This window comes from Ornithinibacillus sp. 4-3 (genome assembly GCF_040958695.1).
In the GTDB taxonomy this organism is placed as follows: domain Bacteria; phylum Bacillota; class Bacilli; order Bacillales; family Amphibacillaceae; genus CALAMD01.
Window position 1 is genome coordinate 1,441,784 of sequence record NZ_CP162599.1, and the last position, 57,671, is coordinate 1,499,454.

Genomic DNA, 57,671 nt, shown 5'->3' on the forward strand with positions numbered 1-57,671 from the left:
AGCAATGAAGAGCAGTCAGATGCGTAATTAGGGGGCAATAGGTTCATGGAAGAAAAGGGAATTCTATTTATTTTATCAGGACCATCTGGTGTTGGTAAAGGCACAGTGAGACAGAAGTTATTCGAACAGGATACGAATTTAAAATATTCGATTTCGATGACGACTAGAGACAAGCGTCCAGGTGAAATAGATGGAAAAGATTATTTCTATAAAACAAAAGAAGAATTTGAACAATTAATTCAAGAAAATCAATTAATTGAATATGCAGAGTATGTAAATAATTATTACGGGACACCTCGAACCTATGTGGAAGAAATGATGGAATTAGGTCATGACGTGTTTTTAGAAATTGAAGTCCAAGGTGCTCTTCAAGTAAAAGAAAATTTCCCACAAGGTGTGTTTATTTTCCTCATTCCACCTAGTCTTGATGAATTACGTGAACGCATTGTTGGCCGAGGAACAGAATCTGATGAATTAGTTCGTAATCGTCTAAATGAGGCTAGAAAAGAAATTGAAATGATGGATGCATATGATTATGTAGTTGTTAATGATCAAATAGAAAATGCTGTTAGAAAAGTTCAAGCAATTGTTCAGAGTGAACATTGTAAACGTGAACGAATTGCAAAACAGTTTAAAAAGTTATTGGAAGGATGATAATATGTTAGAACCATCAATTGATGCATTACAAGAAAAAGTGAAATCAAAATATTCTCTAGTTATTTTATCTGCAAGACGTGCTAGACAATTACGTGAAGAGAATAATTTAAAAATCGAAAAACCTATTTCTCATAAGTATGTTGGTATGGCTTTGGAAGAAGTTCAAGCAGACCACTTATTTGTAGAAGAAGATGCTGAATAAGCATGATGTAAACCCTTTTTATAAGAATAGATGAAAAAGGATTTATAGAATAAAATATATACAAGATAAAGAGATATTGCCCAAAAGCAATATCTCTTTTAAAATTCAATTTTTCAATTTTGTAGGATGAGGAATAAATCTTTAGATTCCACTTTAAAAGCTAAATAATTGGTCTATTCTATTTTGGAATATGGCGCTTATTTAAAAAAACGAACGAAGAATTTCCGTATTTCTTTCGGATCAGGCATATGATCCTGGCCTTTAAGCACATTAAATACAGCATTTGGAATTGCTTCATTTAATTGCTTTGCGATCTTGTGCATCGAAGAAGGGCTTTTTTCACCAACGATTATTTGAGTTGGTGTTTTTAATTTTGAAGCTTTTGTAACTGGTGGTAATTGATTTGCTAGCATGCTATCGTACATGAGAGTTGGAGCAAGTGCCAACATGGTGTTCCATTGAGGTGATTTACGAAACATTCCGTCGATTACTTCGATCGGTGTACCAATTCCTTGTAAGAAAGAACAAAGTGCTTCGTCATGTTTGCCAAGTTCAAGCATTGTATATAATTCCTCACTTATCTTTTTAAATGCTCGCAAATTTGTTTCATTGTCAGCATACGCTGGATCATATAATGCTAACTTACTTATTTTATGACCAAGCTTCATAGCAGCTTCCAGCGCAAGAATAGCTCCTGAAGAATGGCCGTATACATTTGCCTCACCACCCGCTATATCGATCATCGCTTCAATATCTTCAAGCTCACGTTCCATCGAATAAGGTGATGTATTACCACTGTCTCCACGTCCACGTCGATCATAATTATAGACAGTAAATTGTTCTGCAAATACTTTTGCATCGTACAAAACTGGATCAAACGAACGAAAGCAAGTAGCACCCGTTATAAAAAGGAGAGGAGGTCCATTTCCATATTTATCATAAGCTAAAATAGTACCATCTTTTGATTGAGTTGTTTTCATATATTTTGCCACCTTTTATATGTTAAAAGTAAGCCATTTAATTCTCTTCTAATGCTAATAAGTTACCAGCTGGATCTTTAAACAAAGCCACATCCGGTCCTCTATTGCTTGCTTTTCCACGGATAATACCATATTCATCGTGCTCCATTCCATCAATTATCTCGAGGTTAATCTTTTTTTGTTTAAGATCTTCCACCGCTTTATCAATATCTGATACGGTGATACTTAGTACAAAATACTTTGCTGGCTGATGATTTTTTCCGTTAGAGTATATAAAAACTTTTGTGCCTTTAAAATGAAGTGTAAAACCAATTACTTCATCTGTTGTTTTGATATGAAGTATATCCTCATAAAATCTTCGCGCTTCGTCAATATTGTTTACTGTAAAACTACTAATTGCTTCGGCATTTCGAAACATGATTTTCCCTCCTATAAGCGAAAATTAGATGTTTTAAGGTAGATTCAAACAAGATTCCATTTCATTTTAGCACGCCAAGCATACTGATATTTCTTATGGATTGCTAATATGTAAAGGTGAGTATATGTTTATTATGGGAGGCTGTTGTACTGCCAATGGCCACCAAGCATGATATGAATTATTTTGATAAAATAAGCAATTATTTCTGATAATGTTTGTTCCTTTGATAAATCATAAGGGTGACTCCTTTTAAGAATGGTCATAATTCGCTATAATTTAACTTAGTAAGTAGAATTATTTAAGAAGTAGAAAAAGACATTATTTTAAGCAAAGAAATCCAGAGATTATTTCAGTGAAGAAATATAAATAAATATAAAATGTTCGTTCGATTGAGAGGAGATTGACTACCATGTTAGGAAAAAAAGTTCTTTTATGTGTTTCTGGAGGAATAGCAGCATATAAAGCTTGTGACCTTGCTAGTAAATTAACTCAACAAGGCGCAGATGTAAAAGTAATTATGACAGAAAATGCAATGAAATTTGTATCCCCTTTAGTATTTCAAGCTTTAACAAGAAATCCAGTTCATTTTGATACATTTGATGAATTAGATCCAGCTAAAATTGCACATATTGATTTAGCGGATTGGGCAGAAATAGCAATTATTGCACCAGCAACGGCAAATGTGATTGGGAAATTAGCTCATGGGATTGCTGATGATATGCTTACAACAACATTATTAGCAACTTCAGCAGAAGTTTATATTGCACCAGCAATGAATGTGCATATGTATGAGCATCCTGCAGTTATTCAAAACATGAACCAATTAGATCAATGGGGTTATCATTTCATTGAACCTGGCGCAGGCTATTTAGCATGTGGTTATGTTGGAAAAGGTAGACTTGAAGAACCTTTGAAAATTATCGAAGCGATTAAAAACCATCAAGTAAAGCCAATGATTTTAACAGGGAAAAAGGTATTAATTTCGGCAGGTCCAACTCGAGAAAAGCTTGATCCTGTACGTTTTTTTACTAACAGATCTACAGGGAAAATGGGCTTTGCATTAGCGGAAGCAGCAGCAAATTTAGGAGCTGATGTAACTTTAGTTGCGGGACCGACAGAATTAGATATCGTCAATCAACGCATCCATCTAGTGAATATCACTACAGCAGAAGATATGTACACAGAAATGAATAAATACTTTCCAGATAGCGATATTGTAATTAAAGCAGCTGCAGTAGCTGATTATCGACCAAAGCAAGTATTTACAGAAAAAATGAAGAAAAAACCTGGTGATTTAAGCATTGAAATGGAAAGAACAAAAGATGTTCTCATGTCATTAGGTGAAAGAAAAACAAAACAATTTCTAGTGGGCTTTGCAGCAGAAACTAATAACGCAATTGAAAACGGCATGGAAAAGCTAAAGCGGAAGAATCTAGATGCGATTGTGGTGAATAATGTTGCTACAGAAGGAGCAGGATTTGGTGGCGATACAAATATCGTAACTTATTTGAATAAAAATTTACAGCAGCACCAACTAGATATTGCTTTAAAAACAGATATCGCTACATCGATTCTCCAATTCATTCACCAGGATTTAAAGGATGAATCCAATTGAAATATGCAAAAGTAATTGTTGATGTACCAGCTTCTGCAATCAATCAGACATTTGATTATCGAGTTCCAGAACAATTTTCTGATGTGATACAGAAAGGCTGTCGCGTGCTTATTCCATTTGGCCCAAGAAAAATAACAGGCTTTGTGGTGGAGCTGACTAATGAAACAAGCTTAACTAAATTAAAAGATATTATTGATGTTTTAGATATTACTCCTGTTTTGACAGATGAATTAATTGAATTAGGGAAATGGCTAGCAGAGGATATCATTTGTTTATATATTTCAGCATTCCAAGCAATGCTTCCAGCTGTGTTAAAGGCAAAATATGATAAAGAAGTGGTTAAGCTAACAGACGAGGCATTAACAATAGAGCTAGATAATGTTTTCCAAGGCAGAGATAGTGTGTCTTATGACGAGCTTGTTGCTGCAAATATTCGTTATAGTCAATTACGGAAAGCAATAGATGAAGGCTTACTCATGATACATTATGATGTTAAATCCAAGGTTACGAAACAATATCGTACGATGATTCGCTCTGCGTTAGCTACCCATCAATTAATAGAGATTGCAGAAAATGATTTAACACGTGCGAAGAAGCAACGAGAAATCGTTCAGTCTTTTATTGATAACCCGGAAGCTATTGAGCAAAATCAGTTATTGAAAAGAGTCGGGACAGGTTTATCAACATTGAAGGCTTTAATAGAAAAAGGTATTTTACATGCAGAGAAAGTAGAAGTATTACGAAACCCATATGATGATAATGCTTTTGAAAAAACAGAGAAGCTATTATTAACTGAGGAACAGCAAGCTGCTATAGAACCAATTAATGAAGCATTAGATCACAAAAAACATGATGTGTTTTTATTGCACGGGGTCACTGGTAGTGGGAAAACCGAGATATATTTACAAGCGATAGAGAAAGTTATTCAGCAGGGAAAAGAAGCAATTGTACTAGTTCCAGAAATTTCACTAACCCCGCAAATGGTGAGAAGGTTTAAAGGAAGATTTGGTTCCAAAGTAGCAGTACTACATAGTGCCCTTTCACAAGGTGAAAAATATGATGAATGGCGTAGAATTCATCGGAAGGAAGTACAAGTTGTAGTTGGTGCTCGTTCTGCTGTGTTCGCTCCATTTGAAAATTTAGGGATTATTATAATCGATGAAGAACATGAAAGTACATATAAGCAAGAAGATCAACCAAGATATCATGCACGGGATGTAGCAATTTATCGTGGGAATTTTCATCAATGTCCTGTTGTACTTGGCAGTGCTACACCAACATTAGAATCATTTGCCCGAGCGCAGAAAGGTATTTATAAGTTGCTTTCTTTAACAAAACGGACAAATGAGCAAGAAATGCCAGAGATTCAAATTGTTGATATGCGGGAAGAATTGCATAGAGGAAATCGAACGATGTTTTCCCTAGAGTTAAAAGAGAAAATAGAAGCTTGTATCGCTAGAGGAGAACAAATTGTTTTATTGTTAAACCGTCGAGGTTATTCTACTTTCGTAATGTGCCGAGATTGTGGGCATGTTCAGCAATGTCCACATTGTGATATTGCTTTAACCTATCATAAACAGCATCATCGTATGAAATGTCATTATTGTTCCCATGAGGAGCCAGTTCCACAAACCTGTCCAAAATGTTCAAGTGATTTAATTCGCTTCTTTGGAACTGGAACAGAGCGTGTAGAAGAAGCAATTAATCAGCTTATTCCACAGGCATCAGTGATTCGGATGGATGTAGATACAACGAGAAGAAAAGGTGCTCATGAAAAATTGCTTCAACGCTTTGCAAATAAAGAAGCGGATATTTTATTAGGAACACAGATGATTGCAAAAGGCTTAGATTTTCCTAATGTGACATTAGTAGGTGTCCTCACTGCAGATTCGATGCTGCACTTACCTGACTTTCGCGCTGCTGAGCGAACTTTTCAGCTGCTAACACAGGTGAGTGGGAGAGCAGGAAGACATCAATTACCTGGTGAGGTAATTATTCAAACATATACGACAGAGCATTATAGTATTGAACATGCTAAAAACTATGATTTCCTAGCCTTTTACGAACAGGAGATGAGGACAAGAAGAACCTTTCAATATCCTCCATACGTTTACTTAGCGTTAATCAATGTCTCACATCCTAATCAAGTAAAAGTGATGCAGACAACACAAACAATCGTTCAATTATTGCACCAAAAACTAAGTGATCAAACAAGGATATTAGGACCGACTCCGTCACCCTTATCCCGAATTAAAAATAGATATCGTTACCAATGTTTGATAAAGTATAAACATGAACCAGAAATACGAAAAACAATTCAAATGATATTACATCATTTTTCAAAAGAAATGGAAAATGATGATTTAACCATTACGATTGATATGCAACCACATCAATTAACATAGAAAGAAGTGAATGTTTGTGAACATAGTCTTTATGGGGACCCCTGATTTTTCTGTTCCTATTTTACGTCAGTTGATCGAAGCAAACTATCAGGTGAGTTTAGTAGTAACACAGCCTGATCGACCAAAAGGAAGAAAGGGTGTACTCACACCACCACCTGTAAAAACAGAGGCATTACAGCATGATATTCCTGTTTTTCAACCGATAAAGCTATCAGAATCTTATCAGGAAATATTAGCAGTTGAGCCAGACTTAATTATTACAGCTGCTTATGGTCAACTTTTACCAAAAGCAATTCTTGATACCCCGCCTTTAGGATGTATTAATGTACATGCTTCTTTATTACCAGAACTTCGTGGTGGTGCACCTATTCATTATTCGATTCTTCAAGGTAAGAAGGAAACGGGAATTACCATTATGAATATGGCTGAAAAATTAGATGCTGGTGATATTCTGACTCAAGAATCTATTGTAATTGAACATGAAGATAATGTTGGAACATTGCATGATAAGCTTTCACAAGTAGGAGCTAAATTACTTTTAGAAACATTACCTAAATTAATAGCTGGTGAGCTTACTCCAATAAAACAAGATGATTCCAAGGCTACATTTGCGCCGAATATCACTCGTGAACAAGAGAAAATTGATTGGAATCAAAGTAATCTCGAAATTTATAATCAAATTCGTGGATTAAATCCATGGCCTGTTGCTTTTACTACTTATGAAAAAAAAGGAATGAAAATCTGGGCTGCAGAATTAGCTGATGAACACTATGAACAAGCACCTGGGGAAATAATTCAAGTAGATGAAACTGGTTTCGTAGTTGTTTGTGGAAATAAAAAAGGAATTCGCATAACTGAAATTCAGCCAGCAGGTAAACGTAGGATGCTTGTAGCAGATTATTTAAGGGGCTCCATGGATCGTTTAAAAAAGGGAAGCATTTTAGGAGAGTAAAATGGGTAAATTTCTATTAAGAAATACAATTTTAGATATTATATTACGAATTGAGCAAGACAGTGGCTATAGTCATCTATTAATTAATAATGAAATAAAGAAGAAAAATATATCTCCAAAGGATGAGGCATTACTAACTGAAATTGTTTACGGTACAATAGAAAGAAAGCTAACTTTAGATTATTATTTATCTTCGTTTATAAAATCGAATAAAAAGCTAGATACTTGGGTAAGCGTATTATTAAGAATGTCTGTTTTTCAAATGGAATTCCTTGATAAAGTACCATCTTATGCTGTTATTCATGAAGCAGTAGAAATTGCTAAGCAACGAGGACATCGAGGAATTGCTTCCTTCGTCAATGGCGTCTTAAGAAATGTTCAAAGAAAAGGTGTGCCTTCAACGGAAGATATTGCTGACCCGATAAAACGTTTATCTATTGAAACAAGTCACCCAGAATGGTTAGTGAAAAGATGGGTTGCTGCGTATGGGCTAGAAACAACGCAAGCAATATGTGAAGAGAATTTAACGAAAAGACCTATTTCTGTTCGAGTCCAGCCTTTACGAATTACACGTGACGCTGCAATGGAACAATTAGAAGCAGAGGGATTAACTACAGAAAAGTCGATTTTTTCGAAGCAAGGGATTATTATTTTACAAGGAAATGTTTTAAAGAGTTCCTTATTTAAAGAAGGTTTAATCACTATACAGGATCAAAGCTCCATGCTTGTTGGGGAAATGCTTAGCTTAGAACCAGAATTACATGTGCTTGATACTTGTAGTGCGCCTGGTGGTAAAGTGACTCATATTGCTGAAAAAATGTCAGATAAAGGTGTTATTCATGCATATGATCTCCATAAACAAAAGATAAAGCTTATTCAGGAAAAAGCTAAAACATTACAATTAACTAGTATTCAAGTAAGTCAAAATGATGCACGTAAATTACAATCTGTTCATGAAAAAGAAAGTTTTGATCGAATTATTGTAGATGCACCATGCTCAGGATTAGGTGTAGTAAGAGGCAAGCCAGATATTAAATATAGTAAACAAGAAGCAGACATAGAGAGGCTCGCAACGATACAGCTAGATATTTTAGAAAGCGTTGCATCTCTATTAAAGCAAGATGGTTTCTTAGTATACAGTACATGTACAATAGATCGTAAGGAAAATGAAGAAGTTGTTCAACAATTTTTAGAAAATCATCCAGAATTTGAAGTAGATCCATCCTTTTTTAGAGAGTTACCAGAAGAAATAAGAAGTTCTCTAGGTATTACGGAATGGGGATTACAATTATTCCCACAAACATTCCATACAGATGGATTTTTCTTAACTAGATTGAAAAAACGAATGGGATAGACATAATTAAATAATATACATGTTCTTAAGTTTTAGGGAACAGTGGTTTGAACAATGAGGTGAAATAATGGAAGGGCAATTTCTAACAGATCGTGGTCAAGTACGAGAGCATAATGAGGATGCTGGTGGTATATTTTACAGCATGTCCAATCAGATGTTAGCAATTATTGCTGATGGTATGGGAGGACATCAGGCTGGAGATGTTGCCAGTGAGCTTGCAGTAAGCTTGCTGAAGGATACATGGCAAGCGACAGATAAGAAGGAAACTCCTGAGCAAATGGAGACTTGGCTATATTCAATGATCAATGAAATGAATACCGCTATTTATAACCTAGCACAAGAAAAAAGTGAATATCAGGGAATGGGCGCAACCTTGGTTATTGCGGCAAGCGGTGATGACTTTTTGACCATTGCCCATATTGGAGATAGTAGAGGATATATTTATAATGAAATGGGCTTTAGTCAATTGACAGAAGATCATTCTTTAGTAAATGAATTAGTACGAACTGGTGAAATCTCCCAAGAAGATGCAAGAGTCCATCCACGTAAAAATATTGTATTAAAAGCTTTAGGAATCGAGGAGCAGGTAACGGCCGATATACGAAGTTTTAGTTTTGAGTATGGTGATAAGCTATTGTTATGCTCAGATGGATTGACAGATAAAATTTCAAATGAGGAACTATCTTCATTTTTAGAAATGAAGAAGGATTTATCTGTTGTAACAAAAGAATTAATTGATTTAGCTAATGAACGGGGCGGAGAGGACAATATTTCAGTAATCATTATCCAAAAACAGCCTTCGGAAAAAGTAGGTGAAGACAATGTTGGAAGGTCGCCTTTTAAGTGAACGTTATTTAATTGAGAAGACAATCGGTGGCGGAGGAATGGCAAATGTTTATTTAGCCAAAGATACAATTCTCCATCGAGATGTTGCAATAAAAGTACTTCGCTTAGAATATGCGAATGATAAGGAATTTATTACACGTTTTGATCGTGAAGCTCAAGCAGCGACGAGTCTTTCTCATCCAAACATTGTAAATATCTATGATGTAGGCGAGGAAGATCATATTTTATATATGGTAATGGAGTATGTAGATGGTTTGACATTAAAGGAATATATCCAACGCTATGGACCAATTAATGTCCATGAAGCAATTGATATTATGAAGCAGGTGACATCTGCTATTGCCCATGCCCATGCGAATAATTTAGTTCACCGGGATATTAAACCGCAGAATATATTAATTGATACATATGGAAATGTAAAAGTAACGGATTTTGGAATCGCTACTGCATTGTCTGCAACGGCATTAACACAGACGAATTCTATCTTAGGCTCTGTGCATTATCTATCACCAGAGCAAGCTCGTGGTGGAATGGCTACCAAATTATCCGATATCTATTCACTTGGTATTGTCTTATTTGAATTATTGACAGGGAGAATTCCATTTAATGGACAATCAGCTGTATCGATTGCTTTAAAACATTTACAGGAAAAGACACCATCGGTTAAAGAAATTGATCCAAGTATCCCACAAAGTGTTGAAAATATTGTATTACGAGCAACAACGAAGGATCCTTTTCATCGTTATAACTCTGCTTATGAGATGCAAGAGGCGCTCGAAATGGCTTTAGATCCTTCTTTAGTTAATGAAGCCCCTTATGTGCCTCCAGTAGAGGCTGGGGATGAAACGAAAGCAATACCAATCATTACGAAAGCACAATTGCAAAATTCAAATAGTAATGATGATACGATCATTCATCATGCAGAGGAACAAACGAAGAAAATACCAGAAACGAAAGAAGCACCACCAAAGAAGAAGAAAAAACGTAAAAAATGGAAGATTATTTTAGCGATTTTGATAGGTCTTTTCATTGCTGGGATTGCTGCATTATTTATTGTGCCTGGATTATTACAGCCAAAAGACGTTGTTATTCCAGATGTTATTGGTGAGCCATTTGATGAAGCAGAGGAAAAACTGAAGGAATTAGATCTTGAGGTTGAGCAGGAGTTTGTTTCCTCTGATGAAATTGAGGAAGACCATGTAGTAGAGTCAAGTCCAAGAGCAGAGCGTACTGTCAAAGCTGGTTCGACTGTAACACTTTATGTTAGCGAAGGACAAGAAACATTTCCTTTCGATGACTATGTGGGTAGAGATTTTAGTCAAGTAGAGCGTCTTTTGAGACAAAACGGCTTTGAAAACTTTGAAGTAAATGAGAAGTTTTCGGATGAGGATGTAGGAGAGATTATTGCTCAAATTGAGCCAGAGCCAGGTAGTGAAGTGGTGCCTAGTGAAACTGTCGTTGTTTTTGATGTGAGCAAAGGGGAAGAACCAGTCACATTAGATAATCTTGTTGGCATGACAGAAGAAGAAGCAAGAGATTATATCGATGAAAATGATTTGACAATAAATATCACTGCTACTAACTCTGAAGAAGGAGAAGCAGGACATGTATTTCGTCAACAACCGGAAGCCGGAACAGAGCTGAATCGAGGAGATAGGGTTGATATCTATATCTCTCTAGGACCTGAAGTAAGACCACCAGCACATCATACGGTAACATTCACAGTTCCGTATACTTTAGAGACAGAAGAAGGCGAAGATCCAGAGGAACAGACAGTAATCATTTACGTAGATGATATGGAAAATGATTTATCTGAAGTATTCGATGAAACACAAATTACCAGTGATCAAGAGTTTTCAATAACTTTAACGATTGAACATGGTCAAAGTGCTACATATCGGGTAGTAAGGGATGATGAAACATTTATTGAAAAGACGGTTCCGTATTAAAGAGGATGTTCAAAAAGTCCAACAAAAATGACATGGTAAGCAGGGGAACTTCGACTAAGTTCCGACACGTCCTGTGGAAGTCCGCTACTCTGAGTTGCGCTGCCTTGAAATTTCCACGCACACGATGTGCTAGTATCGGTGTTGCTCTTGTGACGTGCGAATTTAACCGATGACGGTCCTTTTTACTGACCTTTTGAACACTTATTTAAAGAGGTGAATTGATGACAGAAGGAAAAATTATTAAAGCATTAAGTGGATTTTATTATGTGCAAACGAATAATGAAGTACTTGAGTGTCGTGGAAGAGGATTATTTCGTAAAAAAAACATTACACCATTAGTAGGTGATCTAGTTGTTTTGGAACGGACAGAAGACCAAAAAGGATATATTACAGAAATCAAACCACGAAAAAACAAACTAGATCGTCCACCTATTGCAAATATTGATCAAGGATTAATTGTTTGTTCAGCTACAATGCCAGATTTCAGTGCTACTCTTTTAGATCGGTTTCTGGTTTTGGTTGAATCTAAACATATCACTCCAATTATTGTCATTACTAAAATCGATTTACTTGATGATGATGAGCTTGAAAATATTCAACACGTAAAACAGATGTATGAGGAAATTGGCTATGATGTTGAATTAGTAAATGCATCTGCCGGCAGTGATCTATCTAATTTGGAAAAGTATTTTGCAAATAAAATAACGACCATCATTGGACAATCTGGTGTTGGTAAATCTTCTTTACTAAATGCTATACATCCATCCTTAGAGATTAAAACCGATGAAATCTCCGTTAGCTTAGGGCGCGGAAAGCATACAACAAGACATGTGGAATTAATTGAAATTGGTGGAGGTTTAGTAGCAGACACTCCAGGATTCAGTTTGTTAGATTTAGATGAAATAGAAGCGGAAGAATTAGCTATGTATTTTCCTGAAATGAATGAAATTCAGCATGCTTGCCGTTTTCGAGGTTGCCTCCATCATAAGGAGCCTCATTGTGCAGTAAAACAAGCAGTTGAGGATAAGACGATTAATCAACAACGATATAATCATTACTTACATTTTCTAAACGAAATATCTTTACGAAAGCCGAGGTATTAATAATGACAAAGATTGCACCTTCAATTTTATCTGCGAACTTCGCAAAACTAGGTGAAGAAATTTTAGAAGTTGAACGAGGCGGAGCAGAATACATTCATATTGATGTAATGGATGGACATTTTGTTCCTAATATTACAATCGGACCGTTAATCGTCGAAGCAATTCGTCCGGTAACTGATTTAACATTAGATGTACATCTAATGATTGAAAACCCTGATCAGTATATCCAAGCATTTGCAAATGCAGGAGCGGATATTATTACGGTACATCAAGAGGCCTCTGTTCATTTACACCGTACCATTCAATATATTAAAAGTACTGGTGCCAAAGCAGGCGTCGCAATTAATCCAGCAACACCTGTAGAAATGATTACCGAAATTTTGGCAGATGTTGATCTTGTACTAATTATGACAGTTAATCCTGGTTTCGGTGGACAGGCATTTATAAATCGAACACTACATAAAATCAAGCAAGTTGCAGATTATCGCAAAGCACATCAACTTAATTTTGAAATTCAAGTTGATGGAGGTGTCAATAAAGAAACAGCAAAGCTTTGTACAGATGCAGGAGTAGATGTATTAGTGGCAGGAAGTGCTGTATTTAATCGTGAAAATCGCAAAGAAGCAATTCAGGAAATCATTGACGCAACAAAAGGATAGAGGAAATAGTTATGTGTACGGTTGGTATTATTGGGAATGGACCAAGACATTTAATTCCTGATTTAACATTATATGCAGAAAAAATAGATATATGGATTGGTGCAGATCGTGGTGCCTTAACTTTAATTGAACATAAATTATCTGTAGATATTGCGATGGGAGATTTTGATTCTACAACAGTAGAGGAAACAGATTATATTAAACAGCATGCGAATGAATTTATGCAATATCCGATCGAAAAGGATAAAACAGATATTGAAATTGCTTTACTTCAAGCCTTTACATACAAGCCGAACCAAATATTTTTATTTGGAGTAACAGGCGGTAGATTGGACCATGAGCTAATTAATATCCAATTACTTTATCAAATAATGAGTAGTGGAATACGTGGAATTATTGTAGATCAGCAAAATGAGTTAGAATTAATTTTGCCAGGAAAACATACAATCGAGAAAAGCGAAATATATCCAAATATTTCTTTTATCCCTTATACACAAAGGGTGGAAGGCATTACATTAACAAACTTTTATTATCCATTAACAAATGAAAATATCACTTGGGGTTCGACTCTTTGCATTTCTAATAAACTTCTAGAAAAAAATGGTACTATTTCATATGACGAGGGCATATTATTAGTTGTAAAGAGTCGTGATGCAGGTTCTCATCCGATTCAAAAGTAAACAAGGTCTGTTTAATGATAGGAGGGGGAACTGTTGAAATTTTATACAATCAAACTCCCGAAATTTATTGGTGGATTTGTACGTGTTGTCATTGGAATATTTCAAAAGCAAAAATGATACAAGAATGGGATGCTAACGAATAAGTATGGTTCATTCGTTAATAGTGAAAATGAAAGTTCCCAATCACTTAAAGAGCGAAAGAGAAGGTCAAATGTAAAAGACTTTTCTCTCTTGCTCTTTTTTACTATGTAAAAGACAAAAAAACATCCTTTTTATAATTGGATGTTTTTTGGTATAGTTTCAAATATTAATTATCAATTAATTATACGCGCGTAACTTTACCTGATTTAAGTGCACGAGCAGATACATAAACACGCTTTGGTTTTCCATTTACTAAAATACGAACTTTTTGTACGTTTGCTTTCCAAGTACGTTTGCTGGAATTAAGCGCATGAGAGCGATTGTTACCTGTTCCAGTTTTACGACCAGTAATAACACATTTTCTAGCCAAGATAATCCCTCCTTACGACTAACATCTGTTCCGTTAAGTAATACTTATATAATTTATCATAGATAAAAGTATAATGCAATTGCTTTTTTCTCTAAAATCCTGTTATATCCAGCGAATAATTCTTGACATTCTTATGGGAATCATACATTCTAAAAAGAAGTTAGCTGTTATATGTAAGATAAAAAAGAAGATATATGAATAATAGGAGGCTCATCATGTCCATTGAATTTAATATGAAAGATGGCGTAATAACCATTACAAACGACGTGATTGCAACTATTGTTGGTGGAACTGCAGTTGAATGTTATGGAATCGTAGGAATGGCTTCTAAAAACCAAATTAGAGATGGAATTGCTGAAATTCTTCGTAAGGATAACTACTCACGTGGAGTCATTGTTCGAAAAGAAGGAGAAGAAATTCATATAGATATGTATATTATTGTTAGTTATGGAACGAAAATTTCTGAAGTTGCCCATAATGTGCAGTCTCAAGTTAAATACAAGCTTCATCAGATTTTAGGGCTTGCTGTTCATTCTATTAATATATACATACAAGGTGTAAGCGTGGCGAATCAGCTGTGAGCATTGAAGGAGGAAATAAAGTGACGTTAGAAAAATTAGATGGGAATATACTTGCTGAAATGATATTTGTCGGTGCCCATCATTTGAAAAGTAATTGTAAAAAAATAGATGCATTAAATGTGTTCCCAGTACCTGATGGAGATACTGGGACGAATATGAATCTATCCATGACTTCAGGAGTTGCTGAAGTGAAAAAAGCGAAAGGTTCCAATATAGCTGAAGTAGCACAGGCTTTTTCAAAAGGACTATTAATGGGTGCACGCGGTAATTCTGGGGTAATTCTATCTCAGATATTTCGTGGATTTGCTAAAGGCATGGAGAACAAGGAGAGTATTCATACAAAGGATTTAGCAGAAGCACTTGATACCGGAGTAAAAACAGCCTATAAAGCGGTAATGAAACCTGTTGAGGGGACCATTCTTACTGTTGCTAAAGATGCCGCTGCAGAGGCTGTCAAATTAGCAGCCAAAGAATCAGATATCATTTCTCTAATGGAAAAAGTAGTAGAAAGTGCAAAAGCTTCTTTAGAGCATACACCAGAATTATTGCCAATATTAAAAGAAGTTGGTGTAGTTGATTCAGGTGGACAAGGACTTGTGACCATTTATGAAGGATTTTTAGCTTCTTTAAAAGGCGAAGAATTACCAGATGCAGTAGAAACAGTTGCTGAAATTGATATTTCTGCGCTTGTTGAGAAGGAACATCATCATATTGCTCAAGATTTTATGAGCTCAGAGGATATTGAGTTTGGGTATTGTACAGAGTTTATGGTGAAGTTTGAAGATGAAAAATTACAGGAAAATCCATTTAGCGAAACAGCTTTTCGTAATGAGTTAAGTAATCATGGAGATTCTTTACTTGTTGTCGCTGACGATGAAATAGTTAAAATTCATATTCATACAGAATATCCTGGGGAAGTTATGACAATCGGCCAACGATACGGAAGATTAATTAATATAGATATTGAAAACATGCGTGAACAGCATGACGCAATCGTTAGCGCAGAAGCAAAAACAGAAGCTCCTCCTGCTGAAAAATCTACATATGGAATTGTTACTGTAGCGATGGGTTCAGGTCTTAAAGCATTATTTGAAAATATTGGTGCTACAGTGGTCATAGAAGGTGGCCAAACGATGAATCCGAGTACACAAGATATTGCAGATGCTGTTAAGCAAACAAATGCAGAAAATATTATTATTTTACCAAACAACAGTAATATCGTGATGGCGGCTGAACAGGCAGCGGAAATTGCCGAAGAGAATGTTACGGTTATCCCAACAAAAACAATTCCACAAGGTATTTCTGCACTATTAGCTTTCTTAGCGGATGAGAAGCTAGAAACAAATAAAGCTAATATGTTAGAAGCCTCTAAGCAAGTAAAAAGTGGACAAGTAACATACGCTATTCGTGATACAAAGATTGATGAAATTCAAATTGAAAAAGGGAATTTTATGGGGATTGCTGAAGGGAAAATTACAGCAACACATAAAAATAAAGAAGATGCTGCAGCTCAGTTATTAGGTAACCTAATTACAGAGGATGATGAGATATTAACGATCATCTATGGTGAAGATGTTGCTGTAAATGAAGTTGAACAGCTTGTAGACAAATTAGAGGAAAAATACAAAGAATTAGAAATTGAAGTGTATGAAGGAAACCAGCCAATTTATTCCTATTTATTTGCAGTAGAATAAACAAATCATAAGCAGAGGGAGATGAAATATTTCCTCTGCTTTTCTAATGGATCTAAAAAGATAATCTGTGTAATTATTCTTTTTCCTACATACAGCGATAAATGACTGCTTGGTATTAATTTGATATAATAGGTGCACTTATTCTGGAAAATAAATGAGGTGAGTACAGTGAAATTTACTTCTGTTTTTGATATTATCGGTCCAGTTATGGTAGGACCATCTAGTTCTCATACTGCGGGAGCAGGAAGAATTGGTAAAGCCGCACGAAATTTTTTAGGAGCAGAACCGACTTGGGCTAAAATTCATCTATATGGTTCTTTTGCAAAAACATATAAGGGACATGGTACAGACTTTGCACTTGTTGGAGGTCTTTTAGGATTTGAAACAGATGATACAAGAATGAGCAAAGCATTAGAGATTGCTAAAGATAAAAACATAGACATTCAATTTATTGAAGATACAGCAGCAACAGAACATCCAAATACTGCAAGAATCATTGTAGGAAATGATAAGGATGAGATTGAAGTAATTGGTATTTCCATTGGGGGAGGCAAAATAGAAATCATTGAACTAAATGGTTTTTCTCTAAGACTCTCTGGTGATCATCCTGCTTTATTGATTATGCATAATGATCGTTTTGGTGCCATTGCAACAGTTACTAGTATCTTAGCTAAGCATAAAATTAATATTGGTCATATGGAAGTGAACAGAAAGGATAAGGGAGAAGAAGCATTAATGGTTATTGAAATGGACCAAAATGTAGATGAAGCCTTATTACAGGAATTAAGAGAAACAGATCACATTGTGAAAATAACCAAACTAGAAAGTTAGTTATCTTAAGGACTGTTATTTTTATAAGAGACAATATAGAGGAAAAGAGGTGCTGGAGATGTTTCGGACAGTTTCGGAGCTTATTGAACAAGCAAATAAAGAAAACATTCAAATATCTGAAATAATGATTCGGCAGGAGATGGAACTAAAAGAGCGCTCCAGAGAATCTGTAATAGCAGAGATGGAGCGCAATTTAGAAGTAATGGAAAATGCAATTGAGCAATCCTTACAAGGCGTTCGTTCTGTTACTGGTTTAACTGGTGGAGATGCCGTATTAATTCAAAACTATATGAATAACCATACGCCATTATCTGGAACAATTTTATTAGATGCTGTTAGTAAAGCGATGGGTACAAATGAAGTGAATGCAGCAATGGGAATTATTTGTGCAACTCCTACAGCTGGTAGTGCAGGCTGTGTACCAGGTGCGCTTTTTGCGGTAAAAAATCAGCTACATCCAACAAGAGAACAAATGATAAACTTTTTATTCACGGCAGGTGCTTTTGGATTTGTAGTAGCTAATAATGCATTTATTTCTGGTGCAGCAGGAGGCTGTCAGGCAGAAGTTGGATCAGCAGGAGCGATGGCTGCCGCTGCTATTGTAGAAATGGCTGGAGGTACTCCAGAACAATCCGCAGAAGCTTTTGCAATGACATTAAAAAATATGCTTGGGCTTGTTTGTGATCCAGTAGCAGGATTAGTTGAGGTTCCTTGTGTGAAAAGAAATGCTGGTGGTGTTTCCCTTGCCATTGTATCAGCTGATTTAGCCCTAGCTGGTGTGAAAAGTAGAATTCCATGTGATGAAGTAATTGGAGCAATGTATCGAATTGGACAAACGATGCCAGTTACATTAAGAGAAACAGGAGAAGGTGGGCTTGCAGATACACCAACAGGTCGTTTTTTACGAGATAAAATATTTGGGAACTTAGCTTAGAGAGGTTGTTCAAAAAGTCCAATAAAAATGACACATCTTTGGACACGCGCTTAAAGGAGTAAAGTTTCTTATTTTAGTTGAAAAGTTTGAACATGAGATGGGAAGAAATGGTTCTGATCTTTATGTTATTAGATAAAGAAAGAGTGATTTCATTTTGTTAACTAAGCCAGTAACGGAGGTAAAAGGGGTAGGAGAAAAATTTGCCGAAGAACTTGCCATGATGAATATCCATTCGATAGGCGATCTATTAGAATATTTTCCATATAATTATAATGTATTTGAGTTAAAGCCATTAAGTGAACTGATTCATGACGATCAAGTGACCATTATTGGAAAAGTTGTTCATCCGCCTCGACTTTCTTTTTTTGGCAAAGGGAAATCTCGACTTTCCTTTGTTGTTGAGGTTGAAAATGTAGCAGTTCAAGCTGTCATGTTTAATCGTGCCTTTGCTCAAAAACAAATTCAAGCTGATGATACCATTACACTGTTAGGAAAATGGGATGCTCATCGTCTACAAATTACTGTAAGTTATTATAAAAAAGGTTATCCTGATCAACAAACAAAATTAGATCCAAAATATACAGTGAAGGGTAAAGTAACCAATGCACGTTTAAAAAAGGTTATTGAAGTTGCAGTCTCTCAATATGCTCAAGAAATAGATGAGTTTTTACCCTCTCCATTTTTAGAAGCATACAAGCTACCTACACGTAGTGATGCTGTGGTAACCATGCATTTTCCGAAAAATAGAATAGATTTAAAGCATGCGCGTCGACGCTTTACTTATGAGGAATTTCTAATCTTTCAGTTGAAAATGAAATTAATTCGTAAAATTTCTCGCGAAGCAACAAAGGGGAATGCACAATTATATGACGAGGAAAAAATTAAGCAATTTATAGAATCTTTTCCGTTTCCATTGACAGGTGCTCAGAATCGGTCCTTACAACAAATCTTAAAAGATATGAGATCACCTTTTCGGATGAATCGATTATTACAAGGAGATGTAGGTTCTGGTAAAACTGCTGTGGCATCCGTATGCTTGTATGCCGCACTTACATCAGGAAAGCAAGCTGCATTAATGGTACCAACAGAAATTTTAGCTGAGCAGCATTTCGCTTCATTGAAGGAATCCTTCGCTGAAAAAGCAAAAATTGAACTATTAACTGGTTCTATTAAAGGCAAGAAACGTCGTGAGATTTTAGAAAAACTAGAGAATGGTGATATAGATTTTATTATCGGAACCCATGCGTTGATTCAAGATGATGTCCATTTTGCGGATCTAGGCTTAGTAATTGTTGATGAACAGCACCGTTTTGGTGTAGAACAGCGTAGAAAGTTAAATGAGAAAGGGTTGGATCCAGATACATTATTTATGACAGCAACCCCAATTCCAAGAACTTTAGCAATTACAGCTTTTGGGGATATGGATGTTTCCACGATTGATGAAATGCCAGCGAATCGAAAGCCAGTAAAAACATATTGGGTCAAAGATAATGTATTAGATCGTGTATTGCAATTTATTCAAAAACGAGTGGCATTTGGTGAGCAGGCTTATGTGATTTGCCCTTTAATTGAAGAATCGGATAAATTAGACATTCAAAATGCTGTAGATCTTTATCATCAATTACAGGAATATTATCAACAAGAATTAAACGTTGGCTTAATGCATGGTAGACTTACAAATGATGAAAAAGAACAGGTGATGCAAGACTTTGCTACAAATAAAACACAGGTCCTTATTTCAACAACGGTTGTTGAGGTTGGTGTAAATGTTCCTAATGCAACTGTCATGGTTATTTATGATGCACAGCGGTTCGGCTTATCTCAATTACATCAGCTTCGAGGAAGAGTTGGAAGAGGAGATCAGCAAAGTTATTGTATTTTAATTGCAGATCCAAAAGGAGATGTCGGTAAAGAACGGATGCATATCATGACCGAGACGAATAACGGTTTCGAGCTATCTGAAAGGGATTTACAATTACGTGGACCAGGAGATTTCTTTGGAACCAAGCAAAGTGGGCTTCCTGAATTTAAAGTTGCAGATATGGTGCATGATTTCCGCGCACTAGAAATAGCACGGAATGATGCAGATGAAATCATTGAAATGCAATTATTAGAAAAAGATCCAGCCTATTTTCCATTAAAAAAATATTTATTACAAAATGATTTTTTCCGAGAAAAGTTAGATTGATTTTAAAAGGAAAAATTTTTTGACACTATATTTTCTTAGTGATTTTTGATGAGAAAATAATAGATATGATGCCAATAAAAGGATGTCTTGCATAAATAAGGAACGTATTATATATTACTATTAGTATCAAGTCATAGTATGATGATAATGGGGTGCCTTAGATGAGGAAACCTAAAGCGGAACGACAGCTTTTATTAACAGAAACGATTAATGAAAAGCCATTTATTACAGATGAAGAGCTTGCAAAACAATTCGAAGTTAGTATTCAAACGATTCGCTTGGATCGTATGGAACTAAATATTCCAGAGCTTCGCAAACGTATTAAATCTGTGGCAACATATAAATGGAATGAAAAGAATGATCTAAAAGCATTAACCATTGAGGAAGTAATTGGTGAGATTATTGATTTAGAATTAGATAAGCGAGCACTTTCTATTTTATTACTACGTCCGGAACATGTTTTCTCGCGAAATAAAATCGCTAGGGGTCATCACTTATTCGCACAAGCAAATTCACTTGCAGTGGCAGTAATTAATGATGAACTAGCTTTAACAGCAAAGTCGGAAATCAAGTTTATTCGTCAGGTTAAAGAAGGCGAGCAAGTAGTAGCAAAGGCAACAGTGGTAGGTAATGAAGAGGCTCTCACATTAGTGCGTGTGGATAGTTATGTAAATAATGAGCTAGTTTTTACGGGACTTTTTCATATAGTAAGAAAGTAAAAAAATGCGTAAATTAATTCCTATTAGGAGATAGCGTTGTCTAGCTCCGAGCGCCAAAAACTAAGAGATTTCACGTCACACCCTACAATAAGTCAACATCGGTTCGTTACCTCACCGTGTTTCCTTTATCTCGGTTGTGCCGCTCCAATCTCTACGTTTTTAAGCGGGCGCTCTACGCTTTTCTAATATGTATCGCTCAACTGGAAATAAAAGGGGCAAAGACAAATGAAAATAGCTATAGATGCAATGGGGGGAGACCATGCACCTAAAGAAGTAGTACTTGGTGCAATGGAGGCTGTTTCCCAAATTGAAAATTTAGAGATTGTCTTAGTAGGCGATCAAAGTAAAATTGAGCCATTTTTAACAAATGATAATAATATTACGATTATACATACAACAGAAGCAATTACTGCTGACGATCAGCCAGTTCGTGCTGTTCGTAAGAAAAAAAATGCTTCCCTTGTCTTAATGGCAAATGAAGTGAAAGAAAAGCGTGCTGATGCCTGTATTTCTGCCGGAAACACAGGAGCATTAATGAGCGCTGGTTTATTTGTCGTAGGTCGTATTCCTGGAATCGATCGTCCAGCATTAAGTCCTACATTACCAACAGTAGATGGAAAGGGATTTGTATTTTTAGATGTTGGAGCAAATGTTGATGCAACTGCTGAGCATTTACTTCAGTACGGGATTATGGGGTCTATCTATGCAGAAAAGGTTCGTGGCGTGAAGAATCCAACAGTTGGCCTATTAAATGTTGGAACAGAGGATGGTAAAGGCAATGATGTCATGAAAAAAGCCTTCACTTTACTGCAGGACTCACCAATCAATTTTATTGGTAATGTAGAGGGTAGAGATTTACTTCAAGGTGTTGCAGATGTTATTATAGCTGATGGTTTTAATGGTAATGTTGCATTAAAAACAATTGAAGGAACTGCGATTACTGTATTTTCCTTACTTAAAGACACATTCATGTCATCACTTAAAAATAAAATTGCTGCAGGTATTGTGAAGAAGGATTTACTAGCTTTAAAGAGTAAGCTAGATTATTCCGAATATGGTGGTGCTGGTTTATTTGGACTTGCTGCACCAGTTATTAAAGCACATGGTTCATCCAATCATACAGCTATATTAAATGCGATAAAACAAACCTGTTATATGGTAGAACATAATGTAACATCAACAATTGAACAAACGATTACATCAATGAAAGAGGGGGAGAAAGAATGAAGAAAATAGCATTTATGTTTCCTGGTCAAGGATCGCAGCATGTAGGCATGGGACAAGATTTCCACGATACATACGAAGAGATTCAAGCATTATATGAGCAAGCAAATGAAGCACTAGCAAAAGATATAAAGCAATTGATGTTCAGTGGACCTGAAGAAGAATTAAAAGAAACAGAAAACACGCAGCCTGCGCTTTTATTATCTAGTGTAGCTGCATATCAATTATTACAAAAAGAAAATATTCAGCCAGAAATGGTAATTGGTCATAGTTTAGGTGAATATAGTGCATTAGTGGCAGCAGGTGCAATTTCGCTACAAGATGCATTGCCATTAGTAGCTACACGTGGGCAATTAATGGAGCAAGCATTTCCAAAGGGCAAAGGATCTATGGCTGCTGTTCTTGGTTTGACAGAGGAACAAATTAAAGAGGCAGTTCAAGATATTTCAGAGGACGAGGTAGTAGATATTGCTAATTTAAATTGTCCAGGACAGATTGTTATATCTGGTACGAAAGCAGGAATTGAGCAAGCAACGGAATTATTGAAGGAAGCAGGAGCAAAACGTGTAGTTGAGTTAAATGTTAGCGGTCCATTCCATTCTCGTTTAATGAAGCCTGCAAATGAAAAATTCCAAGCTTATTTAGATGAAATAGAATTTAAAGATGCAGAGATCCCGGTATACGCGAATGTAACTGCAGAGAGTGTTACAAATCATGATGAAATAAAGGATTTATTAATTAAGCAATTGTATTCTCCAGTGCGTTTTGAAGAATCTGTAAAAAATATGATTGATGCTGGAGTAGATGCGTTTGTTGAGGTAGGAACAGGTAAAGTTCTATGTGGATTACTTAGGAAGATTGACCGTAAAATTCCTACATTTTCTGTACAAGATCCAGAGTCCTTACAACAATTTCTTGCTTGGTATAAGGAGGATGAATAAATGTTAACAGGAAAAACAGCTTTAGTAACAGGCGCTTCAAGAGGAATTGGTCGTGCAATTGCTTTAGAATTAGCTAGCCAAGGTGCAAATATTGCAGTAAATTATGCAGGAAATGAAGCAAAGGCTGAGGAAGTAGTAAAAGAAGCAGAAAAGCTTGGAGTAAAAGCAATTAAAATCCAGGCAAATGTTGCACAAGATGATGAAGTCCAAGCAATGATTAAATCAGTTATTAAAGAATTTGGTAGTTTAGATATTTTAGTAAACAATGCTGGAGTTACAAAAGATAATTTATTAATGCGTATGAAGGAAGAAGAATTTGACCAAGTTATTGATATTAATTTAAAAGGTGTATTTCTTTGTACAAAAGCAGTAACGAGACAAATGATGAAGCAACGTGCTGGGAAAATTATTAATGTAGCTTCTATCGTTGGAGTTAGTGGAAATCCAGGTCAAGCAAACTATGTTGCAGCTAAAGCCGGTGTAATTGGAATGACAAAATCAGTTGCTTTAGAGTTAGCATCAAGAAATGTTCATGTTAACGCTGTTGCACCAGGGTTTATTGCGACAGATATGACAGATGCATTAACAGAAGAACAACAAAAAGCAATCATGGATTTAGTACCATTAGCAAAATTTGGTCAGCCTGAAGATGTAGCTAAAGTTGTACGTTTCTTGGCTTCAGATGATGCAAACTATATTACAGGTCAAACCATTCATATTGACGGCGGAATGGTAATGTAATATAAATAAAATTAGATTTTGAAAGGAGGTGAACAGGATGGACGGAATTTTTGAGCGTGTTAAAGAAATTATTGTAAACCAACTTGATGTTGATGCAGATCAAGTAACAATGGAGGCATCTTTTGCTGATGATCTTGATGCTGATTCTCTAGATGTAGTTGAGTTAGTTATGGAACTTGAGGATGAGTTTGATTTAGAAATTGCTGATGATGAAGCTGAGAAGATTGCTACTGTAGGTGATGCTGTTGAATACATACACAGCGTATCCTAATTTCATTTTAAGCATATGACTAAAATGGTTCGATGAAATTGTGAATTCGTCATTATAAGTTCTTAACTATTTTAGCAAGTTCGGAAAGTCTCGCTATGTGCGAGGCTCTCCACATTTTACCTAAGGTGGCAGAACACATGAATATCCAGAAATTAGAGGAGCAATTTGGCATTACATTTCAAAATTATAATCTTGTGAAGCAGTCATTTATTCATTCATCATATGTGAATGAGCATCGAAAAGAAAATTTTCTAGATAATGAACGTCTGGAGTTTTTGGGAGATGCTGTTTTAGAGCTAGGTGTATCCCAATATTTATATCATCAATATCCAGCTATGCTGGAAGGGGAAATGACAAAACTAAGAGCGGCAATTGTTTGCGAAGCGTCATTAGCTAATTTCGCATTACAGTTGGAAATGGATCAGCATATTTTATTAGGAAAAGGCGAAGAGCAAAGTGGAGGAAGAAATCGCCCTGCTTTATTAGCAGACGTGTTTGAATCTTTCTTAGGAGCTCTTTACATTGATCAAGGTTATGATCAAGTAATTACTTTCCTAGATTCATACGTTTTCCCCAAAATTTCGATGGGTGCTTTTTCACATGCGATGGATTATAAAACACAATTACAAGAAATGGTGCAGCAACAGAAAAATCAAAAGATTGAATATCAAATCATTGAGGAAAAAGGACCTTCTCATAATAAAGAATTTGTCGCGCAGGTTCGTATTAACGATCAAAATTATGATGTAGGTGTAGGTCGAACAAAAAAAGAAGCTGAGCAACGTGCTGCGAAAAATGCATTAGATACCTTTATGGAATAGAAAAAGTCTTTTGCTGAATGAAGGTAAATAAAAAAGGTTATGAGTCACATAGAGCTGTGAATCATTAACCTTTTTTTAAAAACCGAATTATTTTTTGCGCATAGAGCTTAATTCATCAACAAATGCTTGTGTTTCCATAATACTTAATTTGCCTTTACGAAGAATCATATCATATAAATCTTTTAATTCATCATATTTGTTAATATCATAATCATCTGGATCGAAAAGTGCATGATTAGCAACAGCTAGCTTATTTGTCATATCCTTTAAAATAAATTCTAAATTCTCTTGAGAAACTTCTGTTAAATTCATTCGAAAATATCCCCTTATGCTAAATTTTTCATTCTCTAAGTATAAAGAAAAGAAGAAAAAGAAACAAGGGATTCTTAACTTGAACCATATGAGTGAAAAGAATGAGCTGGAGTAGTAAAAATACATAAAAACTTTTCTTACACACTCTAATTTTGAATAGAATTAGAATTTTCTAGATGATAAAGGCTTGATACCATGACTATATGGTAAAATAGAAGGACCTATAAAAGATTGTTTCAACAAGATATCTATTAGAAGACGTTCAAAAAGCCCAATAAAAATAACACATCGAACAAGAGGAACTTCGACTAAGCTCCGACACGTCCTGTGCCGAACGTCGAAGTCATCCAACATGCGCAAGTGTGTAGCTTGCTTTTCAGTTACTCAAAGCTGCTTCGCCTTGAACTTTCGACGGGCACGATTATGCTACGACGTACAAGATGTACGATGTACAAGTGCGGATGTTGCTCTCGTGACGTTGCGAACTAAACCGATGAACGTCATTTTATTGTACTTTTTGAACACGCACTATTAATATCTTGCTTGGATAAGGAGAGTGTGTATGTACCTAAAAAGATTAGAAAGTGTTGGCTTTAAATCCTTTGCTGAGCGAATTAGTGTGAATTTCGTTAAAGGGGTTACCGCAGTAGTCGGGCCAAATGGTAGCGGAAAAAGTAATATTACAGATGCTATCCGTTGGGTACTTGGGGAACAGTCTGTGAAATCATTGCGTGGTTCGAAAATGGAAGATATTATTTTCCAAGGCAGTGATACAAGAAAGCCGTTAAATGTCGCAGAAGTAACTTTGGTATTAGATAATAGTGACAAGGCTTTACCAATTGATTATGAAGAAGTAAGTGTAACCCGCAGAGTGTATCGTTCAGGAGAAAGTGAATTTTATATTAATAAACAAGCATGTCGCTTAAAAGATATTATTGAGCTTTTTTTAGATTCAGGATTGGGGCGTGACGCTTTTTCTACAATTAGTCAAGGAAAAGTAGAAGAAATTATCAGCTCCAAGCCTGAGGATCGACGAACGATTTTTGAAGAAGCGGCTGGTGTTTTAAAATACAAACAAAGAAAGAAAAAAGCAGAGCTTAAGCTTATGGAAACAGAAGAAAACTTAAGCAGGGTGCAGGATATTATTCATGAAATTGATTCACAAATCGGTCCATTACAAAAGCAAGCAGAAATTGCAAAAAAATATTTAGAAAAGAAGGAAACGCTCAAACAGGAAGAAATCTCTTTATTAATTACAGAAATCGAGCAAATCAATGAAGTATGGAAGAAGATTTTAGCAGAAATAGATGAAGATAAATTACATGAGATAAAGCTTCGAACCAATATTAATCAACAAGAGGCTATTGTGCAGAAGAAAAAGCAAGAAACACAAAAGACAGAAACAGCAATTGAACAAAGCCAAAATGATTTATTGGAAATTACGCAGCAGCTAGAACAATCTGAAGGAAAAAGACATCTCCTTGATGAACGACTGAAGCATGCGGCGGATAATAAGGAGAAGCTAGAAGAGCAAATAAAAGAGCTACATCATCAAATCGATAAAGTAATGACATTGTTTGAAAGTGAAAAGTACCAATTATCTCAGCTTCATGTAGATAGAAATACAACCAAACAAAAGTTAGATGAATTAAAGTTAATTTTGACAACAGATAGCGATGAAATAAGTCAGCGAATCGAAGGCTTAAAAGCAGATTATATTGAAGTGCTAAGTCAGCAGGCTGCTAAGAGAAATGAAAAGCAAACCATAACACAGCAGTTAAATCAATATAACGGGAAAGAAACATCGCTCAAACAAAAGCATCAAGAGTTACAAATTAATTTAGAAAAAGCTATTGGGGAGCATACACAGCAAAAGGTAACATTAGACAAGGAAAAAGAGGCATTTCGTAATCAACAGGAAAATCTAAAGCATGTAAGGGAAGAATTTGCTAATCGCAATATTGCATATGAAGAAGCGCGTGAGAAATTAAATACAGGCTATCAAATGATCGCAAAGCTTAAATCACGAAAAGATATTTTAGAAGAAATGAAAGAAGATTATCAAGGCTTCTTTCATGGAGTAAAGGCTGTTTTAAAGGGCAGAGAGAATAACACATTAAATGGAATATTTGGTGCAGTTATTGAGTTAATAGATATTCCAAAAGAATACATTGTGGCAATGGAAACCATCTTAGGTGGACAAGCACAGCATATTATAGTTGAAAATGAACCTGCCGCTCGTGATGCAATTAAGTGGTTAAAAAAAACTGCCCAAGGAAGAGCGACTTTTCTACCGTTAACGACGATAGAACCACGATTTATTCCAAGTAATTTATTGCAATCAGTAACTAATCATACTGGATTTATTGACATAGCAGCAAATCTAGTTGAAACAGATGATAAGTTCGCTTCAATTATTAAATATTTAATGGGAAATACGGTACTAGCAAGAACTTTAGAGGATGCAAATGATATTGCTCGTATACTTAAGCGACGTTATAGAATAGTAACATTAGATGGTGATATTGTTAATCCTGGTGGTTCGATGTCAGGTGGTGCAGTTAAGAAAACAAATCAATCCCTGTTCTCACGTGAAAAGGATATTCAAGAAGCAAATCATAAATTACAGGAATATGAAGAGAGAACCCAAGCATTTGAAGCACAAATTACGGAGAATAAGCAAAAAATTGACGAATTAGCAGAACAAATTAAACAAGATGAAGTGATGTTGCAAAACCAGCAGCAAACTGTACAAACACTAGAGGTAACCTGTAATGAATTAGAAACAAAGGTAAATTCAACTCGCGACCAATTGCGATTATTTACACATGAACAGCAAGCATTTAAACACGATTTTGATGATTTAGTGACAAGGAATAAGGAAGTAGATAAAGCATTAAAATCAATGGAAGAGCAGCTTGCTAAAGTGCAAAAAGAAGTAGATTTGCTTACAAAAAAAGAAAATGAATTAAGAGAAAACCGTAAGCAATTACAGGAAGATTATCATCGTTATGAAGTCACACTAGCGGAGCAAGAGGAGCGGTATCGCAGTCAAAGAGAGAAGACAAAGAATCTAGAACAGCAGTTTAATGAATACAAAGAGCAACAAGCAAAATATGAAGAACAACTATCTTATGCAAACAGCTCACAAAATAGCGAAGAAATGAAAGCGCAAATGGAAGAGCAAATAGCAACCCAATCTGCAAAGAAGAAAGAATTGCAAAATAAATTAAATTTACTACGCTCCGAGCGGCAAAAAGTAATGCAATCGATAGAGGATATTGAAAGAGAGCTGAAGGAAGAAAATTATCAGCTTCAGCAATTTATGCAAGCTTTACAAGAAAAAGAAGTGAAAGCAAACCGTCTTGATGTAGAGCTAGAAAACCGCTTACAGCATTTACAAACAGAATATACGATAACATATGAAAAAGCTGCAGCAACTTATGAGAAAACAATGGATGTTAAACAAACACAACAACATGTAAATCAAATTAAAAGTGAGATACGAAAATTAGGTACGGTCAATCTTGGAGCGATTGATGAATATGAGCGCCTTTCTGAGCGTTTTGATTTTCTGACAGAGCAAAAAGATGATTTAGTAGAAGCAAAAACGACCTTATATACCATTATTGCAGAAATGGATACAGAGATGAAAAAAGCATTCAAAGAAACCTTTTATCAAATTAAGGATGGCTTTGCCCATGTTTTTAAAGAGCTATTTGGTGGCGGATTTGCCGAATTGAATTTAACAGATCCTAATGATTTACTCCAGACAGGTGTAGAAATTATTGCACGACCACCAGGGAAAAAGCTCCAGAATCTTGGATTACTTTCTGGAGGAGAAAAAGCATTAACAGCTATTGCATTATTATTTGCAATTCTACAGGTGCGTCCTGTTCCATTCTGTATTTTAGATGAAGCAGAATCGGCACTAGATGAGGCAAATGTAGTTCGGTTTGCTCGTTATATAAAACATCACCGTGGCGACACACAATTTATTGTAATTACACATCGGAAAGGTACAATGGAAGAAGCAGATGTACTTTATGGTGTTACGATGCAAGAATTAGGTGTATCACGTTTAGTGTCTGTAAAGCTAGAAGATTCATTAGCATTTATATAATATGAATTTAATTATGAACAAAGGGAGATAGCACGATGAGTTTTATTCAAAAGCTAAAAAGAAGATTTTCGGAGAATTATGAAGAGGAAGATGTTTCCGTAAAATATAAGGAAGGAATGGAAAAAACAAGAAGCTCATTTTCAAGTAAAATAAATAATTTAATTGCCCGTTATCGTAGTGTTGATGAGGACTTCTTTGATGAATTAGAAGAGGTTTTAATCTCAGCCGATGTTGGTGTGAATACGGTAATGGATTTAATAGATGAACTGAAAATGGAAGTTAAAAGACAAAATATTAAAGAATCAGGGCAAATAAAAGACGTTATTTCCGAAAAATTAGTAGAAATTTATTATGGAGATGATGAAGAGGATGTTGCATCACTTAATTTACAAGAGGATGGTCTATCCATTATTCTAGTAGTTGGAGTAAATGGAGTTGGTAAAACTACCTCTATTGGTAAGCTAGCACATCAACTAAAGACAGAAGGAAAGCATGTTGTATTAGCGGCAGGAGATACATTCCGTGCTGGTGCGATTGAACAGCTAGAGGAATGGGGAAAACGTGCTGAAGTAGAAGTAATCAAGCAAAATGCAGGCAGTGATCCAGCAGCAGTTATTTTTGATGGAATTAAAGCAGCAAAATCACGTAATGCAGATGTATTAATTTGCGATACAGCAGGACGCTTGCAGAATAAAGTCAATTTGATGAATGAATTAGCAAAAGTAAAACGAATTATTGAGCGAGAAGTTCCAGGAGCACCACATGAGGTTTTACTCGTACTGGATGCAACGACTGGACAAAATGCATTAAACCAAGCAAAAACATTCTCTGAAGTAACAAATGTATCAGGTGTAGTATTAACAAAACTTGATGGTACTGCAAAAGGAGGAATTGTCTTAGCTATTCGTAATGAATTGACAATTCCTGTGAAATTTGTTGGTCTTGGAGAAAAAGTTGGTGACTTACAAGCCTTTGATGCCCATGCTTTTGTGTATGGTTTATTTGCAGATTTATTAGAGGCTGATGCAGAGTAAGCATATGATGGTTTACTTGACAAAAAGGTATGTTTCGCTAGTATAGGAATGTAAAGCTTTTTTACTTAACAAGGTGGGATACACATGTTAGAAAAGACAATGCGTATCAATTATTTAGTTGATTTTTATCAATCTCTCTTAACGCCAAAGCAATATGATTATATGCGTTTATATTATGATGAAGATTTGTCTTTAGTTGAAATTGCGGATTTATTAGACGTTTCCAGGCAGGCTGTTTATGATAATTTAAAACGAACAGAAATGATTTTAGAAGACTATGAAGAAAAGTTAAAGCTATACGATAAATTTCTAAAACGAGCGGAATTAATAGAGCAATTAGAAGCAGAGATAGATCAGAAAGAGAAGCATGAGAAAATCAATGATATTATTGTTCAACTAAAAGACTTAAGCTAGGAGGAACCTTCTATGGCATTTGAAGGATTAGCTGATCGTTTACAGAATACCATTAAGAAAATTACTGGAAAAGGTAAAGTCAGTGAACAAGATGTAAATGCAATGGCTCGTGAAGTGCGCCTGGCATTGCTTGAAGCAGATGTTAACTTTAAGGTAGTTAAAGATTTTATTAAACGTATTAAAGAAAAAGCACTTGGTCAAGAAGTACTAGGTAGTTTAACACCGGGTCAACAGGTGGTAAAAGTTGTAAAGGAAGAGCTTACAGCATTAATGGGCGGAGAGCATAGTAAAATTGCTGTTGCAGATCGACCACCAACTGTTGTCATGATGGTTGGGTTACAAGGTGCAGGTAAAACGACGACTACAGGTAAGCTTGCGAATTTATTACGTAAACAATATAACCGAAATCCTTTATTGGTAGCTTGTGATATTTATCGCCCGGCAGCAATTGATCAGTTAAAAACATTAGGAAATCAATTGAATATGCCAGTATTTTCTATGGGAACAGATGTAAGTCCAGTGGAAATTGCTAAAAAGGGAATTGAAATGGCAAAGGAAGAGCATCATGATTATGTGCTCATTGATACAGCTGGACGTTTGCATATTGATAGTGACTTAATGAATGAGTTAATTGACGTAAAATCTGCTGTAAAACCAAATGAAATCTTTTTAGTTGTTGATGCGATGACAGGACAGGATGCTGTTAATGTTGCTGAAAGCTTCAATGATCAATTAGATGTAACAGGTGTTGTATTAACAAAACTTGATGGGGATACACGTGGAGGAGCTGCTCTATCCATTAAAGCAGTTACCGATAAACCAATTAAATTTGCGGGAATGGGAGAAAAGCTTGATGAGTTAGAAGTCTTCCATCCAGAACGTATGGCTTCACGAATTCTTGGAATGGGTGATGTTTTAACATTAATTGAGAAAGCCCAGTCTCAAGTAGATGAAAAACGTGCGAAAGAATTAGAAGAGAAAATGCGTACGATGTCCTTTACATTTGAAGACTTCTTAGAACAGATGGGGCAAGTACGTAATATGGGACCACTTGATGATTTATTAGCAATGATACCTGGAGTTAATAAAATGAAGGGTGCTAAAAATCTTCAAATTGATGAGAAGCAAATTTCTCAGATTGAAGCGATGATTCAATCCATGACTAAAGAAGAACGAAATAACCCTGATATATTGAATGCAAATCGTAAACGTAGAGTTGCTAAAGGGTCAGGAACTACGATTGCACAAGTAAATCGATTGATCAAACAATTCAATGATACGAAGAAAATGATGAAGCAAATGACGAACATGCAATCAGGGAAAAAAGGAAAAGGAATGAAATTTCCATTTATGTAATGTAAAAACACTTTACATGACATAAAAACTCTGTTAGAATATGAAATTGTTGGGTAGAAATGTTATGTATTCTATCTTCCTGTAACGTAACGAAAGCTCGCGTCATGTTAATGACAAGAACTTAGTTTTTTAGATTATAAATTAAATGGAGGTGCAAGCAAATGGCAGTTAAAATTCGTTTAAAGCGTATGGGTTCTAAAAGAAAGCCATTTTATCGTATTGTTGTAGCTGATTCACGTGCTCCTCGTGATGGACGTTCTATTGATTTAATTGGAACTTACAATCCAGTAGCTAACCCTGTTGAGGTTAAAATTGATGAAGCTAAAGCATTAGATTGGATGAGCAAAGGTGCTAAGCCAAGTGACACGATTCGTTCTTTATTCTCTAAAGAAGGCATTATGAAGAAATTCCACGACCAAAAAAATTCAAAGTAAAGGGCTTGTGATATCATGAAGCTTTTAATTGAATCAATTGTTTCAAGACTTGTCGATTATCCAGAAGACATTGTAATTACAGAAAGGGAAGAAGATACCAAAATTGTCTATCACCTAACTGTAAATGACAAAGACGTTGGTAAAGTTATCGGGAAAAATGGTCGTATTGCTAAAGCGATTCGTACAGTCGTTTATTCTGCTAAATCAAGTGCAAGTAAACGAATATACTTAGATATCATGTAAGGGAGGGGAGGAATTTAATTCCTTTCCTTTTTTTATGTAATATAAAAAAGGCATTCCTGAGTAAAATATAGCTATTTAGTTTCGAGTACAAAAAAACTAAAAAATTTTACCGTCTAGACTTGTGATACAGAAATAAAGTATTTATATTAGCCTTTACGTTTTTTCTAGTTTTAAGCTTCGTCAAATGGTAACATGTAGATAACAATTATTTGATGAGAGTGGGGCTTTTCATTTGAAAATAATTAAGAAAGTACAAGTGAAGCAAATCGTCACTGAAAATAGTAAAGCCATCATTAAAGAAAGATTTCTCTCACAGAAAATGCGGCTTGAACAAGAGTGTCAACAATTAATGTTTGAGAAAAGAAAATTACAAAATAAAGCACAATTTTCCAAGCAAGCAGCAGAAAGAAAATTCCAGCAAGAAATTGATAAACGCAGAGAAGAAATAAAGCAGGTCGATTTTAAACTGGAGCAGTTAGATATAATTGAAATAGGCAGTGAGCTAATCGAAGGTGAAGTTGAAGCTCTTGTTGAAGTAGAAGAAGGCACGCATTGGGATGACATTATGAAAAATCAATCGATTGTTATACAAGATAATGTCGTGATTAGAATTGATAAATAGCAAGCAGGTGATCTCATGGGAGAAAAAATGTTCAAAGTAGGAAAAATTATTAATACACATGGCATACGTGGCGATGTAAAAGTATTACGAATTACAGATTTTGAAGAACGTTTTGAGGTTGGGTCTACATTGTATCTTGTAGATGCAAAGGAGCAAGAAAGTATTCCTTTAGAAATTGAAACACATAGAGTTCATAAAGGATTTGATTTATTACGCTTTAAAGGTTACGGAAATATTAATGAAGTAGAAGTTTTTAAAGGATCGTTTTTAAAAATAAAAGAATCACAATTAACGGAGTTACCAGATGGGGAATACTATTATCACGAGATTATTTCCTGCGAGGTTTATACAGTGGATGGAGAACGCCTCGGTAAAATTACCGAAGTGTTAGCTCCAGGAGCCAATGATGTTTGGGTTGTAAAACGCTCAAAAGGGAAGGATGCACTTATTCCCTATATCCCACAGATTGTAAAACAAGTAGATATATCAGAAAAGAAAGTCATCATTGAGCCAATGGAAGGATTGTTAGACTGATGCATATTGATATTTTAACATTATTTCCAGAGATGTTTCCTCCTGTGTTTGATGCTTCCATCTTACAAAAAGCACAAGATAAACAGAAATTCACTTATAATCTGGTTGATTTTCGTCAATATACCGAGAATAAGCATCATAAAGTAGATGATTACCCATATGGCGGTGGGGCTGGCATGGTTTTATCTGCTCAGCCAGTTTTTGATGCTGTTGCAGCATTAAAAGAAAACGACTCACAGGGTAAAACAAGAATTATCCTTATGTGCCCCCAGGGAGAAAGGTATACGCAGAAAAAAGCAGAGAATTTAGCTCAGGAAGACCATTTGATTTTTATTTGTGGACATTATGAAGGCTATGATGAGCGAATACGTGAACATTTAGTGACAGATGAAATATCAATTGGAGATTATGTTCTAACAGGTGGGGAACTCGGAGCAATGGTTGTTGTGGATAGTATTGTACGACTACTTCCTGATGTATTAGGTAATGACGACTCCGCTCCAAAAGATTCTTTTTCAACAGGCTTACTAGAGCATCCGCATTATACACGCCCTGCCGATTTTCGAGGGATGAAAGTTCCAGAAGTGTTATTATCAGGAAATCATGCACATATTGAAAGCTGGAGAAGAAAGGAATCCTTGCGACGAACTTATTTGCGTAGGAGGGATTTGCTAGATTTACAACAGCTTACAGAGGTAGATAAGCAATTTATTGAAGAAATAAGAAATGAAAAGAAATGAAGCTTTGTTTTATAGTTGTTTTCGAAAAAAAGGTGAAATCAAATCTAAAAAATATATTGACAGCTTTTTTTCATTCTGACATAATAAGAAAAAATAAATAAAGACCTTTAATAATAGTCCTGTGAGACTAGGAAGGATACGATTAGCATTATAATCATGGTATAAGTATGCCCTTTTCCCACGACAGGAAAAGGGCTTTTATATTTATTGAAAATGCTGAGGAAAAATCAGTCCTGCTGAAAAGAATATGGCAATAACTTTTAATCAAATCCAGAGAGATTTGAAAGGTTGTTTAAAGAAGATGAATGCTTATACGGTATTTGTCTTGCTCTCTGCAGCCTTGTAGAGAGCATTTTTATTTTAATGGGGAAAAATGTTTATTACCTATTGGTTTTATAAGGAAAATAGAAAAGAATTCTGCCATTCAGGTGATGAACAATGAATTTATAAATTAGGAGGAAAATCATGCAAAAACGTAATTTAATCTTAGAAGATGGAACAGTTTTTGAAGGGTATGGTTTTGGGAGCGAAGAAGTTTCCAAAGGAGAAATTGTATTTAATACAGGAATGACTGGATACCAAGAAGTAATCACAGACCCGAGTTATTATGGACAAATTGTAACAATGACATATCCTGTAATTGGTAGCTACGGAATAAACAGGGATGATTATGAAACTGTTACACCGTTTATTCATGGATTGATTGTGAAAGAGTACAGTGAGCATCCCTCTAATTTCCGAAATGAAGAGACACTTGATAGCTTTTTAAAAGCAAATAATATCCCAGGTGTTGCTGGAATTGATACAAGAAAATTAACTCGAATGATTCGTAAGCATGGAACGATGAAAGCGGCTATTATTTCTGCAGAAGAAGATGCAGAAAAGGCATTAGAAGAGCTAAGAAATACTGCACTTCCTACAGATCAAGTAAAGCAAACTTCCACAAATAATCCTTACGTTGTTCCAGGAAGAGGACACCGTGTTGTATTAGTAGATTTTGGAGTAAAGCATGGAATTCTCCGTGAATTAACCAAACGTGATTGTCAAATTACGGTTGTTCCTTATAACTACAGTGCAGAAGAGATTTTGCGACTTCGCCCAGATGGTATTATGCTGACAAATGGACCGGGAAATCCAAAAGATGTACCAGAAGCAGTTGAAATGATTAAAGAAGTCTTAGGCCAAGTGCCTATTTTTGGAATTTGCCTTGGACACCAACTTCTGTCTTTAGCTTGTGGGGCGGATACAGAAAAAATGAAATTCGGTCATCGTGGATCTAACCATCCAGTAAAAGATTTAAAAACGGATAGAACGTACCTTACTTCTCAAAATCATAGTTATGCAGTTAATCCAGCTACACTAGAAAATACAGGATTAAAATTAACTCAAATTGCTATTAATGATGAGACGGTAGAAGGGGTAAAACATACTATCCATGAAGCGTTCTCGGTGCAATACCATCCAGAGGCATCTCCTGGACCTGAAGACACAAACTATGTATTTGATGAATTTTTAAAAATGATGGATAAAAAAGCTAAAAAACAGGGGGTTCATATTCATGCCTAAACGTACAGACATTCAAAAAATTCTTGTCATCGGATCTGGTCCAATAGTGATTGGACAAGCAGCAGAGTTTGATTATTCTGGAACACAAGCCTGTCAAGCTTTAAGGGAAGAAGGATATCATGTTATTCTTGCTAATTCTAATCCAGCAACGATTATGACAGATAAAACAGTAGCTGATAAAGTATATATGGAACCTTTAACAGAAGAATTTTTAACTAAAATTATTCGCAAAGAACAGCCAGATGCTATCTTACCAACACTTGGTGGACAAACAGGATTAAACCTTGCTATGGAGCTTGTTCGTAAAGGAGTTTTAGAAGATCATAATGTACAGCTATTAGGAACAGCGCCAGAATCTATTCAAAAGGCAGAGGATAGAGAGCTATTCCGTACTTTAATGAATGAATTAAATGAACCAGTTCCAGAAAGTGCTATTGTACATACGGTAGGGGAAGCTGTAGATTTCGCAAATACGATTGGTTACCCATTGATTGTACGTCCAGCATATACACTTGGTGGTACTGGAGGAGGAATGTGCTATAACGAGAAAGAGCTAAGAGAAATTACACATAATGGACTTGCACTTTCCCCAGTTAATCAATGTTTAATTGAAAGAAATATTGCTGGCTTTAAAGAGATTGAATATGAAATGATGCGTGATCATAAAGATCAAGCTATTGTTATTTGTAATATGGAGAATATTGATCCAGTTGGAATCCATACAGGAGATTCCATTGTCGCTGCGCCATCACAAACATTAAGTGACCGTGAGCATCAGATGTTGCGTAATGCTTCCTTGAAGATTATTCGTGCTTTAGAAATTGAAGGTGGATGTAATGTTCAGCTGGCACTTGATCCGTACAGCTTCCAATATTATGTGATTGAAGTAAATCCGCGTGTTAGCCGTTCATCTGCATTAGCTTCTAAAGCAACTGGTTATCCAATTGCTAAGATTGCAGCTAAAATTGCGGTTGGTTACACATTAGATGAAATAATAAATCCAGTTACAGGAAAAACATATGCAATGACTGAGCCAACATTAGATTATGTAGTAACAAAATTCCCTCGCTTCCCATTTGATAAATTTACTTCTGGAGATCGTAGCTTAGGAACACAGATGAAAGCGACTGGTGAAGTGATGGCAATTGGCCGTAATCTAGAAGAATCTTTGTTAAAGGGAATTCGCTCTCTTGAAATGGGTACAGAGGAGCTTTATCTTGCAAAAGCAGAAAAGCTAGACGAAGAAACATTAATTAAGCGTATAGAACGTGCTGATGATGAACGTATTTTCCTTTTAGCAGAAGCATTACGTCGTGGCTATTCTATCGATGAAATCTTTGAAATTACAAAAATTGACCGCTTTTTCTTAAACAGCATAAATAAAATTATTGAAATAGAAAAAACATTAGCTGAAAATAAAAATGATCTCACTGTATTAAAACGCGCTAAAGAATTAGGAATTGCTGATGCTCAGATTGCTCGTTTATGGGAGATGCCTCTTGATGAAGTATATGCCTTAAGAAAAGAGGAAAATATCTTCCCAGTTTATAAAATGGTAGATACATGTGCAGCAGAATTTGAGTCAGAAACACCATATTTTTATAGTAGTTATGAAGAAGAAAATGAGTCAATCGTAACAGATCGTAAGAAAATTTTAGTACTTGGTTCTGGTCCGATCCGAATTGGACAAGGTATTGAGTTTGATTACGCAACAGTACACTCTGTATTTGCGATTAAAGAACTTGGATATGAAGCAATTATTATGAATAACAATCCTGAAACAGTGTCTACTGATTTCACGATTTCTGACAAGCTTTACTTTGAACCATTGACATTAGAAGATGTAATGCATGTGATTGATCTGGAAAAACCAGAGGGTGTTATTGTGCAATTTGGTGGACAAACAGCCATTAATCTTGCAGCAGGTTTAGAGCGTCGTGGTGTGAAAATTCTAGGTACAGATTTAGAAGCAATTGATCGTGCAGAAGACCGTGATAAATTTGAAATCCTATTAGATGAGCTCGGTTTGCTTCGTCCACAAGGAAAAGCAGTACCAAAATTAGACCAAGCAATTGAAACAGCTAATGAGATTGACTATCCAGTGCTTGTACGACCTTCCTATGTTATTGGTGGGAGTCGGATGGAAATCATTTATAGTGAAGCTGAGCTGGAAAATTATTTAGCTAAATCCGATAATATTGATTCTGCTCATCCTATTTTAATTGATAAATACTTAACTGGTATGGAAGCAGAAGTAGATGCAATCAGCGATGGCGAAACAACCATTATCCCAGGAATTATGGAGCATATCGAACGTGCAGGTGTCCATTCAGGAGACTCTATGGCTGTATATCCACCACAACGATTAAGTGAAACAGTAAAAGAAAAATGTTTAGAAGCAGCGGTGAAAATCTCACAAGGCCTTAAAGTAAAAGGTTTAATTAATATCCAGTTTATCATTCGAGATGAGGATGTTTATGTACTTGAGGTAAATCCAAGAGCGAGTAGAACAATTCCTTTCTTAAGTAAAATAACTGATGTAATGATGGCAAATATTGCGACAAGATGTATCTTAGGTGAAAAATTAAAAGACATGGGTTATGAAACAGGTATCTTACCTGAGCAAAACCTTGTTTCTGTCAAAATTCCTGTATTCTCTTTTGAAAAGCTACGTAGTGTGGATACTATTCTTGGACCAGAAATGAAATCTACTGGAGAAGCTATTGGTTATGATAAAACATTAGAAAAAGCATTATATAAAGGCTTGATGGCTTCAGGGATAAAAGTTCCTCAAGAAGGTGGCGTTTTATTTACGGTTGCAGATAAAGATAAAGCAGAAATACTGGAAATCGCGGAACGGTTCCATCAGCTTGGCTTTGTCCTTTATGCAACACAGGGAACAGCAGCTTATATTCGCAAAGAAGGGGATATTTCTGTTATTGAGGTAGGTAAAGTTGGAGTGGATGAACCAAATGTACTTTCTATAGTTGAGGAAGGAAAAGTACAATTTGTCATTAATACATTAAACTCTGGACAAAAACCAAGATCAGATGGCTTTTTAATCCGTCGTCAAACAGTAGAACATGGAATTCCGTGTTTAACTAGTTTAGATACAGTTGATGCGATTATTAATGTGATTGATTCTACAACCTTTTTAGCAAAACCGATTAGCCAAAAATGATTGAAATGCTATAGTGGATAATAAGAAGAATCAGGAGATATAGTATTTAATACTTGTTCAAACCTTCCATCATACAGCTTGAGGTTAACAGGTTATAGAAGAAGTAAAAAATGTAAAGAATTGATGAAAATAAGTTGTATATCAATTCGTTATATGATATATTTTATTTTGTGCCATACTGAATTGGCGTATTACCGATGTTCCGCTATCATTCATAAAAATGGTAAGAACATTGAGGTGGAAGGAGTGAAGCGGAATGCAAAAATTAATGGAAGAAATTACAAAAGATCAACTTCGTAATGATCATCCTGAATTCCGTCCTGGAGACACAGTTTCTGTACACGTAAAAGTTGTAGAGGGTTCTCGTGAACGTATCCAGCTATTTGAAGGTGTTGTAATTAAACGTCAAAATGGTGGAATTAGCGAAACATTCACAGTAAGAAAAATCTCTTATGGTGTTGGAGTAGAGCGTACATTTCCATTACATTCACCACGTGTTGCAAAAATTGAAGTTAAAAGACGTGGTATTGTTCGTCGTGCTAAATTATACTATCTTCGTGAATTACGTGGAAAAGCAGCTCGTATTAAAGAGCGTCGCTAATTTTCACTGGCAAAGACGATTTCAAACGATAACAAATGATTCGATTTTAACATATTTTAAGAAACAAGATAAAAATCGACTGGAAAGGGCTTCGCAAATTTTGCAAAGCCCTTTTTTCAATAGATAGAAAGTATAAAATCTTTGAGCTGTGAAAATTTTTTAAAATAGTTACGTCCAGTCTGGCGTACAGGACATGCTCGTATAAATGCTAGGACAAGACGTTGCGTTTTTAGCCTGTAAGAGCGTGACTTGCGCTTTTCTTAATCATTTTAAAATAGCTAAAGTGAGCATCATCAGCATTTTTCTTATAGAATATAAGAGAAGGAATATAAGATGGGGGAATAACATGGCAAAGAAGAAAAATGGGTTATTTGAATGGGTAAAAATAATATTAATTGCTTTTGCTTTAGCTTTTTTAGTTCGAACGTTTGTTGTATCCCCAATTGTAGTTGATGGTCCATCTATGCAACCAACATTAGAAGATCGAGACCATATGATTGTGAATAAGCTAAAATACCGTTTTAGTGATATGGAACGGTTTGATATTGTTATTTTCCATGCTACAGCAGATAAAGATTTTATTAAGCGAGTTATTGCTTTACCTGGTGAACATGTTGCGGTATCAGATAACGTTTTATATATTGATGGAGAACCGGTAGAAGAGCCGTTTATTGATAAGGATAATAACTGGCTACATACGGAAGATTTTCGCTTAGAAGAGCTTCCAGGAGGCTATGAGAAGGTTCCAGAAGATCATGTCTTTGTATTAGGAGATAATCGAAATAACTCGACAGATAGCCGTTCATTAGGAGTTATTCCAATGGATGAAATTATCGGGAAAACAAATGTTATTTATTGGCCAATTAAAAGAATGCAAATAGCGAATTAAAGAAGAGGGGTGATGCTATGACAATTCAATGGTTTCCAGGCCATATGGCAAAAGCAAGACGAGAAGTAGAAGAAAATTTAAATGTAGTTGATCTTGTAATTGAACTTGTCGATGCTCGTTCACCAATTGCATCCCAAAATCCAATGCTACAAGATATTACGAAACAGAAAACAAAAGTGATTCTGTTAATGAAAAAAGATCTAGCAGATCCTAAAGTAACAGAGCAATGGATTCGCTATTTTGTGAAGCAAGGACATTCTTCTATGGCAGTTAATGTAAATGATACGTCTGATATAAAAAAGGTAATTCAGCTTGTTAAAGAGGTTGGAAGCGATCGATTAAAGAAGCTAATGGATAAAGGGGTTAATCCTCGGCCATTAAGAGCAATGATTATTGGGATTCCAAATGTAGGGAAATCATCCTTAATTAATCGTCTCGCTAATCGAAAAGTTGCTCGAATCGGTGATCGACCAGGAGTAACAAAGCATCAATCATGGATCAAAGTAAGAAATGAATTTGATTTACTAGACACACCTGGTATCCTTTGGCCAAAATTCGATGATCAAGAGGTTGGCTATCGATTAGCAGCAATTGGCACGATTAAAGATAGTATCCTTTCCCTGCAAGATATTGCTGCATATGTGATTAAATACTTACAAGAATACTATGAAGACTTATTAGAAGAAAGATTAGGCATAGATGCAGATATGTATGATATGTGGGATGTTTTTGAAAGAATTGGTAAGCGACACGGAGCTCTTGAAAGTGGAGGGCATGTGAATTTTGATAAAGTCGCAAATATTGTACTAGGGGATCTACGCTCCGGACGTTTAGGAAGAATATCATTAGAACGAGCAGAAGGTTAAGGAGGCTAATTTGCCTCCTATCATCCTTCTGTTTTTTTTAGAGCTAATAAAGGATAAGGAAAATCTAGTTGTAATTATGCTGAGGTGTAATGATAGTATATAAAGCCAATTTTTTATTAACAATCTCTTTTGTCATGACGATATATTATTAAAGAGGATGAGTATTTTGAAGAAACCATTATCAATTAGTGAGTTAAAGACATTATTTCATGCAGGAAAATTTAATGACGCTTATGTGGACACCTTAAGAAAAGATAGTAGAAAAGGGGTTCAGCAGCTGATTAAAGCTTTCGAGAGACAAAAAGCAGAATGGATGAAATTAGAGAAAAGATTTATAGAAATGACTTGTTATGAACAAAAGGCAAAAGAAGCTGGAAAAAAATATATTGCGGGTGTAGATGAAGCAGGACGTGGACCTTTAGCAGGACCGGTTGTTGCGGCCGCAGTTATTTTGCCATTGAATTTCAAATTATTAGGATTAAATGATTCAAAAAAATTAACTAGATCTGAGCGAAAGCAATATTTTGAAATTATTAAAGAAAAAGCGATAAGCTATGAAGTATCTGTTATTACAAATAATGAAATAGATCATATCAATATATTAGAAGCTACCAAAAAAGCAATGCGGCTTGCGATTACATCCTTACATATTCGGCCAGAGCATGTCTTAATTGATGCTGTAGAGCTTTCTTTAAAGGATATAACAACAGAAAGTATAATTAAGGGAGATCAGAAAAGCATTTCTATTGCAGCAGCGAGTATTTTGGCAAAGGAAACAAGAGATGTATTAATGGAAGAGCTTCATGAGCAATATCCTGAGTATGGTTTTATACAACATATGGGATATGGAACAAAAGCACATCTAGAGAATCTTGCTAAATATGGAGCATCTCCAGTGCATCGAAAATCATTTGCACCAGTTAAAAAAAGTATGGGATAGGGGGTTATTATGATTAATATTCAACATATTGATCGCAATCAATTTTTAAAATTAATAAAAACCCCGTTACAGCTAAAGCCTGGACAAATCCTTCAAGGTAAAATTACGAAAATTTTTCCAAATAATAAGGCAGAAATACAATTAGGTAATCAAACAATGATTGCTCAATTAGAGGCCCCTTTACAGACGGGTAAAGCTTACCATTTTCAAGTGCAAGGGAAGGAAGATATTGTCCACCTAAAAGTATTGAGTGAAATGAAGCAAGGTAAGGATATAGGTCAGCAAGCAGAGCATTTATTGAAGCAATTAGGCATGAAAGGAAACAAGCTTCAATCAGAATTTGTTCAGTTCCTATTAAATGAAAAAATACCTTTCCAAAGAAGTCAATTACAGCAATCCTTTCAATTATTGACTGGGACTACAGATAAATCAACGACATTTAGTTTATTAAAAACAATGACTTCTAAACAAATCCCAATTTCCGAGGAATTTTTTCAAGCTTTATATACAAGAGGAAATCATAATCTTTCTGAACTTATAAATGAATTGAAATCCTATTTAGAACAACAGAATTTACCAGTAACGATACAGAAAAAAGCATTAGCACAATTGACTCAATTTTTATCACAACCAAATACTCCAAATCCGTTATTAGCTTTATTTATGCAAGGTTCCGAAGAGGAACGGTTAAAGCTATTTCAAATGTTAAAGTCGCTAGGAATAATAGGGCAAAAGCTGGATTTTTCGGCATGGAAATCACGAATGCAAAATTCACAAATGGGAGAAATAAGTAATGATATGGCTTCCTCGGTAAGGAGTTTACATGAAGGAATAATAAAGCAGGAACTACTTGCTAATGAGGAACAGATTCGAAATCAATCCCAATTGATACTACAAAAATGGCATCATATCATCCAAACAAATCGTCCTATGGAAGCTTTAAATTTCCAGTTATTATCACATGATATTGCAAATCGTATCGTTGCACATGCCTCGTCAGGACTGGGACAGGCGCTTCAAACTTTATTACAAAATAACCCAGCATCATTGCAAGAATTGATGCAAGCCTTACAAGTATTACAAGCACCAACCTCGATAGATACAAAAGTTACCGAGCTACCGGGTGCCATTCGGAATTTTATTATTCAGCAGGATGCTCAAATTTTATCGGGGAATGGGAGACAAATCAGTAGCAATATTCAAAGTTTTTTAGATCAATGGCTACATCTAATGAAAAATACAATTGAGCTTCAGCAACCAATGGAAAATAGAGTATTTCAAGCATTTCAGCGAGACTTAGCAGAAAATATTATTCCAAGTATACCAAGAAATACAGCACAATGGATATTATCTACCTTACAAAATAGCCCAACATCTATTCAACAAATTGCTCAATATTTACAAGCCTTACAATTACCAAATGCAATGGAAGCTTCGACTCCTTTATGGAGTACAGCTAGTCAAACACTGATGGAACAAGAACTTCAGTCATTGCTAAGAAATGAGACAGCATTAAGAAATGGTATCCAAACAGTGATGCAACAGTGGCCAGTATCACCAGATTCATCTTCTTTTTCTTTATTTGCACGGGATGTAATGGAGCATGTTCTACCAAATGTATCAAGAAATTTTGCTCAAGGACTTGATTCCATGCTGCAAAATAATCCAAAATCGATACAGCAGTTGATGCAAACGATGCAGTTATTTGCTGGAGAAGATGTTTACCAGCAGGCGAATCACTTATTAACAATGCGAGAGCCTATGCAATTTCATTTTACAAAAGAACAATTCATGACTCAATTAAAGCAATATTTGCAGCTCATGGGTTTTTCAGAAGGAAATGCACAGACAGAGGTACAAGAGACCTCTATCAAACATATGCTCACGCAATTATTACAACAGGGTGAGCAAGGTGTAAATCAGCGCGCGACGCAGCTAATGCATATGGTTAATGGTCTACAGTTAACAGCTCTAAATGAGTCTAATAATTTGATTCATGCTAGTCTACAGCTACCTGGTAAGATGTTTGGTTTACCAGAAGACTTTCAGCTTGAATTTGAGGGACAGAAAGCAGTTGATGGAAAGTTAAATAGTGATTATTGTCGAATTGTATTTTTCCTTCATTTGGGAAATTTACAAGACACGACAATCGATATGCATGTTCAAAAGCGGGTGGTTAGTATCACTATTTTTAATGATAATACACAGCTTCAAAAATTAGGTTCTCGCTTCCAGAAATTACTTGAGGAAGGATTAGAGGAAATAGGTTATGTCCTTTCTAATGTGACATATAAACCGTATAGTCAACAGAATACAGTAAAGCATGTAACGACACATCAAAATCAATCAGTAACTGTGGAAGGAGTTGATTTCCGCATATGACAAAGGATCAGAAGCGCAAAAAAGCTGTAGCATTAAAATATGATCAAGATAAAGGGGCTGCACCAATCATAACCGCATCTGGTAAAGGTCTTATTGCAGATGCAATAATCGACAAAGCTGCAGAACATCAAATACCGACATTAGAGGATGAATCATTAGTAGAAATCCTATCACAGCTTGATATTAATCAAACAATACCAGATGAGCTTTATCAGGCAGTTGCTGAGGTTTTCGCATTTATTTATCACACAGATAAGAACGTTGAATATTCGGAAAAAAACAAATAAGGTAATACCGCGATTTAACGGATTTTTTGTCTTGTTAAATTTATTTTTTTTTACTAGAATAGAAATCATAGTGATTTTGAATGGAGGATAAAGAATGAACATTCATGAATATCAAGGAAAAGCAATTTTACGTAGTTATGGTGTAGCTGTTCCAAATGGACATGTTGCCTTTACTGTAGAAGAGGCTGTTGAAGCAGCAAAGAAATTAGGAACTGAAGTATGTGTAGTAAAAGCTCAAATCCACGCAGGTGGACGTGGGAAAGCTGGCGGTGTTAAAGTAGCTAAAAATTTAGATGAAGTACGTACATATGCTGATGAAATTTTAGGCAAAGTTTTAGTTACTGCACAAAACGGTCCAGATGGTACAGAAGTAAAACGTCTTCTAGTTGAAGAAGGATGCGATATTCAAAAAGAATATTACATTGGATTAGTACTTGATCGTTCAACTTCTCGTGTTGTAATGATGGGTTCTGAAGAAGGTGGAACTGAAATCGAAGAGGTTGCAGCAGAAACACCTGAGAAAATTTTCAAAGAAGTAATTGATCCAGTAGTTGGATTAGCTCCATACCAAGCAAGAAGACTTGCATTTAATATTAATATTCCAAAAGAATTAGTAAACAAAGCAGTGAAGTTCATGATGGGACTTTACCAAGCTTTCGTAGAAAAAGATTGTTCAATTGCTGAAATTAACCCATTAGTAACAACTGGTGATGGAGAAGTTTTAGCACTTGATGCGAAGCTAAATTTTGATGATAACGCATTATATCGTCATGCAGATATTGCTGATTTCCGTGATTTAGATGAAGAAGATGAAAAAGAAATTGAAGCATCTAAACATGATTTAAGCTATATTTCTTTAGATGGTAATATCGGTTGTATGGTTAATGGTGCTGGGCTTGCAATGGCAACGATGGACATTATTAAACATTACGGCGGAGACCCTGCTAACTTCCTAGATGTGGGGGGCGGTGCTACTGCTGAGAAAGTAACAGAAGCATTCAAAATTATTTTGTCCGATTCCAATGTTAAAGGAATTTTCGTTAACATTTTCGGTGGAATTATGAGATGTGACGTTATTGCTGAAGGTGTTGTTGAAGCAACGAAACAAGTTGGTTTAGAGATTCCTCTTGTTGTACGTTTAGAAGGTACAAATGTTGAGTTAGGTAAGAAGATTTTAGATGAATCGGGCTTAAACATTACTTCTGCTAGCTCTATGGCTGATGGAGCAGAAAAAATTGTTGCTTTAGTTAAATAAGCAAAGTCATAAAAATAACAGCATGAAATAATCAAGTTGGAATTATTTTATGTCAAATAATAATCGAATGAAAAATTACTCGTAATTTAAGATAGTCTTAGAAAGGGCGGACAAATATGAGCGTTTTTATTAATAAAGATACAAAAGTACTTGTTCAGGGTATTACTGGTGGTACTGCTAAATTCCATACAAAGCAAATGCTTGAATATGGTACTAAAATTGTAGCAGGAGTTACACCAGGTAGAGGTGGATCTGATGTTGAAGGAGTACCTGTTTTTGATACGGTTTCTCAAGCAGTAGATCAAACTGGTGCAACTGTTTCTGTTATTTATGTTCCAGCTCCATTTGCAGCAGATGCAATTATTGAAGCTACAGATGCTGGTTTAGATTTAGTAATCTGTATTACAGAACATATTCCGGTAATGGACATGGTTAAAGTTAAGCGTTACATGGAAGGCAAGAAAACTCGCTTAGTTGGACCTAACTGCCCTGGTGTTATTACTCCAGACGAATGTAAAATTGGTATTATGCCAGGATATATTCATAAAAAAGGTCACATCGGTGTAGTTTCTCGTTCTGGTACATTAACTTATGAAGCAGTTCATCAACTATCACAAAAAGGTTTTGGTCAGTCTACAGCAGTAGGTATTGGTGGAGATCCAGTAAATGGAACAAACTTTATCGATGCATTAAGTGCATTCAATGAAGATCCTGATACTTATGCAGTTATCATGATTGGAGAAATTGGTGGTACTGCTGAGGAAGAAGCTGCAAGATGGGTAAAAGAAAATATGACTAAACCAGTTGTAGGATTCATTGGTGGTGTTACAGCACCTCCAGGAAAACGTATGGGACATGCTGGAGCTATCATCTCTGGTGGAGAAGGAACTGCTGAAGAGAAAATCCGCGTAATGAATGAATGTGGTATTGAAGTAGCAGAAACTCCATCTGTAATGGGAGAAACAATGATTAAAGCTTTAGAAGCAAACGGCTTAGTTGAAAAGTGTAAAACACATTAAGCTTATAAATAAATGAACTAACAAAGAGGAACGTAAAGCATAAGACTTTTCGTTCCTCTTTGTATATTATTTGTTAAGATTTTAAATTTAGAATTAAGGACGTGGTTAATTGTTGTATTGTCGAAATCGTTTAATTCATATGCACCGCTGTCGAGGCATTACGAGAAAAAAGCTAAATTTATTCCTCCAGGTTGATCCAACCCTTCAATCTATCTACGCATTATCACCAACCGAACTTCAAAATAAATTCCTATTTACTAGGAAACAGGCAGAAAACTTTTATCAGGATCTTCATCATCCAATGCTACTCCAACAAATGAAACAAGATTTAGCAACATATAAAGTAATTACAATAAAGGATGAAAACTATCCCAAGCTTCTGAAGTATATTAATGACCCACCTTTAGTACTTTATGCAAAAGGGAAGCTGGAATTCTTGAGTCATCAGCCAGCAATTAGTATTGTTGGGACAAGAATGCCTTCTAATGAAGGGAAGCATAAAACAGAAAAAATTGTTCAACCATTAATAGAAAAGGATTTTATGATTGTAAGTGGTATGGCAAAAGGAATAGATCGATTTGCACATGAAGCCGCATTAAAATATAATGGAAAAACAATTGCTGTATTAGGTGCAGGATTTCAGCATATATATCCAAAGCAAAATCGACAATTGTTTGAAGAAATTGTTAAGAAAGGGTTACTACTTTCAGAATATCCACCACATATTCCACCAGCTAAACATCAATTTCCTGAAAGAAATCGAATTATTAGTGGATTAAGTTATGGTACATTGGTTGTAGAAGCTATGGAAAGAAGCGGAACCTTGATCACAGTTGGCCAAGCGCTGGATCAAGGAAGAGAAGTTTTTGCCATGCCTGGTTCTATTTTAGACCCAAAAACAAAAGGCTGTCATCAACTTATTCAAGATGGTGCAAAACTTGTATATGAAGCAAAAGATATCTTAGAGGATTGGGATAGAATTGGTAAATTTCTATATTCTAGTATAGAATACAAAAAATAAAATTAATATGTAATTAATAATTAAGTTAAAATATAAAGTATGCTAAGTAGTAATGCGATCTAAATAAGTTCCGTTTATTTAAAGAAAAAAAGTTTTATTTCAAAAAGAATATTTGACAAAACAAGAGGAAGTAACTAACATAAGGTTTCACGTAATAATATTGCAATAACCTCATGTGGGAGGAAGATTATATGTCAGATTATCTAGTTATCGTTGAATCACCAGCAAAAGCAAAAACAATTGAAAGATATTTAGGAAAAAAATATACAGTAAAAGCATCCATGGGACATGTTAGAGATTTACCAAGAAGCCAAATGGGTGTGGATGTTAAAGATAAGTATCAACCCAAGTACATTACGATTCGTGGTAAAGGTGATGTATTAAAAGATTTACGAAAGGCTGCAAAAAAGGCAAAGAAAATTTACCTCGCAGCTGACCCCGACCGCGAAGGAGAAGCAATTGCGTGGCATTTAGCATTTGCTTTAAATGTAGATGAAACTTCTCCATGCCGAGTGGTATTTAATGAAATCACAAAAGATGCAATCAAAGAATCATTTAAGAATCCACGTGCAATTAACCTTGATTTAGTTGATGCCCAGCAGGCACGAAGAGTATTAGATCGCCTTGTTGGATATAATATCAGTCCATTATTATGGAAGAAGGTAAAACGTGGTTTAAGTGCAGGAAGAGTTCAATCTGTAGCAGTAAAAATGATTATCGACCGTGAAAATGAAATTAAAAACTTTGTTCCAGAGGAATACTGGACTATTGAATCGACTTTTTTGAAAGATAAAGAAGAATTTGAAGGATCTTTTTATGGAGTAGATGGCAAGAAAGTTGAATTGAAGTCAGAAGCTGATGTTAAAGATATTCAAGCACAGCTAAAAGGAAACGCTTTCTTAATTGATAAAGTAAATAAACGAGAGAGAAAACGAAATCCAGCTCTTCCATTTACTACATCGTCCTTACAACAGGATGCGGCTCGTAAAATTAATTTTCGAGCTAAGAAAACAATGATGATTGCTCAACAGCTTTATGAAGGAATCGATTTAGGACGGAAATCAGGTGGAATAACTGGATTGATTACCTATATGAGAACTGATTCCACTAGAATTTCGCAAAACGCTATAGACGAGGCAAAAGATTATATTAAAGAAGAATTTGGCGATGAGTATGTTGGAGCAAATAAAAAACGTACACAGCAATCCGGAGCACAGGATGCACATGAAGCAATCCGTCCAACATCGATTAAGCGTCATCCAGATGATTTAAAATCTATTCTTACAAATGATCAACTCAAATTATATAAACTTATTTATAATCGTTTTTTAGCTAGTCAAATGGCTCCAGCTGTTATGGATACAATGACAGTACATTTATTGAATAATGGTGTAGAGTTTAGAGCGACAGGATCTAAAATTAAGTTTCCGGGTTTTATCAAGGTATATGTAGAGGGATCAAATAAAAATCAAGAGAAAGAAACATTCCTACCTGATTTAGAAAAAGGTATGGAAGTAGAAGCAAAGAAAATTATTCCAAATCAACATTTTACTCAGCCACCTCCTCGCTATACAGAAGCAAGGTTAGTAGGAACGATGGAGAAAAAAGGTATTGGCCGTCCATCTACATACGCGCCAACATTAGATACAATTCAGCGTAGAGGCTATGTGCGTATTGAAGATAAGCGATTCTTTCCAACAGAGATTGGAGAAATTGTAATTGACCTATTAGAGGAGTATTTTCCTGAGATTATCGATGTTGATTTTACAGTGAAAATGGAAGAAGACCTTGATTTTATTGAGGAAGGAAAAATTGAATGGATTAATGTAATCGATGAATTTTATCAAGATTTCCATAAACGCCTAGAAAAAGCAGAAGAAGAAATTGTGGAAGTTGAAGTGAAAGATGAGCCAGCAGGAATTGAATGTGAAAAATGCGGTCATGAAATGGTTTATAAAATGGGACGATTTGGGAAGTTTCTAGCTTGTTCAAATTTTCCAGACTGTAGAAATACAAAACCTATTTTGAAAAAGATAGGTGTGAAATGTCCGAAATGTAAGCAAGGAGAAATTGTGGAGAGAAGATCTAAGAAAAGGAGAATTTTCTACGGATGTGATCAATTTCCAACCTGTGACTTTGTTTCTTGGGATAAACCAATTGAAAAGCCATGTCCTTCTTGTGGAGAGTTATTAGTTGAAAAAACAACGAAAAAGAAAACAGAAATTAAATGTACATCTTGTGACTATTCAGAAGAAAAAGAAGTGAAAACTGAATAATATTTTCGGCAATCAATGTTCAAATAATGAATATTGATTGCTTTTTATTTAAAATAAAAAGGTGTGAAATAAATGTTTGAAAATTAAAATTAATGGGAATATATATATTTATATGCTAATATACGTCAAAATTCGACATAAAAGTGAATAATTTTTGAACAAGTTGTAAAAAAATATCTACTTTTTTTTATTATAGGGTTTATTTTATAGTAATTATGTCAATATAGATAACAATGTTTATTCATAATTCACCGTATAAATTGAATTGTTTAAAAAACAAAACAATTTATTGACTTCATTTGAAAAAAGAAGTACTATACTCAAGGTGTATTTTTTATGAATTATGAGTAGATAAAAAATGCTTTGTGTACAACTGTTATTATTTTTAACAGCATTATAAAAAACAAATCACCGATCAGAATTTTGTTACAATTGTGTTAATTTTAAGTTTTATGACTTTATTTTATTGCATCTACATTTATAGTATGTTATGATTTTAAATGTTATTCTAAGTGAGGTGAATATTTGGACAATTCCGTAAAAAGTTTTGTGGAGTATTTGCAAATTGAGAAAAATGCCTCGCCATACACAGTTACATACTATCAACGAGACATTGAATTATTCTTGCAGTTTATAAAAAATGAAGGTATAACAAATTTGCCAGATGTAAATTATCAGGTCATTCGTTTGTTTTTAACGGCACTGTATGATAAACAGTTAAGTAGAAAATCTGTTTCACGGGTTATCTCTTGCTTAAGAAGCTTTTATAAGTATTTAGAGCGAGAAAAGCATGTAGAGAATAATCCATTTCTACAAGTGACATTGCCTAAAACGAATAAATCAATACCTAATTTTCTATACCAAGAAGAATTAAAAATATTGTTTGAAACAAGTGATTTATCTACCCCGCTTGGGCAAAGAGATCAAGCCATGTTAGAAATTCTTTATGCTACTGGAATTCGCGTAAGTGAATGTCAGGGATTGAGGTTAGAGGATATCGATTTTTCTATTGGATCAATGTTTGTCCGTGGAAAGGGGAGGAAAGAGCGCTATGTGATTTTCGGTCGTTATGCGGAAGAAGCATTACAACTCTACCTTCAGGATGGGAGAGAAAAATTACTTGAGAAAAATGAGCAGCCAACAAATGTTGTTTTTTTAAATGCAAGAGGAAAACCTTTAACAACAAGAGGGATTCGAGCTGTTTTAAAAAAAATAGTTGAAAAAGCTGCTTTATCAATACATTTACATCCGCATATGCTAAGACATACTTTTGCAACGCATATGTTAAATGAAGGAGCCGACTTGCGAACTGTTCAGGAATTGCTTGGTCATGAAAATTTATCCTCAACACAAATTTACACACATGTAACAAAGGATCATTTGCGAAATGTGTATATGAAAAGTCATCCAAGAGCAAATTTATGGGATAACTAGTTTAGAAACCATGGAGGCAGGGTAGAAATATGACGGAATCAATACATGCAACAACTATTTTTGCTGTAAGACATAATGGTAATTGTGCAATGACTGGTGACGGTCAAGTTACTTTGGGCAATGCTGTAATTATGAAGCATAAGGCAAAAAAAGTAAGGAGGTTGTATAACGGTCAAGTACTTGCCGGCTTTGCAGGATCTGTTGCAGATGCCTTTTCTTTATTTGAGAAATTTGAAGGAAAGCTAGAAACCTACAACGGGAATTTAGCCCGCGCTGCAGTAGAACTAGCGAAAGAATGGCGAAGTGATAAAGTTTTAAGAAGGCTTGAAGCAATGCTGATTGTTATGGATAAGGAACAAATGCTTTTAGTGTCTGGGACAGGTGAAGTAATTGAACCTGATGACGGAGTATTAGCTATTGGTTCTGGAGGAAATTATGCATTGAGTGCTGGCAGGGCATTGGTGAGACATGCAAGTCACTTATCAGCAAAGGAAATTGCTTTAGCAGCACTAGAAATAGCTGGTGATATTTGCGTCTTTACAAATGACCAAATAACTTTAGAGGTACTTGATTAATAAGGAGGACGATTGTGAAAATGGCAAAAGATTTCACACCTAGACAGATTGTCAATCAATTAGATCAGTACATAATTGGTCAACAACAAGCCAAAAAGTCAGTTGCTGTAGCTCTGCGAAATAGATACCGTCGAATGAAATTAGACGGAGAAATAAAAGATGAAATAGTGCCGAAAAACATATTGATGATTGGGCCAACAGGAGTCGGTAAAACGGAAATTGCTAGAAGACTTGCTAAGTTGGTCAAAGCACCGTTTATTAAAGTAGAAGCTACGAAATTTACTGAAATTGGTTATGTTGGTCGTGATGTAGAATCAATGGTTCGCGATCTTGTGGAAATGTCTGTAAGAATGGTGAAGGAAGAGAAAATTACAGAGGTTAAGGATGAAGCAGAGGTTGCTGCCAATAAGAAATTAGTATCCTTACTTGTGCCTAAAGTAAAAAAAGAATCTACAGTAAAAAACCCGTTTGAAATGCTTTTCTCTGCATCAGATCCAGATGATGAACAAACAAATGAAGATGAAGAGAAAAATGAAGAATTTAGAAATAAACGTCAGCGGGTAGCACATCAATTAGCTTTAGGGGAATTAGAGGATCATATCGTTACCATTGAAATAGAAGAGGTCCCGCCATCTATGTTTGATATGCTGCAGGGTTCAGGAATGGAAAATATGGGAATGAATATGCAAGATGCTTTAGGTAAATTAATGCCAACCAAAACCAAAAAGCGCAAGCTCCCAGTCGCTGAAGCGAGAAAAATATTAATTCAACAAGAAGCACAAAAGCTAGTTGATATGGATGAAGCAACCCAAGAAGCAATTGAACGTGCTGAACAAGCTGGGATTATCTTTATTGATGAGATAGATAAAGTAGTAAGTAAAGAGAACAATAATGCGAATGTTTCTCGAGAAGGTGTACAACGAGATATTTTGCCGATTGTAGAAGGTTCAACGATTGTTACAAAACATGGACCTGTAAAGACAGATCATATTTTGTTTATAGCAGCAGGAGCCTTTCATATGGTGAAACCTTCTGATCTTATTCCTGAATTACAAGGTAGATTTCCAATTAGGGTAGAACTGGAAAAACTTTCGGTAGAAGATTTTAAACGAATTTTAAAAGAACCTTCGAATGCTTTAATTAAACAGTATGAATCCTTGTTGAGGACAGAGGATATTCAAATTATTTTCAAGGAAGAAGCAATTCAAAGACTTGCTGAGATTGCTTATGAAGTGAATCAAGAAATGGATAATATCGGTGCAAGAAGATTGCATACCATTCTTGAGAAATTATTAGAAGATTTATCTTTTGAGGCCCCAGATATTAATATGGAGCAGATAGAGATTACAGCTGAATATGTTGATCAAAAATTACATGCTATTGTTAAAAATAGAGATTTAAGTCAATTTATTTTGTAAAAAACGAAAAAATATTGGAGGAATGAAGTTATGGATTTATTAAACCGTGCAAGACAAATTAATGCTATGTTACAAAAAACAACAGGAAAAGCAGTTAACTTTAATGATATGTCAATTACAATGGCGGAAGTAATTAAGAGTAATGTATTTGTCTTAAGCCGTCGTGGGAAATTATTAGGGTATGCAATTCACCAAGAAATTGAAAATGAGCGCATTAAGGAAATGTTAGAAACAAGAATGTTCCCTGAAGAGTATACACAAGGCTTATTCAATATTCATGAAACAACAGCAAACCTTGGGATTGAAAGTACTCATACTATTTTCCCTGAGGAAAACCGTGAATTATTCCAAAATGGTTTAACAACAATTGTGCCAATTATTGGTGGGGGAGAACGTTTAGGAACATTAATTTTAGGACGTCTATCAGAAGAGTTCAATGCTGATGATTTACTACTAGCAGAATATGGTGCAACAGTGGTTGGTATGGAAATCCTACAAGGTAAAACAGAAGAAATTGAAAAAGAAGCTAGAAGTAAAGCGGTAGTACAAATGGCTATCCGTTCTTTATCATATAGTGAATTAGAAGCTATCGATCATATTTTTGAAGAATTAGATGGCAAAGAAGGTTTACTTGTTGCAAGTAAAATTGCAGATCGCGTTGGTATTACAAGATCAGTAATTGTAAATGCATTAAGAAAATTAGAAAGTGCAGGAGTTATTGAATCTCGTTCATTAGGAATGAAGGGTACTTATATTAAAGTACTTAATGATAAATTCTTAGTTGAATTAGAGAACCTGCGTTCAAGATAATAAGCTTATTTATATCGAAAGCATTTGTCTTTCTATTTAAAGAAATAGAGAGATGAATGCTTTTTTTATGTTGTTTTTAGTAATTAAAAAATTTATTCTGTATAGTTCTTGTAAATATTAATTTTTTTCTACTTTTAGACACATATAATTAAAAAGGCCTATGAAATTTATACCAATTATGTGATAATATAGAAAAGTGTCGAAAAAAGGTAAACTTTAGTATATGTATAGTTAAATTTAAATGATTGAATAAATTTTTTGAAAAAAATTGAATGGAGAAAGCAAAATGAAATTATTTGGTGGAACCTTTCAGGCGTTAGAAACATCTCTGGATTATGCTATGTTAAAAAATCGAACCATTTCCAATAATATTGCTAATGTGGATACACCAGGTTATAAGGCTAAAGATGTCGATTTTAAACAAGTATTTTCCAATGCGTTAGCAAGTAACATGGAAGCAAAAAGATCACATGAGAAACATATTCCATTTTCAAATGACGGGCAAGCATATTCTATAAGGAATCGTAAGCATACTTCTTATAATCATAATGGAAATAACGTGGATATTGACAAAGAAATGGCAGAATTAGCAAAAAATCAAATTTATTATCAAAGCTTAGTAGATCGAATCAATGGTAAATTTAGCAGTTTACAGACAGTTGTTAAAGGAGGAAGTTAGTGATGTCTATTTTTAATGGGCTAAATACAAGTGCAAGTGCACTTACTGCTCAACGCTTTCGAATGGATGTTGTTTCCGCGAATTTAGCAAATGCGCAAACGACTAGGGCAACAGTGAATGATGCAGGAGAATTTGAACCATACCGTCGTAAAATGGTTGTCTTACAATCGGATAACCAAAATTTCAAATCTATTCTACAAAAAGCGACAACCGCAAAGAATGATACTTTATCGGGTGTTAGAGTGTCTAGAGTAGTTGAAGATGAGACTCCATTTAAATTAGAATTTAATCCAACTCATCCTGATGCAGATGAAGCTGGATATGTTCGTTTACCTAATGTCGATCCATTAAAAGAAATGGTTGATTTAATGGGTGCAACAAGATCTTATGAAGCGAATGTCACTTCACTAAATGCAACGAAAAACATGTTAATGAAAGCATTAGAGATAGGTAAATAAAGATACGAATGAGCTTTCATCAATGAATAAATAATGAAGGAGCATAGAAGATGCCAAATGAAATAGCAGGTGTATCTAATGTTCAACTGCCATTAATGAAGTCAAATGCAGTTACTACACCTACAGAAACTCAAGTTGATTTTGGAAAGGTATTTAAAGGCGCTTTAGAAAATCTTGATAACATGCAAAAAGCATCAGATGCTAAAACTGAGGCGCTTATTCGTGGCGATATAGATGATCTACATGATGTGATGATAACAGCTCAAAAAGCGAGCCTTACATTAGAAACAACAGTCCAAATACATAGAAGAGTTATTGATGCATATAACGATGTTATGCGTATGCAGTTATAATTTTAGGTGTTACATAGAAGACAGTAAATACATCAAGAAGTATTCATAACTAAAAAAGCAAATAAAAAACTTAGTATTTTTATAGTAGTGTATTTAGCTAACTATAACTTACTAAGTTTCCTTAATGGGAATTAATACATATTAAAGTTAATTATTAAGTAAGAATCTGGTGGCGAACATATGAATGAAAAAATACAAAAATATACAGAAAGTACGAAAGCTTTTTGGAGCAAACGTTCAAAAGGTCAAAAAGGAATATTCATTGGGTCCTTCGTTCTAGTAATTGCTATTATTATTACTATTTCTTTTCTTACCTGGAACGAAAAATTTGTTCCGCTCTATTCTAATCTTTCATTACAAGAAATGAGTCAGGTACAGGCGGAATTAGATGCAAGAGGAGTTCCGTATGAGATCGGAAATGGTGGAGCAACAATTAGTGTTCCTGAAGAAAGAGCAGAAACTTTGCTTGTAGAATTAGCAGGACAAAACATACCTAGTACAGGAAATATTGATTTTTCCTTTTTTAGTGAAAATGCATCTTGGGGAATTACTGATAATGAATTCAGTATTATG

57 protein-coding genes (2 of these 57 running past the window's edge) are annotated in these 57,671 nt (G+C 35.2%); 53 read left to right on the forward strand and 4 right to left on the reverse strand.

Going from position 1 to position 57,671, the window contains the following annotated elements:
- The 3 genes in view from remA to rpoZ are tightly spaced (at most 18 nt apart) and all read left to right on the forward strand, a layout consistent with a single transcriptional unit that may run on beyond the window.
- Window positions 1-27 carry the end of an extracellular matrix/biofilm regulator RemA gene (gene remA, locus AB4Y30_RS06970; RefSeq protein WP_368654760.1) on the forward strand. Its footprint begins 234 nt before the window's first position, so 27 of the gene's 261 nt are visible here — the last part of the coding sequence; the start codon falls outside the window, past its left edge; it ends in the stop codon at window positions 25-27.
- Between the two features lie 18 nt (window positions 28-45).
- Window positions 46-654 (forward strand): guanylate kinase, encoded by a 609-nt coding sequence (gmk, locus tag AB4Y30_RS06975; RefSeq protein WP_368654761.1) that lies wholly within the window; start codon window positions 46-48, stop codon window positions 652-654.
- 4 nt (window positions 655-658) lie between these two features.
- Window positions 659-859 (forward strand): DNA-directed RNA polymerase subunit omega, encoded by a 201-nt coding sequence (gene rpoZ, locus AB4Y30_RS06980; protein WP_368654762.1) that lies wholly within the window; start codon window positions 659-661, stop codon window positions 857-859.
- Between the two features lie 197 nt (window positions 860-1,056).
- Here the strand turns inward: rpoZ and AB4Y30_RS06985 are convergent, their stop codons facing one another.
- Window positions 1,057-1,839: an alpha/beta fold hydrolase gene (locus tag AB4Y30_RS06985; protein WP_368654763.1), complete on the reverse strand. Its 783-nt coding sequence runs from the start codon at window positions 1,837-1,839 to the stop codon at window positions 1,057-1,059.
- Between the two features lie 37 nt (window positions 1,840-1,876).
- Window positions 1,877-2,257, reverse strand: a complete 381-nt coding sequence (locus tag AB4Y30_RS06990) for a VOC family protein (RefSeq protein ID WP_368654764.1) — start codon at window positions 2,255-2,257, stop codon at window positions 1,877-1,879.
- A 409-nt stretch (window positions 2,258-2,666) separates the two neighbouring features.
- Here AB4Y30_RS06990 and coaBC point away from each other — a divergent pair, with 409 nt between their 5' ends.
- The 10 genes from coaBC (at window position 2,667) to spoVM (ending at window position 13,937) form a co-directional block, all read left to right on the forward strand.
- A complete protein-coding gene (coaBC, locus tag AB4Y30_RS06995; RefSeq protein ID WP_368654765.1) occupies window positions 2,667-3,872 on the forward strand; it encodes a bifunctional phosphopantothenoylcysteine decarboxylase/phosphopantothenate--cysteine ligase CoaBC in 1,206 nt (401 codons plus the stop codon).
- Window positions 3,869-6,277: a primosomal protein N' gene (gene priA / locus AB4Y30_RS07000; RefSeq protein ID WP_368654766.1), complete on the forward strand. Its 2,409-nt coding sequence runs from the start codon at window positions 3,869-3,871 to the stop codon at window positions 6,275-6,277. The genes coaBC and priA overlap by 4 nt, the downstream gene beginning before the upstream one ends.
- Before the next feature lie 31 nt (window positions 6,278-6,308).
- Complete coding sequence (fmt, locus tag AB4Y30_RS07005) at window positions 6,309-7,229, forward strand: methionyl-tRNA formyltransferase (RefSeq protein WP_368655188.1); 921 nt, start codon at window positions 6,309-6,311, stop codon at window positions 7,227-7,229.
- 1 nt (window position 7,230) lies between these two features.
- Window positions 7,231-8,583 carry a 16S rRNA (cytosine(967)-C(5))-methyltransferase RsmB gene (gene rsmB, locus AB4Y30_RS07010; RefSeq protein ID WP_368654767.1) on the forward strand — a complete coding sequence of 451 codons (1,353 nt, stop codon included), beginning with the start codon at window positions 7,231-7,233 and terminating at the stop codon, window positions 8,581-8,583.
- A 67-nt stretch (window positions 8,584-8,650) separates the two neighbouring features.
- A complete protein-coding gene (locus AB4Y30_RS07015; RefSeq protein ID WP_368654768.1) occupies window positions 8,651-9,430 on the forward strand; it encodes a Stp1/IreP family PP2C-type Ser/Thr phosphatase in 780 nt (259 codons plus the stop codon).
- Window positions 9,405-11,378 carry a Stk1 family PASTA domain-containing Ser/Thr kinase gene (pknB, locus tag AB4Y30_RS07020; RefSeq protein ID WP_368654769.1) on the forward strand — a complete coding sequence of 658 codons (1,974 nt, stop codon included), beginning with the start codon at window positions 9,405-9,407 and terminating at the stop codon, window positions 11,376-11,378. Before AB4Y30_RS07015 ends, pknB begins: the two co-directional genes overlap by 26 nt.
- 221 nt (window positions 11,379-11,599) lie before the next feature.
- Window positions 11,600-12,481 carry a ribosome small subunit-dependent GTPase A gene (rsgA, locus tag AB4Y30_RS07025; protein ID WP_368654770.1) on the forward strand — a complete coding sequence of 294 codons (882 nt, stop codon included), beginning with the start codon at window positions 11,600-11,602 and terminating at the stop codon, window positions 12,479-12,481.
- A gap of 2 nt (window positions 12,482-12,483) precedes the next feature.
- The gene (rpe, locus tag AB4Y30_RS07030; protein ID WP_368654771.1) at window positions 12,484-13,140 is read left to right on the forward strand and encodes a ribulose-phosphate 3-epimerase; all 657 of its coding nucleotides are present in this window, start codon (window positions 12,484-12,486) and stop codon (window positions 13,138-13,140) included.
- Window positions 13,141-13,151: 11 nt separating this feature from the next.
- Window positions 13,152-13,820, forward strand: coding sequence for a thiamine diphosphokinase (locus AB4Y30_RS07035; protein WP_368654772.1), 669 nt, complete (start codon window positions 13,152-13,154; stop codon window positions 13,818-13,820).
- Between the two features lie 33 nt (window positions 13,821-13,853).
- Window positions 13,854-13,937, forward strand: a complete 84-nt coding sequence (gene spoVM / locus AB4Y30_RS07040) for a stage V sporulation protein SpoVM (protein WP_368655189.1) — start codon at window positions 13,854-13,856, stop codon at window positions 13,935-13,937.
- A gap of 205 nt (window positions 13,938-14,142) precedes the next feature.
- Here spoVM and rpmB read toward each other — a convergent pair whose 3' ends face one another.
- Entirely contained in the window at window positions 14,143-14,331 is a 189-nt protein-coding gene (gene rpmB, locus AB4Y30_RS07045; protein ID WP_368654773.1) for a 50S ribosomal protein L28, read from the reverse strand.
- Window positions 14,332-14,546: 215 nt separating this feature from the next.
- Here rpmB and AB4Y30_RS07050 point away from each other — a divergent pair, with 215 nt between their 5' ends.
- The 11 genes from AB4Y30_RS07050 (at window position 14,547) to rnc (ending at window position 25,276) form a co-directional block, all read left to right on the forward strand.
- A complete protein-coding gene (locus AB4Y30_RS07050; protein ID WP_368654774.1) occupies window positions 14,547-14,912 on the forward strand; it encodes an Asp23/Gls24 family envelope stress response protein in 366 nt (121 codons plus the stop codon).
- Window positions 14,913-14,932: 20 nt separating this feature from the next.
- Window positions 14,933-16,606, forward strand: a complete 1,674-nt coding sequence (locus tag AB4Y30_RS07055) for a DAK2 domain-containing protein (RefSeq protein ID WP_368654775.1) — start codon at window positions 14,933-14,935, stop codon at window positions 16,604-16,606.
- Between the two features lie 168 nt (window positions 16,607-16,774).
- Window positions 16,775-17,437 (forward strand): L-serine ammonia-lyase, iron-sulfur-dependent subunit beta, encoded by a 663-nt coding sequence (gene sdaAB / locus AB4Y30_RS07060; protein ID WP_368654776.1) that lies wholly within the window; start codon window positions 16,775-16,777, stop codon window positions 17,435-17,437.
- 58 nt (window positions 17,438-17,495) lie between these two features.
- Window positions 17,496-18,371 (forward strand): L-serine ammonia-lyase, iron-sulfur-dependent, subunit alpha, encoded by an 876-nt coding sequence (gene sdaAA / locus AB4Y30_RS07065; protein ID WP_368654777.1) that lies wholly within the window; start codon window positions 17,496-17,498, stop codon window positions 18,369-18,371.
- Window positions 18,372-18,525: 154 nt separating this feature from the next.
- Window positions 18,526-20,559 carry an ATP-dependent DNA helicase RecG gene (gene recG / locus AB4Y30_RS07070; protein ID WP_368654778.1) on the forward strand — a complete coding sequence of 678 codons (2,034 nt, stop codon included), beginning with the start codon at window positions 18,526-18,528 and terminating at the stop codon, window positions 20,557-20,559.
- A 161-nt stretch (window positions 20,560-20,720) separates the two neighbouring features.
- Window positions 20,721-21,278, forward strand: coding sequence for a transcription factor FapR (gene fapR / locus AB4Y30_RS07075; RefSeq protein ID WP_368654779.1), 558 nt, complete (start codon window positions 20,721-20,723; stop codon window positions 21,276-21,278).
- 225 nt (window positions 21,279-21,503) lie between these two features.
- A complete protein-coding gene (plsX, locus tag AB4Y30_RS07080; RefSeq protein ID WP_368654780.1) occupies window positions 21,504-22,505 on the forward strand; it encodes a phosphate acyltransferase PlsX in 1,002 nt (333 codons plus the stop codon).
- Entirely contained in the window at window positions 22,502-23,443 is a 942-nt protein-coding gene (fabD, locus tag AB4Y30_RS07085) for an ACP S-malonyltransferase (protein ID WP_368654781.1), read from the forward strand. Before plsX ends, fabD begins: the two co-directional genes overlap by 4 nt.
- The gene (gene fabG / locus AB4Y30_RS07090) at window positions 23,444-24,184 is read left to right on the forward strand and encodes a 3-oxoacyl-[acyl-carrier-protein] reductase (RefSeq protein ID WP_368654782.1); all 741 of its coding nucleotides are present in this window, start codon (window positions 23,444-23,446) and stop codon (window positions 24,182-24,184) included. It abuts the gene before it with no gap.
- A 37-nt stretch (window positions 24,185-24,221) separates the two neighbouring features.
- On the forward strand, window positions 24,222-24,455 hold the full coding sequence (gene acpP, locus AB4Y30_RS07095) for an acyl carrier protein (RefSeq protein WP_368654783.1): 234 nt from the start codon (window positions 24,222-24,224) through the stop codon (window positions 24,453-24,455).
- Window positions 24,456-24,592: 137 nt separating this feature from the next.
- Window positions 24,593-25,276 carry a ribonuclease III gene (gene rnc / locus AB4Y30_RS07100; protein WP_368654784.1) on the forward strand — a complete coding sequence of 228 codons (684 nt, stop codon included), beginning with the start codon at window positions 24,593-24,595 and terminating at the stop codon, window positions 25,274-25,276.
- An 87-nt stretch (window positions 25,277-25,363) separates the two neighbouring features.
- On the opposite strand, the gene AB4Y30_RS07105 is transcribed toward rnc, so the two are convergent.
- Window positions 25,364-25,588, reverse strand: coding sequence for a DUF1128 domain-containing protein (locus AB4Y30_RS07105; protein WP_368654785.1), 225 nt, complete (start codon window positions 25,586-25,588; stop codon window positions 25,364-25,366).
- 562 nt (window positions 25,589-26,150) lie between these two features.
- Here AB4Y30_RS07105 and smc point away from each other — a divergent pair.
- The 29 genes from smc to fliF all read left to right on the forward strand — a co-directional run.
- Complete coding sequence (gene smc, locus AB4Y30_RS07110; protein WP_368654786.1) at window positions 26,151-29,711, forward strand: chromosome segregation protein SMC; 3,561 nt, start codon at window positions 26,151-26,153, stop codon at window positions 29,709-29,711.
- Window positions 29,712-29,746: 35 nt separating this feature from the next.
- Window positions 29,747-30,745, forward strand: a complete 999-nt coding sequence (gene ftsY / locus AB4Y30_RS07115) for a signal recognition particle-docking protein FtsY (RefSeq protein ID WP_368654787.1) — start codon at window positions 29,747-29,749, stop codon at window positions 30,743-30,745.
- Between the two features lie 84 nt (window positions 30,746-30,829).
- Window positions 30,830-31,159: a putative DNA-binding protein gene (locus AB4Y30_RS07120; protein WP_368654788.1), complete on the forward strand. Its 330-nt coding sequence runs from the start codon at window positions 30,830-30,832 to the stop codon at window positions 31,157-31,159.
- Between the two features lie 12 nt (window positions 31,160-31,171).
- On the forward strand, window positions 31,172-32,515 hold the full coding sequence (gene ffh, locus AB4Y30_RS07125; RefSeq protein ID WP_368654789.1) for a signal recognition particle protein: 1,344 nt from the start codon (window positions 31,172-31,174) through the stop codon (window positions 32,513-32,515).
- Window positions 32,516-32,676: 161 nt separating this feature from the next.
- The gene (gene rpsP / locus AB4Y30_RS07130) at window positions 32,677-32,949 is read left to right on the forward strand and encodes a 30S ribosomal protein S16 (protein ID WP_368654790.1); all 273 of its coding nucleotides are present in this window, start codon (window positions 32,677-32,679) and stop codon (window positions 32,947-32,949) included.
- 15 nt (window positions 32,950-32,964) lie between these two features.
- Window positions 32,965-33,192 carry a KH domain-containing protein gene (locus tag AB4Y30_RS07135; protein ID WP_368654791.1) on the forward strand — a complete coding sequence of 76 codons (228 nt, stop codon included), beginning with the start codon at window positions 32,965-32,967 and terminating at the stop codon, window positions 33,190-33,192.
- A 232-nt stretch (window positions 33,193-33,424) separates the two neighbouring features.
- Window positions 33,425-33,814 carry a YlqD family protein gene (locus AB4Y30_RS07140; protein WP_368654792.1) on the forward strand — a complete coding sequence of 130 codons (390 nt, stop codon included), beginning with the start codon at window positions 33,425-33,427 and terminating at the stop codon, window positions 33,812-33,814.
- 15 nt (window positions 33,815-33,829) lie between these two features.
- Complete coding sequence (gene rimM / locus AB4Y30_RS07145; RefSeq protein WP_368654793.1) at window positions 33,830-34,348, forward strand: ribosome maturation factor RimM; 519 nt, start codon at window positions 33,830-33,832, stop codon at window positions 34,346-34,348.
- Window positions 34,348-35,088: a tRNA (guanosine(37)-N1)-methyltransferase TrmD gene (gene trmD / locus AB4Y30_RS07150; protein WP_368654794.1), complete on the forward strand. Its 741-nt coding sequence runs from the start codon at window positions 34,348-34,350 to the stop codon at window positions 35,086-35,088. Before rimM ends, trmD begins: the two co-directional genes overlap by 1 nt.
- Window positions 35,089-35,553: 465 nt before the next feature.
- Entirely contained in the window at window positions 35,554-36,654 is a 1,101-nt protein-coding gene (locus AB4Y30_RS07155; protein WP_368654795.1) for a carbamoyl phosphate synthase small subunit, read from the forward strand.
- Window positions 36,647-39,835, forward strand: a complete 3,189-nt coding sequence (carB, locus tag AB4Y30_RS07160) for a carbamoyl-phosphate synthase large subunit (protein WP_368654796.1) — start codon at window positions 36,647-36,649, stop codon at window positions 39,833-39,835. The genes AB4Y30_RS07155 and carB overlap by 8 nt, the downstream gene beginning before the upstream one ends.
- 256 nt (window positions 39,836-40,091) lie before the next feature.
- The gene (gene rplS / locus AB4Y30_RS07165; protein WP_368654797.1) at window positions 40,092-40,436 is read left to right on the forward strand and encodes a 50S ribosomal protein L19; all 345 of its coding nucleotides are present in this window, start codon (window positions 40,092-40,094) and stop codon (window positions 40,434-40,436) included.
- Between the two features lie 346 nt (window positions 40,437-40,782).
- Complete coding sequence (gene lepB / locus AB4Y30_RS07170) at window positions 40,783-41,325, forward strand: signal peptidase I (protein ID WP_368654798.1); 543 nt, start codon at window positions 40,783-40,785, stop codon at window positions 41,323-41,325.
- 17 nt (window positions 41,326-41,342) lie between these two features.
- Complete coding sequence (gene ylqF, locus AB4Y30_RS07175) at window positions 41,343-42,191, forward strand: ribosome biogenesis GTPase YlqF (RefSeq protein WP_368654799.1); 849 nt, start codon at window positions 41,343-41,345, stop codon at window positions 42,189-42,191.
- Window positions 42,192-42,357: 166 nt separating this feature from the next.
- Complete coding sequence (locus AB4Y30_RS07180) at window positions 42,358-43,131, forward strand: ribonuclease HII (RefSeq protein ID WP_368654800.1); 774 nt, start codon at window positions 42,358-42,360, stop codon at window positions 43,129-43,131.
- Window positions 43,132-43,140: 9 nt separating this feature from the next.
- Window positions 43,141-45,513, forward strand: a complete 2,373-nt coding sequence (locus AB4Y30_RS07185) for a hypothetical protein (RefSeq protein ID WP_368654801.1) — start codon at window positions 43,141-43,143, stop codon at window positions 45,511-45,513.
- The gene (locus AB4Y30_RS07190) at window positions 45,510-45,800 is read left to right on the forward strand and encodes an EscU/YscU/HrcU family type III secretion system export apparatus switch protein (protein WP_368654802.1); all 291 of its coding nucleotides are present in this window, start codon (window positions 45,510-45,512) and stop codon (window positions 45,798-45,800) included. The genes AB4Y30_RS07185 and AB4Y30_RS07190 overlap by 4 nt, the downstream gene beginning before the upstream one ends.
- A gap of 94 nt (window positions 45,801-45,894) precedes the next feature.
- Window positions 45,895-47,055 carry an ADP-forming succinate--CoA ligase subunit beta gene (sucC, locus tag AB4Y30_RS07195; protein ID WP_368654803.1) on the forward strand — a complete coding sequence of 387 codons (1,161 nt, stop codon included), beginning with the start codon at window positions 45,895-45,897 and terminating at the stop codon, window positions 47,053-47,055.
- Window positions 47,056-47,171: 116 nt separating this feature from the next.
- Complete coding sequence (gene sucD, locus AB4Y30_RS07200; protein ID WP_368654804.1) at window positions 47,172-48,074, forward strand: succinate--CoA ligase subunit alpha; 903 nt, start codon at window positions 47,172-47,174, stop codon at window positions 48,072-48,074.
- A gap of 109 nt (window positions 48,075-48,183) precedes the next feature.
- Window positions 48,184-49,095, forward strand: coding sequence for a DNA-processing protein DprA (dprA, locus tag AB4Y30_RS07205; RefSeq protein ID WP_368654805.1), 912 nt, complete (start codon window positions 48,184-48,186; stop codon window positions 49,093-49,095).
- Between the two features lie 191 nt (window positions 49,096-49,286).
- Window positions 49,287-51,371 carry a type I DNA topoisomerase gene (gene topA, locus AB4Y30_RS07210; RefSeq protein ID WP_368654806.1) on the forward strand — a complete coding sequence of 695 codons (2,085 nt, stop codon included), beginning with the start codon at window positions 49,287-49,289 and terminating at the stop codon, window positions 51,369-51,371.
- 525 nt (window positions 51,372-51,896) lie between these two features.
- A complete protein-coding gene (gene xerC, locus AB4Y30_RS07215; protein WP_368654807.1) occupies window positions 51,897-52,805 on the forward strand; it encodes a tyrosine recombinase XerC in 909 nt (302 codons plus the stop codon).
- Between the two features lie 29 nt (window positions 52,806-52,834).
- A complete protein-coding gene (hslV, locus tag AB4Y30_RS07220) occupies window positions 52,835-53,380 on the forward strand; it encodes an ATP-dependent protease subunit HslV (protein WP_368654808.1) in 546 nt (181 codons plus the stop codon).
- A 20-nt stretch (window positions 53,381-53,400) separates the two neighbouring features.
- A complete protein-coding gene (gene hslU, locus AB4Y30_RS07225; protein ID WP_368655190.1) occupies window positions 53,401-54,798 on the forward strand; it encodes an ATP-dependent protease ATPase subunit HslU in 1,398 nt (465 codons plus the stop codon).
- Between the two features lie 30 nt (window positions 54,799-54,828).
- Complete coding sequence (gene codY, locus AB4Y30_RS07230; RefSeq protein ID WP_368654809.1) at window positions 54,829-55,608, forward strand: GTP-sensing pleiotropic transcriptional regulator CodY; 780 nt, start codon at window positions 54,829-54,831, stop codon at window positions 55,606-55,608.
- A 286-nt stretch (window positions 55,609-55,894) separates the two neighbouring features.
- Window positions 55,895-56,287 (forward strand): flagellar basal body rod protein FlgB, encoded by a 393-nt coding sequence (flgB, locus tag AB4Y30_RS07235; RefSeq protein WP_368654810.1) that lies wholly within the window; start codon window positions 55,895-55,897, stop codon window positions 56,285-56,287.
- 2 nt (window positions 56,288-56,289) lie between these two features.
- Window positions 56,290-56,745, forward strand: a complete 456-nt coding sequence (flgC, locus tag AB4Y30_RS07240; RefSeq protein ID WP_368654811.1) for a flagellar basal body rod protein FlgC — start codon at window positions 56,290-56,292, stop codon at window positions 56,743-56,745.
- Between the two features lie 50 nt (window positions 56,746-56,795).
- A complete protein-coding gene (gene fliE, locus AB4Y30_RS07245) occupies window positions 56,796-57,098 on the forward strand; it encodes a flagellar hook-basal body complex protein FliE (protein WP_368654812.1) in 303 nt (100 codons plus the stop codon).
- Between the two features lie 180 nt (window positions 57,099-57,278).
- Window positions 57,279-57,671, forward strand: partial view of a flagellar basal-body MS-ring/collar protein FliF gene (fliF, locus tag AB4Y30_RS07250; protein WP_368654813.1) — the 5' end (the start) only. It continues 1,230 nt past the right edge of the window; the window shows 393 of its 1,623 coding nt (coding positions 1-393); it begins with the start codon at window positions 57,279-57,281; the stop codon falls past the right edge of the window.

What these genes read in the sequence shown, in the direction of transcription:
- rsmB (WP_368654767.1), top strand. Translation starts at nt 7,231, where the DNA reads ATGGGTAAATTTCTATTAAGAAATACAATTTTAGATATTATATTACGA.
- flgC (WP_368654811.1), top strand. Translation starts at nt 56,290, where the DNA reads ATGTCTATTTTTAATGGGCTAAATACAAGTGCAAGTGCACTTACTGCT.
- AB4Y30_RS07135 (WP_368654791.1), top strand. Translation starts at nt 32,965, where the DNA reads ATGAAGCTTTTAATTGAATCAATTGTTTCAAGACTTGTCGATTATCCA.
- ftsY (WP_368654787.1), top strand. Translation starts at nt 29,747, where the DNA reads ATGAGTTTTATTCAAAAGCTAAAAAGAAGATTTTCGGAGAATTATGAA.
- fmt (WP_368655188.1), top strand. Translation starts at nt 6,309, where the DNA reads ATGGGGACCCCTGATTTTTCTGTTCCTATTTTACGTCAGTTGATCGAA.
- sucC (WP_368654803.1), top strand. Translation starts at nt 45,895, where the DNA reads ATGAACATTCATGAATATCAAGGAAAAGCAATTTTACGTAGTTATGGT.
- rsgA (WP_368654770.1), top strand. Translation starts at nt 11,600, where the DNA reads ATGACAGAAGGAAAAATTATTAAAGCATTAAGTGGATTTTATTATGTG.
- AB4Y30_RS07190 (WP_368654802.1), top strand. Translation starts at nt 45,510, where the DNA reads ATGACAAAGGATCAGAAGCGCAAAAAAGCTGTAGCATTAAAATATGAT.
- rpoZ (WP_368654762.1), top strand. Translation starts at nt 659, where the DNA reads ATGTTAGAACCATCAATTGATGCATTACAAGAAAAAGTGAAATCAAAA.
- AB4Y30_RS07015 (WP_368654768.1), top strand. Translation starts at nt 8,651, where the DNA reads ATGGAAGGGCAATTTCTAACAGATCGTGGTCAAGTACGAGAGCATAAT.
- topA (WP_368654806.1), top strand. Translation starts at nt 49,287, where the DNA reads ATGTCAGATTATCTAGTTATCGTTGAATCACCAGCAAAAGCAAAAACA.
- plsX (WP_368654780.1), top strand. Translation starts at nt 21,504, where the DNA reads ATGAAAATAGCTATAGATGCAATGGGGGGAGACCATGCACCTAAAGAA.
- gmk (WP_368654761.1), top strand. Translation starts at nt 46, where the DNA reads ATGGAAGAAAAGGGAATTCTATTTATTTTATCAGGACCATCTGGTGTT.
- AB4Y30_RS06985 (WP_368654763.1), bottom strand. Translation starts at nt 1,839, where the DNA reads ATGAAAACAACTCAATCAAAAGATGGTACTATTTTAGCTTATGATAAA.
- fabG (WP_368654782.1), top strand. Translation starts at nt 23,444, where the DNA reads ATGTTAACAGGAAAAACAGCTTTAGTAACAGGCGCTTCAAGAGGAATT.
- AB4Y30_RS06990 (WP_368654764.1), bottom strand. Translation starts at nt 2,257, where the DNA reads ATGTTTCGAAATGCCGAAGCAATTAGTAGTTTTACAGTAAACAATATT.
- hslV (WP_368654808.1), top strand. Translation starts at nt 52,835, where the DNA reads ATGACGGAATCAATACATGCAACAACTATTTTTGCTGTAAGACATAAT.
- fliE (WP_368654812.1), top strand. Translation starts at nt 56,796, where the DNA reads ATGCCAAATGAAATAGCAGGTGTATCTAATGTTCAACTGCCATTAATG.
- codY (WP_368654809.1), top strand. Translation starts at nt 54,829, where the DNA reads ATGGATTTATTAAACCGTGCAAGACAAATTAATGCTATGTTACAAAAA.
- coaBC (WP_368654765.1), top strand. Translation starts at nt 2,667, where the DNA reads ATGTTAGGAAAAAAAGTTCTTTTATGTGTTTCTGGAGGAATAGCAGCA.
- ylqF (WP_368654799.1), top strand. Translation starts at nt 41,343, where the DNA reads ATGACAATTCAATGGTTTCCAGGCCATATGGCAAAAGCAAGACGAGAA.
- acpP (WP_368654783.1), top strand. Translation starts at nt 24,222, where the DNA reads ATGGACGGAATTTTTGAGCGTGTTAAAGAAATTATTGTAAACCAACTT.
- sucD (WP_368654804.1), top strand. Translation starts at nt 47,172, where the DNA reads ATGAGCGTTTTTATTAATAAAGATACAAAAGTACTTGTTCAGGGTATT.
- smc (WP_368654786.1), top strand. Translation starts at nt 26,151, where the DNA reads ATGTACCTAAAAAGATTAGAAAGTGTTGGCTTTAAATCCTTTGCTGAG.
- pknB (WP_368654769.1), top strand. Translation starts at nt 9,405, where the DNA reads ATGTTGGAAGGTCGCCTTTTAAGTGAACGTTATTTAATTGAGAAGACA.
- AB4Y30_RS07105 (WP_368654785.1), bottom strand. Translation starts at nt 25,588, where the DNA reads ATGAATTTAACAGAAGTTTCTCAAGAGAATTTAGAATTTATTTTAAAG.
- fapR (WP_368654779.1), top strand. Translation starts at nt 20,721, where the DNA reads ATGAGGAAACCTAAAGCGGAACGACAGCTTTTATTAACAGAAACGATT.
- lepB (WP_368654798.1), top strand. Translation starts at nt 40,783, where the DNA reads ATGGCAAAGAAGAAAAATGGGTTATTTGAATGGGTAAAAATAATATTA.
- rpe (WP_368654771.1), top strand. Translation starts at nt 12,484, where the DNA reads ATGACAAAGATTGCACCTTCAATTTTATCTGCGAACTTCGCAAAACTA.
- AB4Y30_RS07050 (WP_368654774.1), top strand. Translation starts at nt 14,547, where the DNA reads ATGTCCATTGAATTTAATATGAAAGATGGCGTAATAACCATTACAAAC.
- sdaAA (WP_368654777.1), top strand. Translation starts at nt 17,496, where the DNA reads ATGTTTCGGACAGTTTCGGAGCTTATTGAACAAGCAAATAAAGAAAAC.
- AB4Y30_RS07185 (WP_368654801.1), top strand. Translation starts at nt 43,141, where the DNA reads ATGATTAATATTCAACATATTGATCGCAATCAATTTTTAAAATTAATA.
- flgB (WP_368654810.1), top strand. Translation starts at nt 55,895, where the DNA reads ATGAAATTATTTGGTGGAACCTTTCAGGCGTTAGAAACATCTCTGGAT.
- rimM (WP_368654793.1), top strand. Translation starts at nt 33,830, where the DNA reads ATGGGAGAAAAAATGTTCAAAGTAGGAAAAATTATTAATACACATGGC.
- ffh (WP_368654789.1), top strand. Translation starts at nt 31,172, where the DNA reads ATGGCATTTGAAGGATTAGCTGATCGTTTACAGAATACCATTAAGAAA.
- rplS (WP_368654797.1), top strand. Translation starts at nt 40,092, where the DNA reads ATGCAAAAATTAATGGAAGAAATTACAAAAGATCAACTTCGTAATGAT.
- rnc (WP_368654784.1), top strand. Translation starts at nt 24,593, where the DNA reads ATGAATATCCAGAAATTAGAGGAGCAATTTGGCATTACATTTCAAAAT.
- AB4Y30_RS07035 (WP_368654772.1), top strand. Translation starts at nt 13,152, where the DNA reads ATGTGTACGGTTGGTATTATTGGGAATGGACCAAGACATTTAATTCCT.
- AB4Y30_RS07155 (WP_368654795.1), top strand. Translation starts at nt 35,554, where the DNA reads ATGCAAAAACGTAATTTAATCTTAGAAGATGGAACAGTTTTTGAAGGG.
- fabD (WP_368654781.1), top strand. Translation starts at nt 22,502, where the DNA reads ATGAAGAAAATAGCATTTATGTTTCCTGGTCAAGGATCGCAGCATGTA.
- hslU (WP_368655190.1), top strand. Translation starts at nt 53,401, where the DNA reads ATGGCAAAAGATTTCACACCTAGACAGATTGTCAATCAATTAGATCAG.
- carB (WP_368654796.1), top strand. Translation starts at nt 36,647, where the DNA reads ATGCCTAAACGTACAGACATTCAAAAAATTCTTGTCATCGGATCTGGT.
- AB4Y30_RS07120 (WP_368654788.1), top strand. Translation starts at nt 30,830, where the DNA reads ATGTTAGAAAAGACAATGCGTATCAATTATTTAGTTGATTTTTATCAA.
- rpsP (WP_368654790.1), top strand. Translation starts at nt 32,677, where the DNA reads ATGGCAGTTAAAATTCGTTTAAAGCGTATGGGTTCTAAAAGAAAGCCA.
- trmD (WP_368654794.1), top strand. Translation starts at nt 34,348, where the DNA reads ATGCATATTGATATTTTAACATTATTTCCAGAGATGTTTCCTCCTGTG.